Raw genomic sequence first — 54600 nt, 5'->3', positions numbered from 1 at the left:
AAAAGGAGGTGAAACAAGATGTCATTACCAAGTGCGTATGATTTCAAAACGCTTGACGAAGCAGTTGTGTTCTATACTCGTACGGTTGCAGCAGTTGTAAAAACGCGCGATAGAAGTTGGTACGACGAACTCATGCGGTTTAAGCGCGAGCTGCATGAGCGGATTGATCGTGAATATGATCCAACTGCCCTCTAGGGCTTCTTTTGGAAGAAAAATGGACAAGCGGGAGGTGGTGGAAATTGTCGAAGGGAAAGGCTACGTTTGGGAAGCAGAGTGCGAAGAGTGCGGTTGGGAAGATACGAAATACGAATTCTGAGACTCAATTGAGGCATTCCTTTTGGTGAAAAAGTGGACAAGCAATAACACTCACCGAAATTGGTGAACGTTAAGGAGAGGAGAGAAAAGAATGAACGTTCTTGAGCAAGACAAAAAGTTAGCAGAGAAGCTATGGGAATGCGGCTGCATATACTTGGATCGTTCAAGAGTCGCGTGGGTAAGCGCTCGTTTTGATGATGCGGAGCGCTGGATGACGGAGTTTCAACGCTGCAAACGCGACTTGGACGAGCTTATCAAACGGAAAGAACGACATGACGAATTGGTAAAAATCGTTGAAATGATGAAAGCGCGCGGTGTGGATATTGCGCTTGTGATGAGAAAGGGGAATGAACAATGAGTGTTTGTTTCACTGCAAGCCGACTAATGAAAGTTTCAGAGGTTCGCAGGTTGTGTGCGGAAATGCGCGAGAATCCAACCATGTTGCTAGCGACAGAACTATACGCAAAGGAAGTGCTGTACAAGCAGTTTCTCGTGAAAAAGAAAAAGCTAGCTTGAAAGCTAGCAAAACCCGAACCATATATGATTGTACCACATTTCATTCGGCAGGTCTAGTGCCTGTCGTCAGGTGCAGGAGCGCGTTCTCTCCCATCCTCGCGCGAGACCCTCCCCCCCATCTCGCTTATGCGCGTTCTTGCACTTGACGATGTGCGTTAGCGCATCTACTACATACTACGCGAAAGGAGGTGAAAAGGCATGCGAGACTTAGAACATCCAGTCATCACTCGTACGTTGCAGACAGGATATCCATACCCGATTGAGTCAGAGCATTGGGGTATAGATGCGTGCGGCGATGAAATTTTGTATGGCGATACAATCTACGAGTTTCCAGATGGGGAGATCGTGCTCGAGGAAAACATTCGCGAGTATCTCATCCACGTGTTAGGCGCAACACGCAAAATCGCCGAATGAAAAACGCCTCACTGGAGGGAGTGAGGCGTTTCAGAAAAGGTGATTCACAGCTTAGAACAAGTTACTTACATAGTACAAGAATCACCTTCAAAAATCAATTGGAGGGATGAAAATGGCAGTTGTTTTTGCAAATACAAACGAAATGAGCCGTGAGGAGTGGCTTTCAGCACGACGAAACGGAATCGGAGGGAGTGACGCCGCAGCGATTGCAGGATTGAACAAGTGGAAGTCGCCAGTTGCAGTATATCTTGAAAAGATTGGACAAGCACCAGTAGAGATCGTGAACAGCGAAGCAGCATATTGGGGCACAATGCTCGAAGACGTGGTCGCTCAAGAATTCAGTAAGCGCACGGGATTGAAAGTACGACGGAAAAACGCCATCCTGCAACACCCCGAACATTCATTTATGCTAGCGAACGTTGATCGGCTCATTGTTGGTGAAAAAACAGGACTTGAGTGTAAAACAGCGAGTGAACATCTAAAAAGCGAATGGAAAGACGATGAGGTTCCAGCGCATTATCTCATTCAATGCCAGCACTATATGGCCGTCACGGGATATGATGCTTGGTGGATTGCAGTTCTTATCGGCGGAAATAAGTTTATCTACAAGAAAATTGGACGTGACGAGGAGATCATTCAGTATCTCATTGAGATTGAATCGAACTTCTGGAACAATCATGTACTCAAGAAAAATCCACCAATGTTCGACGGTTCAGATGCTTCAAGCGATTTGTTGAAAGCTCTTTACCCAACAGCAAAATTTGATGAGGAAATCGAACTTCCATCTCATGCTGCCGACTTGATTGCGAAATATGAACAAGCCAAACAAGAGGAAGAGGAGGCTGCGACACGCAGAAAAGAGGTGGAAAATCAGCTCAAAGCCATGCTAGGAGACTATGAAAGAGCGTTTGCTGGAGAGCGAATCATCACATGGAAAAACGTTGTGAGTCATCGCGTGGATACCAAACTACTTAAAGCCAAGTATCCGCATATTTATCAAGAGGTTGCTAAAGAATCAGTGGCGCGACGATTCTCCATCAGGTAGGTGAATGGATATGGCCAAATGTAAAGGTTGTGGCAAGGAAATTGAGTGGATTAAAACACCTGCTGGCAAAGCCATGCCGGTTGATATTGAAGTCATAACGGTAGTGACAGCAAAGGGTGAAGTTGTCAAAGGGCATATCCCTCACTGGGCAACTTGCCCTGTAGCACAGCAATTTAAAAAGAGATAGGAGGAGAAACCACGTGGATAAATTGATGGTTCAATTAAACGAAATTATCGGTGAGATTGAAGACAAAATCGGTGATATCAAAGGGCAAATAGAGTCTGTGATTGGTGACATTGACAGCGCTCTAAAAAGCGATGATGCAGAAGAACTGATCGATGCACTTGAACAAGTTAAGTCTCAACTCAAAGATATTATTCACGAAATTTAAGGGAGGTTATAGAAATGGCAACAAACCAAACGCTAAAAAATCAACTTGCAAACAAAGCAAAAAACACGGAGGCAGCGCCTCCTTCACCAGCTCAAACGATTGCGGCATATCTCAAAAAGATGGGACCGGAAATCGAAAAAGCTTTGCCGAAACACATGGATGCTGACCGTATGGCGCGAATCGCATTGACGACAATTCGAACGAATCCGAAATTATTAGAATGCTCAGTTCCATCGCTTCTTGGGGCGGTGATGCAAGCAGCTCAGCTTGGGTTGGAGCCGGGGCTCATCGGGCATTGCTACTTAGTGCCGTTCAAAAATAACAAAACAGGTCAATCGGAAGTGCAATTTATTATCGGCTACAAAGGCATGATTGACCTAGCGCGACGCAGTGGAAACATCGAAAGCATTTACGCTCACGCAGTTTACGCAAATGACACGTTTGAATATGAGTACGGATTACATCCGAAGCTCGTTCATAAGCCAGCGATGACAGAGCGTGGAGAATTCATTGGCGCCTACGCGGTCGCTCATTTCAAGGACGGCGGTTATCAATTCGAATTCATGCCGAAAGAGGAAATTGAAAAGCGCCGCAAACGCAGTAAGGCAGCGAACGCTGGCCCGTGGGTGACGGACTACGAGGAAATGGCAAAGAAAACGGTCATTCGTCATATGTGGAAGTACTTGCCGATTTCGATTGAAATACAGCAACAAGCCGCGCAAGACGAAGTGGTTCGAAAAGATGTAACAGCAGAGCCAGAACCAGTCGAGTACATCGAAGCCGAAGCGTTTGAGGTGCCGATGGAGTCCGACAGTGAAGCGCCTCAACAAGAGGAGATTGTCTTTAATGCTGAATGAGCAACCAACGTATAAAATCCTCCTCCCACGCTGGATCTGGGAGGAGGCGACAGATAAAGAACACTTTAAACAGCTTGTACTGAAGTATATGCAAAGGTACCCAGAATATACCGTGAAAAGTGTCAAAGACGGGTTTGCGATTTGCGTTAGGAAAGGGTGACAGCATGGGCGTAATCAGAGTTCAAAAAAACAACAACTATGTAGTGATGAGTAAGGTTGGGTTGCACGACGATCGTTTGAGTTGGAAAGCAAAGGGATTGCTTGCCTACATGCTCTCCATGCCTGATGATTGGACGTTCTACAACGATGAACTGATGAAACATTCTCCAGACGGAAGCTCAACATTTAAGGCAGCGATGAATGAGTTGAAAGAATACGGTTATGTTGTTCGGCGGAAAGCGAAGGACGAGAAAGGGAAGTTCATAGGATGGGAAACAGTTGTGTATGAACAACCTATTGAAGATGAACACCGAATGGTTGAAAACCGACCGTCGGAAAACCGACCGTCGGAAAACCGACCGTCGAAAAATGACCCCCTACTAAATAATAAAGAACTAAATAATAACTTACTAAGTAATAAAGAAAATAATGTAGTAGTAGTAGTAAACGCTCATCGCTTCTATCAAGAGAATTTCGGTATAGAAAGTCCATTCATCGGCGAATGTATCGATAAATGGATTGATGACATCGGAGAGGAACTTGTGATTGAAGCGATGAAAAGAGCGTTGAAACAAAACAAGTCGTGGGGCTACGCAGAAGGCATACTTAAAGATTGGGCTAGACGCAATTTACGTACACTTGCGGATGTTGAAGCGTATCAAAAAGAGTTTCAAAGAAAACGAGAAGAGGTGAACAGTCGTGAGGTTCACAAGCATCGCCGAGGTGTTAGCCGATCTACAAAAGAAGGCGGAAAAACATATGAGCAACTTCTACGAGAATCCGAGGAGGCAAGAAGAGCATGGGGATGGCAGGGATGACTACGAGTGTCCACAATGCAAAGATACGGAGTTAATTATCAAGCGTGACGAACAAGGGAATGAGATAGCTATTTTTTGCGAGTGTCGGGAACGTAAAGCTTGGAAACGCAGATTCAAGCAGGCGCTCATTCCAGAGGAATTTGTGCATGCGAATTTCGAGAACTTTAAACGAGTGACGCAATATCAGCAATCGATGTATGACATGACACTTGAATACATGAGCGAGTTTAAAAAGGACAGCGAAAAAAAAGTGATCGCGAAACACAATTTAGGTTTTATTGCGGTCTTCGGCGAACAACGATTGCGAGAGCTTCCGCATCATGAACGTGCACCGATGAAGCAGAAGCATAACAATTTCGGTGTTGGTAAAACACATTTGCAAATCGCGCTGGCCAAACGACTCATTAAAGACGGGTTTAATGTGTTGGTAGTTTCCGATGTCGCATTCATGGACGAACTCATCCAAGCGCGGATGATGAATGACGAGGGCGAAACGCTCAATCGGCTTCTGCATAGTGCGACTCATGCGGATGTGCTCGTCTGGGACGACATCGGTAAGGCGAAATGGTCGGAGGCGAAAGAGGCATTATACTACCAGATTATCAACGAGCGCTACAGAAAGCAAAAGCCGATTGTCTTTAATAGCAACGAAGATCGCGGAACGCTAAGCGAAAAAATCGGGTACGCTGCAGCAAGTAGATTAATAGGACAATGTGGTTCACATCTCCTCGAAGTCGAGGGCGAGGATTTTCGATTACAAAAAAGTGGGTGATGAACAATGTGCCAAAAGTGCTTTGGAAAAGGATATTCAGTTAAAGAAGTGATACCAGGAGCGTTCTCATTTACTCCTTGTGATTGTGAGTACGCAAAAATTGTTAGACAGCGAGCTGAAGAGAAAATGATCGAGTTTAGGAAAAGACTTCGTGAAGCGAAAGAACAATTGAAACGCGAGGTGTGTTGATGATGGGTACCCTCTATGAGAAAGTTACCTTCACACAAGAATTGAAAAAACAAATCATGATTCGTCAGCTGATCGATGCGGGAGTGAGGGAACATGACGGCAAGCACGTGTCAGAACTCGACTACTATACACTATGCTGGTTACTTGCGACGAAGAAGTTATGATATACGCTCATTTTTAACCCATACGGCGTTTTTCTTACGAGAGGAATAGGTAAGTACCAGAGGGAGAGAAAAACGACGTATAGGGCAAAATCAAGCGTCTAGCGAGGTGGTTGGATGAACACCGACTATTGGAAAGGTTTCTCGGCAGGACAGGCACATGAACGTGAGCGAGCAGTACAGTTGGTGAAACTCTACATAGAATCGCTACGTGACGTGAGAGGAGTTGGTGACGTGTTGTACAACCGTATCATACAGCACGTCAATACGGCGGATATAAAAGAGTTTGCCAAAAAGGCAGATGAGATCGTAAGAAAACGAGGAGGAAGATAAGGAATGAGAAAAACATTAAAACGGCTCAAAGAGTTAGTTTCAGAAGCAAATAAACGAGGATTGCATACTTTTGCTGAAGGTTTAGCAACAGCGATAGAAGTGGTTGAAGATGAAGAAATTGAAAAACTCGAAGCGATGTTTAACATGCAACAAGATTTAGATGAACGCATCATTGCTGAGCGCAACATCAAAAAAACACTCGATGAATGGGTTGCCGCTATTACAATCGCGATGGAAAGCGAAATCGATGAAATTCGTCGTGAAGTGAACTGGAAATGGTGGAAACAAGAGAAGGAAATTGACTTAGATCGGTTGCAAGAAGAAATCATCGACCTGTGGCATTTTCTACTATCCTTGTCACGAATGGTCGGCTTAACACCAGAAACGATTTTTGAGAAATACATGGATAAAAACAAAATCAATCATCAGCGACAAGAACAAGGATACTGAGGTGGGGTATGGCAACAAAATACGGTTCAAAAAAGACAGAAATAGATGGACACACATTCGATTCACAGGTAGAAGCGCGATACTACGATCAGCTAAAGTGGCTACTTGCGAATAAGGAGATTAGGTCGTTCAGGCTCCAGCCGCGATACACGCTGTTGGAGTCATTCAAGAAAAATGGCAAGACGTTTCGCAAAACAGAGTACATCGCGGACTTTGAAATCACACATTTGGACGGCTCAATCGAGGTCGTCGACGTGAAGGGTTACGAAACGCCCGTTTTCGCGCTCAAGCGTAAACTGTTTGAAAAACTATATCCCGATCACAAGTTGAGTATCGTGACGTACAACAAAACACACGGCTGGATTGAATTGGACAAGCTTAAAAAGTTACGGAAGAAGGTGAAGAAGGAGTGAGCAGATTCACAAGCATATCACCGTACCGACAATGGGATGTACGGTTCGGGACACGCCCACACGGAATAGATACAACGGTACGGACGTATCAACTGACCCCAGAACAGTTAGAACGACTGCGGAACGGAGAAAATCTCGATGATATTTTGAAAGGAGCGAGCGAAGTGGTAAAACAAAAACTCGATTTGACGGTTGAAGAGTACGTGGGAATGAAGTTGAAAGGCATGAACGATGCGGAAATTGCGAAGGCGAAAGGGTTGACGAAACAACAGCTCTACAATTGGAGAAGTTTCAGACGCACGAAAATTGAACAAGCTGAACAGGCTATGAGAGAAGTACAACCAGAAATCGCGGCAGCTGTTGAAACCGAGCAGGGAACGCAAGAAACGGCGAAGGAAGTAGTAGAACAGGAGTCGGCTGATGTTGAAGTAGCGCAGCCGGACACGGCGAACGACAATGGAATCGAATGGCTCAAGCGTGAGGTGATTCACGCACACAAGTTGTTGACGGAGAAGGAACAGGAATGCGAGCTTCTCAAACAGGAAGTCGAGCACTACAGGGAGCTTTTTGAAGCTGCAATGGCAAACAAGGAACAGCTCCGCAAAGAAAATTTGATTCTCGAAAACGAGGTGCAAAGATTGAAAGAACTTGTGCAAGAGTTGACGAATCGAAATGAGCGCTACCATGATACAACACTTGAAAATGAACGCGAACTGCGAGCCTTACGTATGTATGCGCTACACAAGTTACAAAAGGATGTGTATGGTGCGTGAAGCGCAGAAAAAGAAAACGGAAAGGCTATCTGTTGTTTCGCATCGAGGACGGACAAAAAGTATGGCTATATGAAGAATTGCAGAAATGTGAGTTGAACAGCCGAATTCGAAAAGGTTGGAAGGTGATTCGATGAAGAAGCCGAGCGCTGGCGCAACGATCCGCAAAACTGGGGTGCATGCAGTAAATGGCCGTATGAGGATAAATTGCCGTTTTGATACGCATTCGACACACAATGAAAAGGAGGATAACGAAATATGAATAAACAAGAAAAAGCTCAAGTAATTGAAGAATTTTTACAAAGGTTAAGTAGTATGGCGGGTACAGGAAACGGGATTGGAAAAGGAACAGTAAAGAAAATACGTGAATTCGCTGAAAAGGAAGGATATGTTTTTAAGGAACGTTTCAACGATATGGTGGGTTTCAATTTCTTTGAAGATTAAAAGGGTCAACATTGTGCAGTAAATGTGCAGTAAAAAAGCCGGACTCTTCCGGCGATGGCTAACTTTATTATACAGGAGGGGTTCGGTTGGGTAAAAGATATAGACAAATGTCGTTTTTGCGTGATGTTGACGGCGAGAAAACAAAAGAAGCAGTCGAAGCAGCACTTGAAAAATATCGCATGTATATGTTGACGGTTCCGGACGAATTCTTGCCACGCGTGACACAGACCTATTCACTTGTGCCACCGACACAGACAAATGCTTTCTATTCATCGACAGAGAGCGCAGCGATCAGAAAAGTGGATTTTGAACGCGAGCGTGATGAATATATGACAAGAATTGTACGTGCGGTCAATCGTTTAACGAAACTACAGAGAGAATTGGTCATCAGACGATATATGAGCGTAGAGGAACCACGCGACTACGATGTGTACAATGAAATGTGCATCAGCGAGTCGAAATACTACCGAGAACGCGAGAGGGCATTTTACAAACTTGCTTTTGCGCTTAGAATCGAAGTTTATAAAGAAGAGGCACCTGTTTAGGTGTCTTTTTGTTGATACTTGTCGAATTGTTTCGCTGTTTTTTTAGAAGAATAATAGGTATAATCAACACTTGGAAATATCGTTTTGTCGAATAAACACAGGGAGAGGACATTATTATTACTATTATGGTATCCTTTGTATCAACTTGTCGATATTTGTCGAAAAAAACTTACAGGACATCAATTCGAATTGTCGAAGATAAATTAACAACAACGTTAATACAACAGAATATATTTTAGTGAAAAGGTTGGTAAATAATGAGATTCTTCTTGGGTTTATTTCGTGCAGTGTTGATTTTTCTCAATTTAATTTTATTAAACTTTACTCCAAGCACTGACAATGAGATAAAAATGTTTTTTGCATCTAGGTTGGTTTTTTTTCTTATGTTAATCATCGATTACGCCAATGTTGCATACTACAATAGAAGTATAGAGAGAGTTTTAGGTATCATTGGTATATTGATGTCACTTTTCTTTGCTTCGATTGATGGTCTTGCATTTTTTAATCTTTTCACATTGTCTGGAACAAAGCCTGATTATAGCCTTGTTGGTAACCCAAATAATATTCTAATGAGTCAAGTAGAACCATTTAGTTTAGAAGGGTATGTATTTGCTAGTTGGTTGTGTGTTGCGTTTTTGTTAGGAATTGAGGTTTTCAATCATGGTATAAGAAGTACACCATTTGGCAATAACGGTTACCGAACAAATCCAGCGATTGGGAGGTGAAGATTGAATGTTGACAAATACTCACTTCATTATTTTGGCGGTAATATTTGTAGTCTCAATCATTTTAGGGCTGCTTCTCCGGATCTTTGTTCAAGTAAGAGGAAGTAATTTTATTGTTAATGTTGTAAATGTTGCTATACTTACGATCTTTATGCCAATAGTAGCTTACAGAGACATTTCGAAACACAAAGCAAAATATATAGCTGAAATCAATAAAGATAATAAATTATCCGAAATTGAAAAGAAAAAACTAAGGAGGATACTCAGTTCCAATAAAAGGATAGCAAGAAGAATCTTGTTGGTTTCAATAATAAAGTGTAAACCACTTCTTGATCTTCATATGCATGTGCTCAATGAATATTACAAAAAACATGGTTGCCACTTGTTGTTCGGTTCTAACATACTTCAAGTTAGTGATAGGGAAGAACATATTTATAAATCAGCAGTATATAGAGATTTAATCCATGTTTAAAAAAAAGGAAGTACTTTTACAAAATAGGTACAGAAAAATGACAGAAAACTGACGGAAAAATGACAGAAAGACGACAGAATGTTTCGTTTCAAACGTGGTACGATGATAGCATAGGATAATAAAACAACGAAAGCCTCTTCTGCCTTTGCGGGTGAAGAGGCTTTTATATTATCGGTCAGTAGCTCCCAGATGTTTTTTTAATGCTTCTTGGAGAATTTGCGAATAGTTTACATTATATTGTTTCGCAAGGTCATCTAACCATTTAGGAATAGTCAATGTCTTTTTAACAGCTTTGTTCTCCATTTCATGGCGAAAAGGTGGCATCCATACTTCGACGAACACAACAACTTGGTGTTTTTCTGTTTGAATTTCCGATACTTTTGAAGGTCGAGGAATTTCTTCATTTTCCTGTTCTAAGCCATACAGATGTAACGCCATCGCCTCTTTCGCCATTTGAAATGCTTCTTCTTCTGTGTCTCCGCAGGTAAAGCAGCCAGGAAGATCAGGGAATTCAACAGATATCCCATCGCTACCGTAATCGAAAATAGCTGGATAAATATAGCGGTCTTTTTTATGCATATATGTTAACCTCCTTTAGGAAGGGCTTAGATCAGCCCCGCCTGTTTAAGTATGCTTTTTATTGTCTTAGTGGGTAAGTTTTTCTTAGGATGAGGGATGGTGACCAATCCGGGTTTACTGGGATGTCTAAACTGATGATGACTGCCAGTTGTTCTGACTATGTACCATCCGTCTTGCTGTATCATTTTAATTAATTCTTTTGAAGAGTAACTCTTCATTTCCCTCCCTCCTTGATATCATTATAATACGTATAATAATACGTATCAACACTTTTTCGTTATTTTTTGCTTTTTTTGTCGTGTAAATGCCACTAATATGTAGAACGACGTTTTCCTCCTTTCATGAGTGCCTAGCTTTTGACTAGGCACTTATTTTATGCATGAGGTGATGAGGATGTATAAATTACGCGATCATTTATCGGATGATGAAATAAAAAAATTAAAGGCGAAGAAGAAAGAAAAATTATCTATGCGTGATGTGATGGAGTTAATGGGCGTCCGACGTGACACATATAAACGAGTGCGTGGGGCGATTAGGAGGAAGTGAGGAGGTAGGCTAGTGATTGATATCCCTTTTTACTGTGTGTTGCTTATCATTTTGGCTGTCGGGCTAGCTATTGATTATTTGGTTTTTCATTTTTTTGACAAAGGGAGTTTGGATTTTGTAACACCTGTCATATGTTTAGTTATTTTTCTTGTCACAATTTTTCTAGTTATCGGATTAGCGTTGGGGAAATATGTGTTTTAAGCAAAAATAGTGTGAATGAGGAGGTAGGTGATGATGTAGATGCGGAAATTGACAGAAAAGCAGAAACGGTTCGCCGATTACTACATCGAACTTGGTAATGCGGAAGAGGCGGCGAGAAAGGCTGGATATAGTGCTAGAGGCAACACAACGAAGCTACTACAGAATACTACAATTAGAGCATACATCCAACAACGCTTGGCTGAAAAAGACAAAGAACGCATCGCCTCGCAGGATGAAATATTAGCGTTTTTAACGAAAGTGCTTCGTGGTGAAGAAACAGAGCAAATACCGATGGCAGGAAAAGACTTTTTTGAATTAGTGGAAAATATGCCGAGCATTAAAGACCGTATTAAAGCAGCTGAACTTCTCGGCAAACGTTTCGCGATGTGGACCGAGCGCCAGCAAATCGATGCGAATTTTGGTGTTCAAATTATCGACGACGTTGGTGGGACAGATGAAGCAGATTAGATTGTCTGAAGTGTTTACGCCGACATTCCAAAAAGTGTGGGCGTTGGTTAAAGAACAGCGCTATTTGCGCTATGTGTTGAAAGGTGGCCGTGCTAGCGCAAAATCAACGCACATCGCGATGATGGTGTTATTGCTGGTGATGCGTTTCCCTGTGACGGCTTTGGTCGTTCGGAGAGTAGGGAACACGCTCGCAGATTCGGTGTTGGAACAGCTGAAAGAAGCGATGGAGATATTGGGAGTGACCGAGTATTTTCAGATTACGGTCAATCCGATGCGAATTACTTATCTACCGAGAGGAAACCGTATTTTGTTTCGCGGCGCGGACGACCCACAAAAAATTAAGTCGATTAAAGCATCGAAATTTCCGCTAGCGATTATGTGGATTGAGGAGCTTGCTGAGTTCAAGACGGAAGAAGAAGTATCTGTTATCGAAAAGTCTGTGTTGCGCGGAGAGCTTCCAGACGGATTGCGATACACGTTTTTTTACAGCTATAACCCACCGAAGCGAAGACAGTCGTGGGTCAACCAAAAGTACGAAACGCAGTTTCTCCCTGAAAATACATTCGTCCATCACTCGACGTATTTAGATAATCCGTTTTTGTCACAAGACTTCATCGAAGAAGCTGAGCATACGAAGCGAACGAATGAAATGAAATATCGCCACGAATATCTTGGCGAACCGATTGGAAGTGGTGTGGTGCCGTTTGAAAACTTGGTGTTTCGAACCATTACAGATGACGAGATGAAGAGTTTTGATAACATTCGACAAGGTATCGACTGGGGGTATGGCGTGGATCCGTTTGCGTTTGTGCGTTGGCACTACGATAAGACACGAAGAATCATTTATGCGATCGATGAAATTTATGGTGTGAAGATATCGAACCGAGAAGCAGCTGAAAAAATCAAAGCAAAAAATTATCATGTAGAGCCGATTATTGCTGACAGCGCTGAGCCGAAGTCGGTGGATGAGATGAAGAAAGAACACGGCATACCACGAATCAAAGGCGCTAAGAAGGGGCCGGGAAGCGTGGAGTATGGGGAGAAATGGCTCGATGATTTAGAGGCAATTGTCATTGATCCGAAGCGTACGCCGAACATTGCACGAGAGTTTGAATCGATTGATTATCAAGTGGACGCAGACGGTAATCCGAAGCCGCGTTTAGAAGAAAAGAACGACCATACGATCGCAGCAACCCGTTACGCGTTTGAAGATGACATGAAACGACCATCCGTATCGATTTTGAAATAAGGGAGGTGATCGCGTGCTGATTGAGGATTTATTCAGAGCGCCCTGGCATGAGCGAGCATTGGCGGAGTTGGCCAAAGGAATGATGACCGATGAACAGCTTTTGGCGGCGATAGTGAAAGACTGGGAAACAAGCGAAAAACGCAAACTCATGGTGCTTGGAGAACGATACTATCGCACGAAAATGGATATCGAGAAGAAAAATCAAGATATCACGTGGCGTTCGAATCAAAAGCTGGCGCATGATTTTGTGAAGAAGCTCGTCAATCAGAAAGTCGGATACTTGCTTTCGAAAGAGCCCACGATTGCTACCGAAAATGCACAGTATCGCAAACTCATAAAAGACATGTTCGATAAACGGTTACTGAAAACAATGAAAAACCTTGGCAAAGAAGCGATCAACAAAGGAATCTCTTTTTTGTATGTGTACATTGACGAAAAAGGCGAGCTGTCGTTTAAAAAAATTCCGAGCGAGCAGATTATTCCGTTTTGGAAGGATAACGATCACGAGGAGATTGTGTCGTTTATTCGTGTGTATGAAGAAGTAGTGTACACGAACACACAAAAGCAAAAACAGAAGAAAGTGGAGTATCACCATCCGAAAGGCATTAAGTATTACGTCCTGCAAGCTGACTCGCTTATTCCAGACGTGTTAGCTGGAGTAGAAACAAACTATCACTTCACAATCAACGAGAAGCCGTATTTGTGGGAGCGTATGCCGTTAATTGCGTTCAAGTACAATGAAGAAGAGCAGCCACTTATCGACTGTATCAAGTCATTGATTGACGATTACAACTTGCAAGCTTCCGTAAATGCAGATTTACTTGCAGACATCCCGAATTTCATTTACAAGCTTGTGAATTATGGCGGCGTTGACTTACAGGAATTTTTAAACGATTTAAACCGATACCGTGCAGTGAAGCTAGATGAAAACGGCAATGTGGATAAACTCCAAGCTGATTTACAGACAGACGCGGTCGAAAAAGAGTTATTGCGTATTCGTAAAGCAATCTATGAATTTGGGCGCGGTGTCGATACGCAGGATGAGAATTTGGGCAATGCCAGTGGCGTGGCGCTGCGATATCGATACTCGGACTTGGACATGGATTGCAACATCCTTGAAACCGAGTTTCAATCGAGCCTAGAACAATTGATTTGGTTTATCGATCAATATTTGCTGATAACAGGAAAAGGTGATTTTACAAATGAGCCAATTTCATTCATCTTCAACCGCGACATTATTATCAATGAGTCTGAGGTCATCGCCAATTGCCAGGCGTCGGTTGGTATTCTCGATGATCAGACGATTCGTGAAAATCATCCGTGGTATACGGAGCTAGTGGAAGAACGATTGAAGAAGCAACAGGAACAAGAGCGAATGTATAACGGTTATCAAGGAGCGTTTCAGCAGCAAATGAAAGATGGGAACGTGAATGAGTAGCCGAGAATATTGGGCGCAACGTGCGGCGCAAAGGGAACAGGAAGCACAGCTGATTGCAGAAAAATATCTGGCGCAGATGCAACAACGACTGAAAGAAGCACAGCGAGATATTTTGCATCAGATCGAAGCGTTTTATGCTCGGTATGCAAACGATAATAAGATTTCGCTTTTTGAAGCAAGGAAGCTCTTAAACTCTCAAGAGCTCGAAGAATTTAAAAAAGTCGATCTTGAACGGTTTCGCGCCATGGCCCTTGAGGGCAATCCGCAGTATGAAAATTTGTTGAATGCGATTAGTTATCGCGTTCGGATCTCTCGTTTGGAAATGCTTCTTGCTCAAATTGAAATGACGATGCTGCGTTTATACGGTGGTAAAAATGGCTTACAAGATTACGTTTACACAGGGCTAGTCGATGTGTACCAAAACTCGTACTATCACTTTATGTACGACTTTGCGATGGCTGGCATACCTGTAAATGTTCAAATACTCGATGATGGTACGATGCGTGAAGTGATGTCGTACAACTGGAGTGGGAAAGAATTTTCCGAGCGAATTTGGGGCCATGAGCAAGAAACGATGCGACAAATCCGAAAGTCACTCGAACAGAGCTTTATTATCGGCCGTTCGATTGACAAAACAGCAAAAGAAATTGTAAAAGTAACGGATGTGGCATACTCGCGTGCTGAAGCGCTAGTGCGAACAGAAGCAAGCTTCTTTCATAACTTGGCGGCGCACAACAGCTATCGTGACTCAGGAATGGAGAAATACGAAATTTTGGCCACGCTCGATATGCGAACGTCGGAGATTTGTAGATATCAAGATGGGAAGGTTTATAACGTAAAAGATTACAAGCCTGGCACGAACGCACCACCGTTTCATGTGCGCTGCCGAACGACGACAATTCCGTATTTCGATGAATCGGAGTATACGAACGGTGAGAAACGCCAGTCGATGAATGGGTTGGTGGATTCCATGACATATGAGGAATGGTCTAGTAAGTTCATACCAAAATAAATAATTCCCTCGTCTTTTTAGCATTTGTAGACGTTAAAGAACAAAGCGGTTCGTGGCCGTAACCACGTAAAAAAACGTAACCAGGAGGGAGTAAACATGAAACGTGAATTTCTCGAAAGCTTAGGACTGGAGAAAGAAACGATTGATAAAATTATGGCCGAGCACGGGAAGTCGGTGGAAGCACAAAAAGCGAAAGTAGACGACCTGAAAGCTAGCCTGGAAGACGTCAAAAAACAACTAGAGCAACGCGACAATGATTTAAAACAATTGAAAAAGCAAGCCGAAGGAAATGAAGAGCTGCAAACGAAGCTTGCGGAATTAGAAAAGCAATATAAAGACGAGAAGGCGGCATATGAGGCGAAAATCAAGGAAACGCAACTCAACAGCGCGATTAAACTAGCAATCAACGGAAAAGTGCATGACACCGACTTGGTTGCGTCGCTTCTTGATAAAAATACAATCGAACTCGATGAACACGGCAATATCACAAAAGGACTGGAAGAGCAGTTAAAGGCGTTGCAAGAAACCAAGTCCTTTTTATTTGTGCCTGAAAACAGCAATCAACTAAAAATCACAGGTATCAAACCAGCTGAAGGCAGTCCGACTGGTGGCGATCCAGACGATCCGTTCTTAGCTGGATTTAATTCAATTTAATGTAGGAGGTAATGAACTATGCCAATTAACTATGCGGAGAAGTATGCACCATATGTAGATGAACGTTTTAAAAAGCAAGCTCTTTCGAATGGGGCAGTAAACCAAGACTTGGATTGGGTCGGAGTTGAAACGGTGAAAGTATTCTCGATTCCAACCGTTCCAATGCGTGATTACTCTTTAACAGGAATGAATCGATATGGCGTTCCTGAAGAGTTGCAAAACAGCGTACAAGAAATGAAAGTAAAGCGCGACCGCGCATTTACGTTCACGATCGATAATAAATCGAAACAAGATACAATGGGTGTCATGGAAGCAGGGAAGGCGCTCGCACGTCAAATTGACGAGGTAGTTGTCCCAGAAGTGGACATCTATCGTTTTGCGGTCATTTGCGCGAATGCTGGGACGACAGCGACAGCGCCAATTACAAAAGACAACGCCTATGAGGCGTTTTTAGATGCAACAACAACACTCACAGACTTAAAAGTGCCTCTTGTCGGGCGCGTGGCGTACATTGGAGCGAATTTTTACAAGCAAATTCGTTTGGATCCATCTTTTATCAAAGCATCTGATATTGCACAAGATGCATTAATGAAAGGGCAAGTCGGTCAAATTGATGGGATTCCGTTAATCACCGTTCCATCTTCGTATTTACCAGCGAATGTCGAATTTTTCATTACACATCCGATGGCAACAGTGGCGCCGATTAAATTGACTGACTACGTGACGCATGAAAACCCACCAGGCATTAACGGTACGCTTGTAGAAGGTCGTATTCGTTACGATGCGTTCGTATTCGAGAACAAAAAGAACGCCATTTACGTGCACAAAAATGCGTAAGGGGTGATGGGGCATGAAGAAATTTAAAAAAGGCGATGAAGTGTTAATCGCAACAAACGACGTACAAGAAGATGCCTTTAAAAATGCTGGATACGACGAAGTGACAGAAGAAGAAGCGAAAAAAGGAACGAAGAAAGCAACAGAAAAGGCAGCTGAATGACAATGGCGGTGCTTGATATTGTCAAAACTAAGCTGGACAATCCACCATCAGATGATCGCTTGGTTGTATACATTGATGAAGTAGGCCAAGCGATCAAAATGTTTTGTAATCGCGATGACATACCGGACGAACTGCGGTATGTCCATGCGAACATGGTGGTTGATCTCATTGGTCTGAAGCAAAAAAATGCCCCCAATGCTGAACCAGCTGTTCAATCCATCAAAGAAGGGGACGTGCAAGTCACGTTTACGGCTCATGAAAAGAGCCAAGGCGAAACAGAAGTAGATACCATTGTTCATTCATACAAGCATGCGTTATATAAATTTCGCAAAATGAGGTGGTAGCATGTGGGCACAGGACATCTTTCTCAAAGCCAAGCCTGCGGTCGAACGGCTGTATGATCGGACAGCTACCATCCAGCGATATGAGGCGTATCAGAAGCCAAACGGCGCCGATGGAATGCAATGGGTGACAAAGCATGAAAACGTGCCTTGTCGCCTTTCTACTGTCGGCATGCAGACGTTAAATAACGCATCGCAAGGTGACGTAAACACCATTCAGTATGATGTCAAAGTCTTGTTATCTAGCGACGTTGACGTACGCGCTGGCGATGTTTTTTTGATTGATAGCGTCAAATATGAATCGGCGAAAGAACCGTTTGTGTATGTCACCCACCAAGAAGTATTGCTTATTCGAAAGGGTTATGCATAATGGGCTATGAGTTTAGTGAAGTCCGATTGTTGAAACAGCAATTAGTAGAGTTGAATAAAATCGCTCATCAAGTGCAAATGAAGGTAGCCCAACGTATTGCGCAGTTGGCCATTCGGAAAGTGAAGAAGTTAACCCCAGTTGATACAGGGAACTTACGAAACAACTGGAAGTATTATGTGATGAGCAAGGGCGATACGATATATATTCACATTTACAATCAAGCTGAGTATGCGTCGTTTGTGGAAAATGGACATCGTATTGTGGTGGCTGGACAGACCGTCGGCTGGGTAGAAGGCCGGTTCATGTTGAAATTGACGATGAACGACATGCAAAAAATCGCTCCAAACATGTGGCAACGGGAGATGGAAAAGGAGATGAGGCGGATCTTTGGAGATTAAAACGCTCATCATTCAGCAAATCAAAGAGGTTTTCGGAAATGTCAAAGTATACGACGAAAAAGTCAAGCAGGGGCTTCAAACTCCTGCTTTTCTTGTACGTATGATTCAGTCTGAACAAGAGAGAAAGTTGAAAGGACAAGTGTGGCGGACGTATTCATGGAATGTTGTGTATTTTCCGCAATCAACAGAAGTGGATGGCGAATGCGACAACGTGTTTGAAACGTTTCAAACAGAATTTCAGTATATCGCCAACAAATATCATGTGTATCGATTAGAAGGAGTAAAGCAAGATGATGTGCTTATCATCACATTCGATGTGTCGGCACGACTACAAGAGGTGACGACCGAAACGAAGATGCAGATGTTAGGAGGTGTTTGGATTGGCCAAACAAATTGAAAAACAAATGCGGTATGGAAAATCGGCTTTCATTCGTGCACCAGAATACGCAAAAGACCGCCTATTGCTCGAAGTATTGCTGGATGATACAAAAACGTACACGAAAGAAGAAGTGGATTCATTGTTAAATGAATGGAAAGCGAAGGAGGTTCAATAATGGCAGGTGGGACATGGAAGACGCAAAACAAAGTTCGCCCTGGCGCGTATATCAATTTTGAAACGAACAGTTTAAACACGACGGTGCCTGACTCCAATGCAATCGTGGTGATTCCAGTTAAGTTAGACTGGGGAGAGACAAGAAAATTTGTGAAAGTTTCGCCGAACACGAAGTTTAAAGAAGTATTTGGCAAAGATTTAAGCGCAATCGTTCCGATCCGTGAAGCGTTTAAGGCGACAAGTCAAGTCGTTGTCTATAACTTAAACAGCGAAGGAACAAAAGCAACAGCAACGGGTGGTGGATTAACAGCGACAGCGAAATATGCGGGCGTGGACGGAAATAAAATTTCGGTTGTCGTTACAGCAAATTTAGACGGAACCGCGACAGTGAAGACATATTTTGACGGGGCGGTTGTCGATACGCAAACGGTAGCTGCCATTGCTGATTTACAGCCAAACGCTTTTGTGACGTTCAGTGGTCAATTGCCGACATCGGATGTGACACTAACGCTTGCTGGAGGAACAACAGGAACGGCAACAAACGATGCGTATGCTGAATTTGCGGCAGGATTGGATACGCAAGAATTTAAGGTTGTTGCAGTTGGTACGGACGATTCAACAGTGAAAGCATTGCTGGCGCTCAAAGTAAAAGAATGGCGTGCTAATTATGGTAAAAACGTAACATTAGTGACGAACAATTACAATACTGCGGATCATGAAGGTGTAGTATCTGTTTTAAATGGTGTCACGCTTGAAGGAGGCGAGAAATTAACGGATAAAGACGCACTGTATTGGTATGCCGCAGCATATGCAAGTGCTGGCACAAGTTCATTGACCTATGCCGAGTATCCGGGCGCGATTGATTGCGAGCGGAAAACGCATGAAGAAATTGAACAAGCGTTAAAAGATGGCCACATCATCTATACGTTCAATCGTGATGCTGTTGTTGTGGAGCAAGATATTAACACGTTCCGTTCGTTCACACCAAAAAAAAACCAAGACTTTCGTAAAAACAAAATTATTCGTGAAATGGATATTGTTTCGAACAATACGCAGTATACCTATTCCAAATATTTTATTGGAAAAGTGAACAACAACGAGGACGGACGAAACTTGTTCAAAAAAGAAGTGATGAAAACCGTGTTAGATCCTCTCGTGCGAGTCGGCGCTTTAGAGCCCTACAATCCGGATGAAATTGTCGTTCAGCAAGGCGATGAGAAAGATGCGGTACTTGTGAACATGGGTCTGAAATTTGTTGACGCCATGGAAAAACTCTACATGACAGTGGCGTGCAAGTAATAAACGGAGGTGATCAATATGCCAAGTGTGATGGAATCTAAAGACGCGATTTCTTCAAAAGAAGGAACGCTATACATTACGATTGACGGAAATTCTTATGAATTTGCGGAAATTATTAAATTCGATGCGACGATTGAATATATCAAAGCTGACGTGAAACGCGTAGGCGCTCGTATGAACGGAAGTAAAATTGTCGGGGCGAACGGAAAAGGAAACATGACATATTACTATCATCGCCCAGAAATTCGTGCCATGGCATTAGAATACTTGCGGACAGGGAAAGCGCCGATTTTCGATGCAATGCTCGTTAATGCCGATATTACGAGCGCAGCTGGCAAGCAGACGGCGATTATCAAAAATATCGTACCAGACAGCACGCTTGTTGCTAAACTAGATGGCGATTCCGACGATGTGTTAAAAGATGAAGTGTCGTTTACGTTCGATGATTTTGATTTGCTAGACCAATTCAAAACGATTAGTTAAGGAGGAGCCATATGAGTAAGTTTAAGGCGTTTTTAAAGGGGAATGTGAAACAATACGAAAATGTGGAATTGAAATTGGAGCGTTTTGACGAACCACTTGTATTGCGTCCGTTGACCGCAGGTGAAGCTGATGCAATCAACGAACGTTGTTTCAAGTTCCGTCCAGGAAAAGGCGGCAAAATGGAACGTGTTTTCGATGTCGTGAGATACAACCGAGAAATTTGTGTGGCATCGATTGTGTACCCTGACTTGAATGATCGTGAGTTGCAAGAGTCTTACGGTGTGTTAGGCGCGGACAAGCTGTTTGCCGAAATGTTCCTTTTGGGCGAAGCCAACCAAATTCTTGAGAAGGTCACAGAAATTTCAGGACTCGATAAGACGATGGATGAAGAGGTAGAAGAGGCAAAAAACTAATTGAAGAAGGTGGAGAGGCATTTTACGCGCATATCGCTCTCCACCGTTTTCATTGGCGACCTCGTGAATTTTTGGAAATGGAACGAAGAGAAAAGGCGTTTGTTATCGCGAGCATTCAGATCGAACTGAAGAAAGAGAAAGAAGAACATGACCGTATAAAAAGTAAGATGAGGGGGTGAGCGAATGGCTGGGGTTCAAACAACGTTGGCGTTAAATGACAAATTGACAGGACCACTCATGAAAATGATTCGTGCGATGGATACGACCATTCGCGTCATGGAAAAGATGGATTCGACCGCAACTCGATTAGATACCAAAGGATTAGCGAAAGCGCGAAAAGCGATTACGAACGCATCGGCCGATTTGGAACGATTAATGTTGGCTTCTAAACAGGCGGATAGCTCTTTAACGCCACTCGGCTCCAAATTTGCCAACTTACCTCCGCCAGTCAATCGGGCGACGAGTGCGGTGAAAGAGTTTTTCGGCGCATTTTTATTATCCACAGCAGCTTTTGCTGCGTTGCAAGGAATTCAAACAGGAATACAGTCATTTGTTCAAGCCTCGGACACTTATGTTTCGACATCTGCACGTTTAGCTAATATCAATGACGGTTTACAAACACAGACGCAATTGCAAGAAAAGATTTACCAGGCTGCCCAGCGTAGTCGAAGTGGTTATACGGATATGGCGAACTCGGTCGCAAAATTAGGATTGCTGGCGGAAGATGCTTTCAAAAATAATGATGAAATGATTCGGTTTTCTGAGTTGATGGGTAAAGCGTTCACCGTATCAGGTGCGTCCACTTTTGAACGGCAAGCCGGTATGTATCAGCTCACTCAAGCGATGGCGGCAGGAAAATTGCAAGGTGATGAATTCCGTTCCATTATGGAAAATGCGCCGATGCTTGCACAGGCAATCGCTGATTTTACAGGGAAAACAAAAGGTGAACTAAAAGAAATGTCGGCAGAAGGAACGATTACAGCTGACATTATTAAAGCTGCTCTGTTCAAAGCAGCAGACGACATCGAAAAGAAATTCAAAAACATGCCGTTAACATTCGGTGACGCGATGACTATGTTTAAAAACTGGTCACTTCGCGCGTTTGAACCGTTGTTGATTCGATTTAACCAGTTTGTCAACTCCGATGCGTTCGCCACAATGGCGGAACATGCGATGTTTTTTGTCAAAGTTTTTATTGCAGGAATGGATCTCGCCTTTGACACGTTGGAGTTTTTCTATCGAATGGTCGGAGCTGTAGGACGTTTTTTCGAGGAAAATTGGTCATGGATTGCGCCAATTTTAACTGTAATTAGCTCTGTTTTAGCTGGGATTGGCGCGATTTTGCTTGGTGTTGCGGCGAAATGGTTGGTAGTGCAAACAGCTACCCTTATGGCGGCGGCTGCAAAATGGGTATATGATGCGGCTATGCTTAGTTCCCCAGCCACGTGGGTGTTGTTGGGTATTATTGCGCTGCTTGCTTTGGTCATTTATGCGACGGTAAATTGGGCAGACCAAACGGCTACAGTAGTTGGGGTTATCACGGGTTTATTCGCAAGTTTAGGAGCGTTCATTTGGAATATTGTCACAAATATTTGGAATGCGTTTGCGATGGTTGCTGAATTTATTATGAACGTCTTTTTCAACCCCGTCTATGCGGTGAAAAAGCTATTTTACGACATGACAAAAATGGTCGTAGACAATATGGCTGCTCTTGCTGGTTCATTTGAGACAGCTGCAAACTTTTTAGCAAAAGTATTTGTTAAAGGAGCAAATATCGCCATTGGCGCGGTTAATGGTTTAATCAAAGCCCTAAACATGATACCGGGTGTGAACATTAACACGATTGAGAAGTTAAGCGCTGGTTCGGTAGGTAGTATATCCAATGGGCTTAAAAACTTTGCAGCAAACCTTAAACCACCAACAAGTAGCGAATTTATGGTCAATATTCCGAGAATGAAAATGTTGAATATTCCACAAGCGTTCGCGGCGGGGAATGCAGCAGGGATGAAATTTAGCAAGAACATGTCGGAGAAGCTTTCTGGAATAATGGAAAAAGCAAAAGCGTTAGTTCCTAATGGCAAAACAGAAAATCCATTCAAACAATCTTTAGGAAGCCAACTAGCAAATAGCCCAGGAATGAAAAATCCTCTAGCAAGTGGAAAAGACGACAAAAATCCGACGGGTGGTAAGTTGGATAAGGTCGGGAAAATTGATGATGAAATCAACATCGCTGAAGAAGATTTGCAAGTATTTAGAGAACTAGCAACGATTAAGTCGATTCAGAATTTCATCACATTAACGCCGACTGTACAAGTCAAGACGGGCGATATTCGAAATAACGTCGATGTTGACCAGCTCGTTCGTCGTTTCGAAGAAAGCATGATAAATGAAATCGCACGTTCAGCAGAAGGGGTGTATGCGTGATGGAACGTGCTATTTATTTTCATGTAAACGATAATGAAATGTTTCGTCTGCCGATTAACCCTGAAAAAGTGAGTGTGAGAACAGAAGGGGACGGGGAGGAGTTTACGATCGCAAAACTTGGGCGTGTAAACGTACCGAAAGATAAAAAGTTGTCAGGCTTCTCCCTCGAATCCTTTTTTCCTGCACAACCTACTCATTATTCGGTAACGGTGTTTAAGGAACCGAAATACTACATTGACTTGCTGGAAAAATGGATGACCGGTAAACAGCCAGTCCGATATATCTATGTCAACGGCTCGTTTACAATCAATGAACTAGTGACGATTGAGCGCTTTGAATATGACGAATCGTTTGGTAGTGAGGACGTTAATTTTTCGCTTGAGTTGAAAATGTATGTGCCGTTTGGTCCGAAAAAGATGCAGGTAGTCAAAAAACAAGCGGCATCTTCTGTTCAAGTCTTGAAGAAAAACGCACCAACTCGCCCGAATACAAAGCCAAAACCGACGACGTACACGTTAAAAGCGGGCGATAATCTTTGGAAAGTAGCCAAACTTTATACAGGTAACGGCAATCGATATCCTGAGTTACAGAGGTTAAATGGAATTAAAGACAGTCAGTTGCGGAAGTTACCAATCGGTTTGGTATTAAAAATTCCTACAGATTGGGTGAAATGATGGAAGTGTTGATCGATAATCGAGACGGTACAATATGGGAGATGCCTGTTTCGAGTGTACAATGGAAAACAAGTCGAATCGGAAAGGCTGGGACGTTGGACGCAAAGTTAATTCTTGAACAACCAACAAAATTCCCTATCAATAGTGGAGCGATTATCCGTGTAACTGATGGGCAACACAAAATTTTTTACGGATATGTGTTTGAAACAGGATTTAATACGAGTAGTGAATTTCACATAAAGGCATATGACCAATTGCGATATCTCATGTACAATGACACGTTTGTGTTTTCTGCTACTACTGCCACGGCCGGTATAAAGAAAATTGCTACGGATGCAGGTTTGAAAACCGGAACGTTTGAAGAAACAGGGTACAAAGTTCCAGCAATGGTCGAAGACAACAAAAAAGCACTTGACGTGGTAGCGAAATTCTTAGATTCAACATTGATAGCGACGAACAGAAACTATGTGCTGTTCGATAACTTCGGAAAATTAGAATTGCGAAATATCAATAACATGGCTATTCGAGCAGACGACTTCTACATTGGGGAAGAGAGTCTGCTTTTTGATTTTGATTACAAAAAATCAATTGACGAAGAAACATATAATCGCGTCAAAATCGTACAAGACAACAAAAAAACAGGGAAACGTGAAGTCTATATTGCCCAAGACAGCGCGAACATTGCGAAATGGGGACGATTACAAGAGTTTCGCAAAGTTGATGAAAAGATGACGGCCGCGCAAATTAAAGACTTGTTGGACAAGTTAATTAAGTTGCGTAACCGTGAAACGAAATCATTGAAACTCAACTGTCTTGGACATTGGAAAGTGCGCGCAGGTTGTTTTGTTTTTGTATTCATTGAAAAAATCGGTGTTAGACAATATTTTCTCGTCGATGAGTGCACGCACAACTGGGAAGGCGGCGTGCATACGATGACGTTAGACCTGAAGGTGATCTAATTATGAATTTAATAGACTTGATTAAGAGTGTTGCAGTAAAAGCTGTAGAAGCAACAAATCCCGTCCATGTTTTGTTTGGTACAGTCGTGTCAGAAAAACCTCTTGAAGTGCAAATACATCAGAAATTGAAGCTCACGGAGGAATTTTTAATTATTACAGAGCGTGTCACTCGATATGAAGTAAACTTAGAACATAATCACGGCGGAGGAACAAAAGCATTAAGCGGAATGTTAACAGATACGCCGATTCGAACTGGATTGAAAAAAGGCGATAAAGTTGTCCTATTAAGAGTACAAGGTGGTCAACAATTTGTTGTTTTAGACAAGGTGGTGAAATGATGGTACTCCCTTCTGAAAACATCGCAATCGAAGAAGCAGAAGTGATGGAACCATCGGCGATTCCGTCAAAAACGTATCGCCTTGATTTTGAAAATGGCCAATGCGGTGGAATGATTGATGGAGTAGAGGCGATTAAGCAGTCCATTTTTAAAATGCTGAGCACAGAGCGCTTTAAATATTTGATTTATAGCGACAATTACGGCTTTGAAAACTTGATCGGAAAAGAACGACTATTCGTTCAAGCAGAATTGCCGCGGAGAATCAAAGAAGCTGTATTGCAGGATGAGCGAGTGACAGATGTAGATGTGACGGTGCAATTTTCTGGCGACTCAGCTGTCGCAAAAATCGTGTGTTACACCGTTTACGGAAAAGTGGAACTAACGAAAGAGGTGAACGGTGTTGTTTGAAAATCAAACGTTTGAAACGATTTTAAGGCGTATGCTTGACCGCATACCAGACGATATGGACAAAAGAGAAGGGTCAATCATTTATGATGCTTTAGCACCGGTGGCAATAGAGTTTGCACAAGCATACATGGAATTAGACACAATTTTGCGACTTACTTTTAGTGAAACATCGAGCGGCGAATATCTAGAACGAATTGCAACCAACTTTGGTGTATATAGAAAAAAAGCAACAAAATCTGTTCGAAAAGGCGTGTTTACAGACGAAAATAATTTGCCGTTTAATGTTCCGATTGGCAGTCAGTTTAGATTCAATAATACAACTTACGTGGTTATTGAGAAAATTTCTGATGGTCAATTTCGCATACAAGCAGAGACTCCGGGAAGCGAAACAAATAAGGAATTTGGGAATTTACTTCCGGTTGAGCCGATTGAAGGTCTTGGGACGGCAGTGTTAGCAGATGTTCTAATCCCTGGCGAAGATGAAGAAAATGATGATTCGTTAAGGCAACGTTATTTCGAACGAATCTCCATGCCATCATCAAGTGGCAATGATGCTGATTATATCCGTTGGGCCAAGGAAGTGAATGGTATTGGTTACGTTCGTGTATTTCGACGCTGGAATGGACCGGGAACGGTTCGTGTAGTTGTTATTACGGACAAAAAGAAGTCACCAAGTCCACAGATGATTGAAAAAGCGAGAGAAAATATTGAGGCTAAACGACCGGTATTAGCGGATATTACAGTCGATGGGGCAAGAGAAATTAGCATCGACATCGATGTAAAAGTAACGTTGAACGGGAATGGTGACGCAGAAACAGCCTTACAACAAATCAAAAACTCCATTAACGACTATTTACTAAACGTGGCCTTTTTCGAACAGATTGTTCGCTACGCCAAAGTCGGTGAGGCCATTTTAAATGCTGAGTATGTTTTGGACTACGAAAATCTAAAAATAAACGGTGGTACTGGAAACATTCAGATTAATGGCGACGAAATTGCTGTTCTTGGCCGAGTGACATTATTGTAGGAGGGGTTTTTATGAGTGCTATTTCAAACTATTTAGAAAACGCGTTAATCAATGCGGTTTTGCGAAACACACCATACACATCGCCATCAGCTGTGTATTTGGCGCTATATACTAGCGATCCGACAGACGCCAACACAGGCACAGAGGTCACTGGCGGATCGTATCAACGTCAGCAAATCACATTCAGCGCTCCAAGCGATGGAATGGTATCGAACAGCAATGAAATCCTGTTCCCGGTCGCGACGGCCAACTGGGGGACAGTGACGCATATCGGCATTTTAGATGCCGCAACCGGAGGCAATTTGCTTTTTTATGGAGCCGTCACAACACCAAAAACGATCAGCACGAACGACCAGCTTAAAATTAATGCCGGCGACATCTCGATCACACTCGCCTAGTAGGAGTGTGAGACATGTCTTTATACAACATTCAGTCAAACGTAACGGGAAGAGGGACGATCCAAGCTAAAGTTATAACCGTAAAACGGACTGGAACGAGCATTCTAGGAGTCGGTAATGTGACTACTAGGTCGTTCTCTAGAATTTTTCAGACAAAGGCAAACATAACTTCAAGTGGAACTGTCACAACACGAGAATTTATCAAACGATCGCTTATCCGTCTCTCCGCACAGGGGATCGGACGAGTCATTATCAATGCGGAAACGTGGAAATTTAAAGGAATTAAGGCTCAAATGCGAGGAGAATCGGAGCTAGAGTTTTACTATTGCGATCGGGACATATATAAAGACCTTGCATCATATGTGCCCACGTATTATGAAGGAATCAAACAAATGAAAGCTCTTCGACAGGCACTAGCTCCTGAATTCACTAGACTTCAAGCGATTATTCAGGATATTTTTCGTCAATTTGTTGTCAATGAGGCAACATGGGGTCTGGATTATTGGGATCGACGCTCGAGCGATGAACTGATCGAAAAACGACGTAAACGGATAATGGATATACTCGCGAGTAAAACGTTTCGCAATGAGCGGATTAGGGAGTTAGTGGGATATGAATGTGAAATAGCAGAAAGATTCAATGATTTTATAGTGGATATTATAATCACTGAAATTCGCGGGAAACCAAGGGATATTGAAAGAATCATTGAAAAATTAGATATGTATTTTCCATCACATACTGATTTCGAGTTAAATTTCAGCTATACACCGTGGAAAGAATATGAAGATGCATATTTCTACTGGGGAGAACTCGACGAAAAATACACTTGGGGAGAAATAGAGATAGCATGGCCAGCTCCCCCAGTTTATACATGGAGTGACGTTGATGCAATGACGTTTTTACAAATCGAATCATATCCATTCATTTTGATAGATTCGAATATAAAACGCAATAAGCCAGAAATTCAATAAAGCAGTATTTGGTTTTCTTGAATTTGAGAAAGGGGAGTAACAAAATGGCGAGTTACAAAACACCGAACATTGGTCTAAACAAATGGGCGGAAACGGACTATTTCAAACGTATCGAAGTCAATGAAAATTTTGATAAAATTGATGATCAGTTCAGTAAGGTTAACGATAAAATTGGAATTTTATCAAATAGAATAGACAGAAACGAAAAGTTTTTTATACCTAGACATTCTTATATTTACAATGCATTAAAATCAGGAACTATTATTAAAGGCGTAGTAATAGGAGATAGCAACGGGGCTGGCGCAGGTGCTTCCTCATACGCTGAAAACTGGATATGGAAGTTAACTAAAAAAATCAGAACATTTGCGAACATCGGTACAAATAACGATTTTGCGATAAGAACCTATGCGGTGGGTTCGCAAAATATTAGACAATCTATTCCTTTCGTAGCCTATACCATGAATGGTAAAAGAACATACAGAATGAAAATGAAAGAAAAATATCCTTATTTAATTATCATGACAGGATTAAATGATTCATCAGGCAATCCAGTTCCGTTAGATGAATTTGAATGGTTATACCGTTTAACCGTTAGAACAGCAATTGAAAAAGGGATTGATGTTTTTTGTTGTACTGAAACATGCGGTGTCGATATGACTACAGGTTTGATGAAAGAAAGTGCTGAATCGTTATACGCTCCTTATCGAGATGTGATTATTCAAATCGCGGAACAGGAAGGGGCTTCTTTAGTAGATATTAACCTTAAATTCAGAAGATTATACGAGCAAGGTATCGACATCAGACAATATTTTGCGGATGGTACACACTTGAATGACAGTGGACAAGAAATCGTCGCAGACTTAATTTATCAATGTATTACAACCACTTCGATTGGTGGTGCTAGAAAAATAAATCCAAACGAACAGCAAAAATATAAATACGTACCAACTGTATTATTGGATTACGACTATTCGTCAAATGCTTCATATGTTACAGACATCACCTTATCGAACGGTGGATTGCGTGATATTAATGATAAAGCAAACTTTATAAAGATAAGCAGCGGCGGATATGTTGATTTCAACTTACCGTCATTTCCGTGGTATGCTATTTTAGTTACAGTAGTAATGAAAGCAAGTACAGGAATTTTAACCGTGCAATCAAGAATTGGTCTAAACTTGAATGGAGGGGGAAACGTAGTAATCCCTAACCATTTAAATGTGAACGCCGAAACAACTTTAATCTTTTATGCCGGAAGTCAATCGTCAGAAATTCGAAACGGAATACGTTTATTAGCAAATAATGGTGATGTATATATTAGTGGCATCACTGTTTTATCTCACACCTTGATTTGTGAACACACACCTAAACCTGTTCCAACATCTCTCACAGGGACTTGGACGAATTACAACTACAGCCCTACTTATCAACAAATATTATCATCCAAAAATGTTGGGGATAAATTAACGTTTAGATGGTACGGTACAGCAATAGAATTTGGTATGATATTTTCCCCGCAATCAGGACAAGTAAAAATCACAACAGATGGAGATAGTATCACACGCGATTTGTATAGTACAGGTATATTAGAAGTGTACAATAGTAACCAAAAAACATATCCTTTAGGTTGGCACACAACAGAAATAGAAGTTTTAACAAAAAATGCAGCATCATCCGATAACTATGTAGGTGTTACAAATGTAAAAATTTATTCATGTAAAAACAATGACAACACAATCGTTGCTAGAGCTAATAACGGTGTGAAAATATATGCAGACATCATAGACCCTAAATTTGTAGCAGGAACGTTGGATTATACAATAGTGGATAACGTTATTACAGTTACAAACGATTCTGTATTAGAAGTAAAACCTAAATAAACACTTTAATCGCGGAGAATATTTCACTATAAAATGACGCTTTCACCGAAAAATAAATAAAGCGGTGATGATGATTTAAAAGAATTATTTGTCAAAGTGACAAAGTCAGGTGAAAAACAAGTTGTTAGCAAGTCTTCATTTGATTACTGGTGCGTGAAAATGAGCCGACTTCTTAGTGAGCGTGAAAATAAACAAATTCATATCAATCCACATTGTTTTCGACATAGCCGATTAGAAAATCTAAATAGACAAGGCGTCCCGATTGAAAAGTTAAAATCTCTTGCTAATCATTCTGATATTTCAACCACAGCTTCTTATCTAGCAGACCGTAGCGAAGACGACATAGCGGATATATTCGGTATGGATCCAGCGTTCTTCAAAACATCCGTTGTGAGGGAGGTGATTAGTTACTATTAGGAACGTCTACTTAAATAATGTTAATGCAGACAGTGAGGTAGTTCACTGTCTTTTTGTATTCTTTCCGGAAAGGTTGTGAGTGGATGGAACAACGCATTCAAAAATTGGAGGCAGACATGGTGGATGTAAAAACACGCTTAGCAGTCGCAGAGTCAAACATCAAAGATATGCGTGAAGATATTTCGGCCATCAAAAACAACACAACTTGGATTTTACGTTTAATTGTTGGTGGTATTGTAGGAGCTTTATTAACTTTCATGTTTCGAGGAGGAATGCAATAATGGAAGCTATTCTTTCAGTTGAATTTACCGCGTATGTAGCGCTGGCAGTTTTACTTTATGCAATTCGTGAAGCAACAAACATTCCTAATCGCTATATCCCGATTGTTGCAGTTGTACTCGGCGTTGTTTTCTCTGTTTTCGAGAACAACACTTTTTCTTTTGAGGTTTTAATTGCAGGCATCAAATATGCACTTTACGGAATCGGTTCTGTAGCAGCCATCAAATATGCATTTGAAAAAGGAGAGGAACGTAAATGAAAAAAATCAAGTGGGATAAAGGACACGGCGGAAGTGACCCAGGGGCAGTAGCGAATGGGCTGAAAGAGAAAGATTTGACACACCGAATTGTTGAATACGCAATGGATTACCTCGAAGCGAATTACACGGGTTTTGAACAACGAACGACACGCGCAGGTGATCAAACACTGACGTTGTCCCAACGTGCCGACATGGCTAATAAATGGGGCGCGGACGTATTTATCAGCGTGCATATTAACGCTGGTAAGGGCACGGGCTTTGAAATCTATGTACATCCTAATGCATCGCCACAGTCAGTCGCGTTGCAAAATGTGTTGCACGGCGAGATTCTATCAGCGATACAACAATTTGAAAACATCACAGACCGTGGAAAGAAGCGAGCGAACTATGCAGTACTTCGAGAAACAAAAATGCCTGCCGTGTTGACCGAAAACTTGTTCATCGACAGCAACGATGCTAAGCTATTGAAAAATGAAGCGTTTCTCAAAGCCGTAGGAGAAGCGCACGCACGAGGTGTTGCTAAATTTTTAGGATTGCCGCAAAAAGCAAAACCACAACCACAGACACAACAAAAGCCGCAACAAAAAGCGTCTAACCAAAAACTCTACCGCGTGCAAGTTGGGTCATTCAGTGACAGAAAAAACGCGGAACGGCTTGCGGCGGAGTTGAAAAAGAAAGGATACCCAGCAATTATTGTGTAGTCCCTGCCGTTTGGCAGGGCTTTTTTTATTTTTGTGGAATTGATTATTGGGAGGTGATACCATGTTTGAAATTGTGGGAAGATTGCGGTGTCCCATTTGTTCGGAGCCGGTTCAGCTGGGCGAAAAGGTGTTCCTCGACATCATCAACACCGTCATCCACCAGAAATGCTACTACAAATCTCCGCAGCGCAAGCTCCCAATCAAAGATGAAGGTTCATTCCAGAAAATGCTCCTGAAATATCCGTTTTTTTCAATGAAGAGGACGAGAATGATTGTATGTGAAAATCCCCTCTCGTTAGAGAAGGGATTCACAAAGCGGTTTCGTTTTCTTTGATAACATTTTTATATTGTTCAAAGGTGGATCATGCCACCTTGTTTTTATTGTTTCTTTTGTTGTCTTTCGGTGTAGCAATGGCGATGAATTTATTCGGCCATGGCATTGCGCTATCAGGTGATTTTATTATTCAGGGGGCACCGAAATTAACAGCAGATGCGGCCGGTATTCCTGTATCTGAGGTCATCTCAGCAAGCATTCCGCTCGTCTTTGTTATGGGTATTGTCACTGTTACAACCGCCTTTTTCTTATTGCGTCGCGACATGAAAAAAGGCAACATTCCACAAGGTGAAGCGGTTTCGATCGAGGCTAGTGAAGTACAGTCTCACTTATTAACGAAACGGATGAAAGTAATCTTTGCATTTCTTATTCCGCTCTTATTTGGGTTAGACGTTGTAGCTATGTATTATTTCCAATTGCAAGGCGGAGATGCAACCGCATTAATTGGAGGAACAGCGATTTTTATTTTATCTCTTTTGTCGATAGTTGCATACAAAAAGAGCAGTTTAGAACAAATTACAGACTTATTCATTCAAGGATTTCAATTCGGTTTTAAAGTGTTCGGTCCGGTCATTCCAATTGCAGCGTTCTTTTATTTAGGAGATTCCGGATTCCAAGCGATTATTGGAGAATTTTTACCAAAACAGTCGCATGGCATTGTCAATGATTTAGGTGTTGCCTTATCTAGTGTTGTTCCATTAAGTAAAGAAGTAGGAGCAGTTACGTTAGCAGGAGTAGGGGCAATTACTGGATTGGACGGTTCAGGGTTTTCAGGGATTTCGCTCGTCGGTTCTATTGCGAATTTGTTCGCAACCGGAATTGGCACGGGCTTAGCCACGTTAACAGCACTCGGTCAAATTACTGCGATTTGGGTTGGCGGAGGAACGTTAGTACCTTGGGCCCTCATTCCAGCAGCTGCGATTTGTGGTGTTAGCCCTTTTGAGTTAGCAAGACGAAATGTTGTGCCAGTTGTTACAGGATTAATTGTAACGACCATTGTCGCCATGTTTCTCATTTAATTGTAGGAGTGTCTCCAACGGGGCACTCTTTTTATATGTTATGAAAAGTAACATAAAAATAAAAAATTTTCGAAAAACTGTTGCATTTCCATTTCTTTATGTAATATATTATAACCATAAATGTTATAAAAAATAACATAAGGGAGAGATAAGAATGAATGAGGCACAGTTGAGTTTTGCACTTGATTCACTTTGGGTCATGTTAGGGGCGATTTTAGTCATTGGAATGCAAGTCGGATTTGCTTTGTTAGAAGCAGGTTCAACGCGAATGAAAAATGCTGGCCATGTCGCTGGAAAGCAAATATTAAGTTTTGCGATCGCTTCGCTTGCATTTTGGGCTGTAGGTTTTGCTATTACATTTGGAAAAGGAAATGGATTTATTGGAACAGAAGGATGGTTTTTAAAAGAAGGAAAAGAGACGTTTTCTTCGCTTTCGTGGGCAAATGTGCCACTTGAACTGAAATTTTTATTCCAACTTGCTTTTGTCGGTGTCTCTTTAGCGATTGCGTGGGGAGGATTCGCTGAGCGTGCAAAACTATCGGTTTACTTTATTTTCGGAACGATTTTTACGATCGCTATTTACCCAGTCATCGGTCATTGGGTATGGGGAGGTGGATGGCTTGGAGAAATGGGCATGCAAGATTTCGCAGGATCGACGGTCGTTCATTTACAAGGTGCAATTGCAGCGCTCATTGCAACGATGTTATTAGGCCCGAGAATTGGAAAGTTTAATAAAGACGGGACACCAAATTACATCCCGGGACATAATCAAGTATATACAGTCATTGGTGGTTTCGTATTGTGGGTTGGTTGGTTTGGATTTAATGCAGGAAGTACGATGGGGACAGCAGATGGATTTTTTGGTTATGTAGCGTTGACGACAAATATTGCAGCAGCTGCTGGAGCAATTGCTTCTATTTTGACAGCAAAATGGCTCGTTGGAAAAGCGGATATTCCAGCGATGGTTAATGGCGTATTAGCGGCTCTTGTTGCGATTACAGCAGCATGCGCATTTGTCGAACCGTGGGCAGCTGCAGTCATTGGTGCCGTTGCCGGATCATTTACATTTTGGACGTCTGTATATTTTGAACGAAAAGGTATTGATGATCCAATTTACGCATTTTCTGTTCATGGTATAGCGGGCATTGTTGGTACGATTTCAACAGGCTTTTTCGCTTCACCGCGTTTAGTGGAAATTACAGGAATAGGAAAACCAGGGTTGTTTTATGGAGGAGGGGTTGATCAGCTTATCGTTCAAACGATCGGTGTTTTAGGTGCAGCGGTGTACGTGGCGATTGTTTCGTTTATTGTTTTATATACTTTAAAAAAGACGATTGGTTTACGGGTGACGCCTGAACAAGAAATTTCCGGACTTGATATTAGTGAGCATGGTTCGTACGGATATCCAGAACAATTAGATCCAGCTTATCAACAAACGACAACAGTTGTTCCATCTCGTTCGTCATGAAGATGGTGATGTTATGAATGATTTTGAAACAATCATCGTTCGGGCGGAACAATGTAACGATATGTCAGAACTTAAGCAACTTCACGATGAAGTTGCTTTTCTCCTCTCTTCTTTTTCAATTTCTTTTTCCCGTATATTCGAAGTATACGATGCGCTTTGTATGTGCCATGATACGCTCATGAAACAAGCGTTGTTGTTAGCTGAACGAGAAGTTGATCGAAAGGGGATTGGCAAAAAACCTTCTTCTTTTTGTTGGTTTGTGATGGGGAGTAGCGGAAGGAAGGAGCCGACCGTTTGGACAGATCAAGATAACGGAGTGATTTTTTCATGTTTGCGCAGTGAAAAAGAAGATTGTTATGTATATATGCGTGAGTACGCACGCATAGGTGTTCTTTTTTTAAATGAAATCGGCTATCCATATTGTACAGGGTATGTGATGGCGACAAATAAAAGATGGCTAAAAGAAACGGATGATTGGGGAGAGCAAATCGACAAATATGTACAAAATGAGCATATAGATGATATTCGTTATTTGTCTATGTTGGTTGATATGCGTCCGATTTATGGCGAGTATTCATTAGTTATCCAACTGAAAGAAACGTTATATAAAAAAATAGCAACAACTTTTTCTTTGCGTAACCGAATGATTGATAGCATTCGTATTCCTTTTGTTCCTATCGGTCCTTTTGGTCGCGTGTACGTAGAACGTTGGGGAGAAAACAGTGGAATGATTGATATAAAACAAGGAGGATATGTTCAGCTCAATCATATGTTAAAATGGGTTGCTGTTCAAAAACAATTTATTGATGCGCATTCAACATTTGAGCGATTAACACGTTGGTATGATGAAAATGGTTGTTCACAACGGTTATTTGAACGGATAGAAGAAGCGCTTCAAACGTTTTTGTATTTTCGTTTACGTTGTTCGGTAAAAGGGAACAATTTGGTCGTTCGTCATTTGTCGAAAGAAGAAAAACAACGATTAAAAAGAGCGTTGACAGTAGCCAAAAAAGTGCAACGTTATGCAAGGAAGTGGGTGTGATTAATGGAACGGCCGTTTCAATGGATCAGCCGCATATTATCGCTTGGTCTTCGATATGATCAAGCAACAGCGGTCGGCCCAACTTTTCAACAAGAGGCGTGGATTCGAAAAATGATGAAAGAAGCAAAGAAACATACGTATTCACTTGAAACGCCACTTTCTGACGTGATGTTTATTTTATTAGATACAGAGACGACAGGTTTTTCTCCGCAAAGAGGAGATGAAATTTTCTCGCTTGCTGCTTTAAAAACAAAAAAGGGCGAATCGCTTGATTTATATTGTTCCGAATTCCGACCAAAACGCTGTATTCCAGAACATGTTGTTGCGCTTACAGGGATAACGAATGACGATGTCGCATGCGCTCCGTTACTAGAAGAGGAGATTCATCATATCCTTTCTTTTTTGAACCACAGCATTTTACTCGGCTATCATATTCAGCATGATGTCGCATTTTTAAATGAATTTTTATCACGCAACTATCGTACAGTTTTACAACAAACAGCAATAGAAATGAGAAAAATTATGGAATGCATATATCACGATTCATTTCCAACGCTTGATGATGCTCTTTCATTTTATCAACTCTCCCCGATTGACCGTCATACAGCAAAAGGGGATGTCATGAGTTTATTTGAAATTTGGAAGCGAGTTTTTACGGAGTTGCAACGGTTGCAAATTGATACGTTGCATGACTTATATGCGTTACTTAGTCAGCGTTCGTAAACGAATGTTGACTTTTTTTACGAAAAATTATACAATTTCATTAACTTACATGAACATATATTCATATATTGAAAGAGGGAGATCGCATGGAACAGCAATATGAGCAGTTAGATGAAGAAACGCTTTTCATCGTATCGCAAACGTTTAAAGCGTTAAGTGATCCGACGCGCATTTGTATTTTACATTTACTTTCATCTGGCGAGTTTTCAGTAACTGAAATTGCGAATCGGCTATCACTTTTACAATCAACTGTATCTCATCAACTCCGATTTTTGAAAAACTTACGTCTAGTTAAATATCGGAGGGAAGGAACGACGTTATATTATTCGCATGATGATGAGCATGTATTGCACATTCTCGAGCAAACAATTCGTCATGCGCGCGACCATTAGGGGGGAATAAAGTGAAAGAATATCGAGTCAAAGGATTAACGTGTGCCAATTGTGCGCGAGCATTAGAAGAACAAATTCAATCACTTCCGTATGGCGAAGGAGCAACGTTGAACTATAATAGCGGAAAATTACGTGTACATGAACGAATCGATTTAGAAAAAGTACGGACGATTTTAGCAACTGATGGAGCATATATAGCAGATGATGAGCAGGCGCCAAAAAAACGAAACCCGCTCCTCTATTTTGTAGGTGCTTCTATTTTTCTATTTTTGACGGCACTCGTGCTCGAGCGTTTGGGCATAGATGGTGCGAGCATTGTTATTTATATGACTGCGATAGCACTTAGTGGATATAAAACATTTGTTAAAGGGTTGAAAAATATCATTCGTTTTCGTTTCAATATGGATACGTTAATGACGATTGCTTTGATCGGGGCGTTTGGAATCGGTGAGTGGAAAGAAGCGACTGTCGTTGCCATTTTATTCGGTATTAACGAATATTTAGAAGGACTAGGTATGGAACGAGCGCGTCGCTCGCTTGACATGTTACTGAAACAAGCGCCTAAAGAAGCGCTTCTTATATCAAACGGACAAATGCATGTCGTTCCCATTGAGTCGTTACAAGTTGGCGATGTAGTGCTTGTTCGCCCTGGTGAAAAAATTCCATCAGATGGTGTTGTTATTGAAGGAAAAAGCTCCGTCAATGAGGCGGCGATCACAGGCGAAGCAATGCCTATTGAAAAGGAAAAAGGAATGAGTGTGTACGGTGGAAGTGTGAATAATGAAGGGATGTTACATGTTCAAATTACAAAACAATATAAAGACAGCTCTTTGTCAAAAATTTTACATCTCGTGCAAGAAGCGCAAGAGACAAAAACACCGCTTGAATTATTCATTCATCGTTTTGCGAAATATTATACTCCTTTCATTATGATTGTTTCGTTATTCGTCATGATCGTTCCACCGTTATGGTTTGAAGCATCTTGGCATGATGCATTATATCAAGGGTTAGCCGTTCTAATTGTTGGATGTCCTTGTGCGCTTATTTTATCTTCACCGATTGCTTTGTTAGCGGGTATGACGCGGAACGCGAGAAAAGGAGTGTTAGTGAAAGGCGGCGTTCATTTAGAAACACTTGGACGTGTACGTACGATTGCTTTTGATAAAACAGGAACGATTACAAAAGGAAAGCCGCACGTAACAGATGTTATTGCATACATCGATGAAAATAAACTGCTTTACATCGCCGCATCGTTAGAAAGTGTATCTTCCCATCCACTTGCACAAGCCATTGTCCAAAAAGCGAAACAACATCACATAGCATATAAACAACCAGAGCAGATGGCAACACGAACAGGGAGTGGTATGGAAGGAAAAGTCGATGGAAAATGGTATCGTATCGGAAATGAAAGAATGTTTGATCACCAACTGTTCACCGACCAAATTCAAAAAGATGCCGAAAAGTTAAAATGCGAAGGACGTACGATTGTTTTTGTAGCAGATGAACAACGTATACTTGGTTTATTCGGTATCGCTGATGAAATACGAGAAGAGAGCAAAAAGGTCATTCAACAACTACATCGTATTGGTATCCGGCGCACGGTTATGTTAACAGGAGATCACAAAAAAACGGCTGAACAAGTTGCTAAACAAGTTGGAGTGACACATACATTCGCGCAACTTCTTCCAGAACAAAAAGTAGAAAAAATAAAAGAGTTAATGAAAAATGATACGGTAGCGATGGTAGGAGACGGAATGAATGATGCCCCTGCGCTTGCTCATGCGCATCTTGGTATCGCTATGGGAAAAGGGACAGATAGTGCGATTGAAACAGCTGATATTGTGCTTATGCAAGACCATCTTGGAAAATTGCCGGAAGCTATCGTAATTGCTCGGCGAGTAAATCGTACCATTCGTTTAAACATCGCCATTGCGCTTTCGTTAAAAGCAACAGCGCTACTATTAACTATTCCAGGTTGGTTAACGTTATGGATCGCCATTTTATCCGATATGGGGGCAACGATTTTCGTTAGCATACTTAGCTTATTCATTTTATGGGAAAAGCGCACGATCTAACGTCGTGCGCTTTCCTAAAAAAGGATATTATTCAGAAATATTAGAAACGTTGTTGATTTTTTCACCGTTTTTAGTGAAAATGAAGATAGAACTTTAACGACAAAGAGGATGAAATAGAATGAGGCAAGCAATCGCTGTTATGGCTCCAGATGGAAAAATTTTAGGAGCGGACGAACATTTTTTTCGTCATTTTTATCATCTTCATGTGAATCGAGGGCTGCTAAAAAAGTTTATTTATGATGCAGAACATGGTCGCATGATTTCGTATGAAATCTTAAAGGAAGAAAATGAACAAAAAAATGTATATGTACAAGCAACGGCTTTATGTAACAATGAGGGGGTGCTACAAGCCATTGTTGTGACATACCAGCATGAACCTTTTATTGATATGCGTCTGACGTCTTCTCTTTCTTCAATGGCGTCTGAATTTACATTTATTTTATCATCAGATGGAGAAATTACGTACGTTTCGCCAAGCGCCCAACATGTGCTGAAATGTAAAGAAGAAGTTTGCAATCACGAACTATTTTCTTTTGTCCATCATGATGATATCCCTATTTTGATGGAAAAGTTACATATGATTTACGCCACAAAAGAGAAGGAAACAACCGTTGAATGTCGTTGGCGAACACGTGAAGGGCACTTTATATGGATTTATATGCATGCTCAACCATTGCTAAATGAAAAAAATGAGATTGAACATGTGATTGTTGTTGCGAAAGATATTACGAAATGGAAATGTTGCGAGGAAGCACTTGCAAAATTGAAAAATTTCGATTCGTTAACGGATATTCCTAATCGCTTTTATTTTGAAACGTATGTGGAACATATGATTCAACAAAAGAAACCATTTGCCTTATGTTATATTGATTTTGACAAAATTAAGTGGATTAACGATCGTTTTTCGTATCAAGCAGGGGATTTCTTTCTGCAAGAAGCTGTTCGTCGCATTCAGCAACATTTGCAACAGGAAGACTTTTTTGCTCGTATCGGTGGCGATGAGTTTGTCATCGTGTTACATGACGTGAACAAAGAGACAATTGTTACACGCATGGAGCATTTACTTCAATCGTTTGTAGAGCCATTTCGATATAAAAAACATGTCATCCAATCAGGCCTTTCTATTGGAGTGACGTTCTTTCCACAGGACGGTACGGATTTAGACACGTTGTTGAAGCAAGCCGATCAAGCGCTTTGTTATGCAAAGGAACGAGGAAAAGGATACCATTTTTATCATCCACAGCAAAATCGAAAAACGATGATTGAACAAGAATTGCCGCTCGCATTATTGAACAATCAGTTTTATTTATGCTACCAACCAAAAGTGTCGCTAGATAACAAAGCCATTATGGGAGTTGAGGCGCTCATGCGTTGGACACATCCGACGCTTGGAGCGATCTCACCATTAGAGTTTATCTCAATCGCAGAGAAAAACGGATTCATTTTTGAAATTACAACATGGGTGTTAAAAGAAGCGTGTCGACAAGTAAAACAATGGCAAACCCATTTTCCAACACTAAAGCTCGCAGTGAATTTATCACCATTTTTACTAAATCGAAAAGAATTTGTGACGCATGTGAAAAATATTTTGCAAGAAACACAGTTTCCACCGAACTATTTAATTTTAGAGATAACCGAAAGTGGGTTAATGGAAAATATCGAAACAGGAAAACATATTTTAACAGAGTTAAAACAGATCGGTATTCAAGTTGCGATTGACGATTTTGGTACCGGCTTTTCATCGCTTGCTTATATTCGTAATTTGCCTGTTTCGTTATTGAAAATCGACCGCTCGTTTATTCGTGACATCACGGATAATTCGAAAGATGCAACGATCGTCGATACAATTATCCACTTAGCAAAAAGCTTAGATTTACAAGTACTTGCCGAAGGGGTGGAACGTGACGAACAAGTATCTTTATTACAAAAAATGGACTGCGATTTCGCCCAAGGGTTTTACTTTAGTCAGTCGTTAGAAGCAGAAAAGTTGTTGCAATGGCTCGAACAACATAATCAATCGAAAGAGGCGCTTCATTAGCGTCTCTTTTCACGTTTTGTTCACATATATTTTCTTTTTTCTTCACAAATTTACATTAATGTGGATGTATAAAAGATGAACATGAGGACTGAGTAAACATGCGTAGCTTATTTTTTTTGCTCATATCGATCGTTACACTTTTTTTTACAAAAACGGTATATGGAGAAAAGATCGAAGTACATAAACAGTTGCAACAAGCGATTGATGAAGCGCATACTGGCGACGTGTTAATCGTGAAAAAAGGGATATACAAAGGCCCAATTATCATTCGCAAGCCGCTTCATCTTGTTGCTGAACCTGGAGCGGTAGTTGATGGAGGAGGAAGCGAATATGTTGTGACAATTCGTGCCCCTCGGGTTCATGTCGAAGGTTTAACGGTTCGTAACAGCGCGTATGGAAAAGGGGCTGGTGTGCTCATTCAAGAAAGTTCACATGTCACGTTAAAACACGTACGTATTGAACAGGTGCATTACGGTGTTTATGTAGAAAAAGGAACACATATCAATCTCTTAAACAATACTATTCGCGGACGAGATATTCACTTTGCTCAACGAGGAAACGGTATTCACCTATTGAAGACAAGCCACGCTGTTGTGCGCGAAAATCATATTTCACGTGTGCAAGATGGCATTTATTTAGATTGGGCTAAACATACAATGATCGAAAAAAACGAAGTAACGAATGCCCGATATGCCATTCATTTCATGTATGCTGAAGAAGGGGTGGCAAAAGAAAATGTGCTGACAGAAAATATTAATGGAATCATGATGATGATGTCAAAGCAGTTTAATATCGGACATAATACGATTGTTAGACAATTAGACTATCGTGGGTATGGGGCACTTATTTACGATAGCGAACATGTCGTAATGCACAACAATACATTATCTTATAATAGCACAGCTGTATCGTTACAAAACGCACGTCATTGTCATATAAAAGACAATAAGTTTATCGGTAACTATCGTGCATTGCATAGTTTATATGAAAACCCCGAAACAATTGTTTTCAAAAATAAATTTTTGGGAAACATGGAAGACGCACTTGTTCAAGGTACACCTATTGCATTCGATGATGGACATAGAGGGAATTATTGGGATACTTATCGGTTTTATGATTTCAACGATGATGGAATTGGTGATACCCCACATCGCATTCGTTCCATGTATAGTCGGCTGTTGCGGAAATGGCCAAGCGTGCAATTTTATTTTCAAAGTCCGGCGTTAGCACTTCTTGATACAACAGAGTCATTTTTTACACAAGCACAGGCGCAAGGGGAAGACCGTTTTCCGCTTATGGAAGTCATTCATAAGAAAAGTGAAACAAACGAACGATCATGGCGACTTTTGTTGTTTGGGAGCATCTTATTAGTAAGCAGTTTGTCTATGTTTGCATATGGGAGGGGCATGAGATATGAAAAAAATCGCTAGTCTTTTATTTGCATGTTTTCTTGCCGCATGTAGTGGAGAGAAGACGTATGAACCCGAAGACATTAATCCAGATATTGATGTATGTGTTGTTTGCAATATGAGTATCGTAGCAGAACAGTATGCGACAGAAGCGATTTTAAAAGATGGAACGGTGCATAAGTTTGATGATATTGGGTGCATGATTGAGTGGATGAATGAACAAAACGATGAGGACATGGCAAAGAAATACGTTCGTGATGTAACAAACGGGAAGTGGATTGAACTTGAGCAAGCTGTTTACGTATACAATCCAAATTATTGGACGCCGATGAATTATGGGGTCGTTTCATTTGCAAACGAAAAACACGCCAAAGAGTACATGGCACAAGAAGGAAAAGGAGAGATATGGACGTATGAGCAACTAAAAAAACATCGGTGGGGATTTGAACGATGAATACAGCGATAAAGTACCAATGGATGATGATGATTCGTAGCAAATGGCTCATCACTTTTGCTGTTTTGTTTGCTGTTCTATCATCAACTGTGATCGCCAGTAGCGGACACGAGGCAGCAGGAGTATTCACACGTTCGACGGCAGCTTTATTAAATTTGTCCCTTTTACTTGTTCCGCTCGTTGCTCTATTAGCAGGTAGTTTGTTTATTGCAGGGGAAAAAGAAGACGGCCGATTGGCGCTCATATTAACGTATCCGATCTCTACCCGTTCTTTAACAGTTGGTTTATATGTGGGAAGTTGTATATCATTATGGACAGTAGTTGCACTCGGGTATGGAAGTGCAAGCGTCGCTCTTTTTGCAACAGGAGGGACGTGGTCGGCGTTTGTTTTTCTTTCGTTTGTACTAACCATTGTATTAACGAGTATTTTTTTAGCAATTGCTTTATTCGTTGGACTTGTTTCCTCTAATCGTTTACAAGCCCTCGGTGTCAGTTTATTTATTTGGGCGTTTTTCGTTTTATTTTATGAATTTATCGTATTATTTTTGTTATCAATCGTTCCAAAGCAATGGACCATTTTCTTATTTACCCTATCCATTATATTTAATCCGGTTGAACTCATGCGCATTTGGACTGTAGCCGCTTTGAAAAGTAGCGCAATATTTGGACCACAACTATATGAATGGTCAAAATGGGTAGAAAGTGCAAGTGGGCATTTTACATTTATTGTAATATCGTGTGTATGGGTAATTGTGCCATTGTTTTTAGTGAATGTATGGTTGAAACGAGGGAAGCGACATGCTTGAAGTGAAACAATTGACGAAAATATATAACGAGCAAAATAAAGTCGAAAACATTTCTTTTTCTGTTCAGAAGGGACAATGTTTAGCGTTATGCGGTGGTAACGGCGCAGGAAAAAGCACGATTATTAAAATGTTAATCGGACAGCTCTCTCCAACGAAAGGGAACATATATATAAACGGACAACCGATTCAAAACAACGACAAACAATGGTTTTCGTTTATGCCCGATCATTTGCAATTCCCTCCCTTGTTTACAGGTTACGAAGTGTTATCTCTATTTGGACGATGGCAAGGGGCTAATGAGGAGCGCATTAAACAATGTTTAGCACTCGTTGGATTGGAAAACGATCAACATAAACAAGTAAAGACATATTCAAAAGGAATGCAACAACGGCTCGCGTTTGCGCAAGCGCTTTTAGCGGACGCCCCATTGCTTATTTTGGATGAGCCAACAAACGGTTTAGATCCGTATTGGGTATGGGAATTTAAACGGCTTATTCGTTCTGAAAAAGAAAAAGGAAGAGCGATCATTTTTTCCACGCATATGCTGTCAATTGTTGAAGAAATTGCAGATACTGTCGCGTTTATTCATCAAGGACAAATGCTCATATACGATTCAGTTTCTACACTTTGTCAAGACGGAAAGTCGTTAGAGTCGATATTTTTTGCACAAATTTCACAACATATGTCATACTGAAAAAGTAAGCGAATATAGCTTGCTTTTTTCATTTCGAGGAGGATTGAGAGATGTTAAAGTTATACGTCATTCGTCATGCAGAAACAGAGTGGAACGTACAACAAAGAATGCAAGGATGGAAGGACTCTCCTTTAACTGAAACAGGAAGAAAACATGCAGCACTTTTACAGGAACGCTTACGTACTGTCCCGTTTACTGCTGCGTATTGTAGTCCAAGTGATCGGACAAAAGAAACGGCGCAAATTGTGTTAGGGCAACGTCATGTGCCAATATATTTTGATGAACGACTACGTGAAATTTACTTAGGTCATTGGGAAGGAAAAACAATTGCAGAAATTGCCCAAGTAGACGAGCAAAATCATTATCATTTTTATCATAACCCAGATGCATACAAGCCGATCATTGGCGAGACGTTTCTTGATGTGCAACGTCGAGCTGTCGCTGCCATTCAGCATATTGCCCATACTCATTCAGAAGGTCATATTCTTGTCGTTACACACGGTATGGTGATTCGTACGCTTCTTGTATATTGGAAACAGCAAACGCTCGCACAGTTATGGGAAAATAGCCGTGTATACGGTACGAGTGTGACCATCGTTTCGTTTGAAGGAGGAAAGTGGAATATAGAATGTGAGTCAGATATTTCACATCTTGAAAGTGAGATGACACATTTATGAGAAAATGGCTTATTTTATTTACAATCATCTTTTTGATTAGCGGTTGTGTACAGCAAAATAAAGGAACGACGTTTGTTACGACAGTACAATATGTTGTTGATGGGGATACAATCAAAATAAAAAAAGATGGGGAGATTGTAACCGTTCGTCTATTAAATATCGACACGCCAGAAACGTATCGTGAAAAACAGGCGTATGGTGAAGAAGCAAAGCAATTTGCTAAAGATGTCCTTCTTCACAAAAAAGTGACGGTCGAATTAAGTGCAAAAGAAAAACCGTATGATCGCTACGGTCGATTGCTTGCGTACATATGGTTGGAGGATGGAACTTTGTATCAAGAAAAAATTGTACAAGAAGGGCTGGCACGTGTTGCTTATGTGTTTGAGCCGGATACAAAATATGCAAAAAAATTGTATAAAGCACAAGAGGAAGCAAAAAAAGCGAAAAAGCGCATTTGGAGTGTGGATGGATACGTAACAGAAAAAGGATTTGATATGAGCGTATGGCTTGATAAAGCTTCATGAATATAAAAGGGCTGAATGAAACAGCCCTTTTAATGTGCTAGCATCGCTTGCATATCTTCTTCCACATTGCCAATGAGCTTGAGGCCAAACATATCTTGCAATACGCGCAACACACCTTCAGAAATAAAGTGTGGTGCTTTTGGTCCAATCCGAATATCTTGAATGCCTAAACTAAACAATCCGAGTAAAATGGCAACCGCTTTTTGTTCAAACCATGAAAGAACGATGCTGACAGGTAGTTCATTTACCTCACAGCCAAACGCTTCTGCAAGTGCCATCGCAATTTTGACAGTCGAAATCGAGTTATTGCATTGTCCTAAGTCAATATATCGCGGAATGTTTGTGCCAGGAACGACACCATAATCTACATCGTTGAAGCGGAATTTTCCGCAAGATGTCGTTAAAATAACTGTGTTTTTCGGTAAAGACGTCGCTAATGAACGATAATATTCGCCGCCTTTTCCAGGCGCGTCACAGCCTGCAATGACGAAAAAGCGTTGAATTTTCCCTTCCTTTACAGCTTGAATAATTTCTGGTGCAATTTGAATGACTGTTTCGTGATGGAAACCAGTAACTAATGTTTCATCTGATTCGATATTTGCTTCTGGAAGTTGTAACGCTTTCTCAATCAACGGTGTGAAATCATCATTCTCGATTTTTTGTACATGTTCTAATCCGGCTACATCGTATGAAAACATGCGGTCAGCATACGAGCCTTTAATCGGCATCACACAGTTTGTTGTCGCTAAAATGGCGCCAGGGAATTTTTCAAATAAACGACGTTGGTCGTACCATGCTTTTCCGACGTTTCCTTTTAAATGTTTATATTTTTTCAATTGCGGATAGCCGTGCGCAGGCAACATTTCGGAATGCGTGTAAATGTTAATTCCTTTGCCTTCTGTTTGTTTCAATAACTGTTCAAGTGCAAATAAGTTATGTCCTGTAACGAGAATACATTTTCCTTCAATTTTATTTTGTGTTACGCGAACAGGTTGAGGAATGCCAAGGCGTTCTGTATGTGCCCGATCGAGCAGTTCCATGACACGAATAGCAGCTTTTCCGACTTTCATCGCCATATCTAAATGTTCTTGAACGTTAAAGTTGGAGTTTGTTAGTGTCATATACAACGCTTCATGCGTTGTTGTGTCAACAAATGGATCTGTATATCCGAGTTGATGAGCATGCGTGCGATATGCAGCAATTCCTTTTAGCGCAAATACAATCGTATCTTGTAAGCTTGCAATCGTTTCATCTTTTCCGCAAACACCGACGACTGTGCATCCCCCTGTTGGCGTTTGTTCGCATTGATGACAAAACATGATAACCCCTCCTTTTCTTATTAACACTTTAACAATAGGGGAAAATCACCGTAGCGTAAGTGATGTATATCACACATCTATATAAAAATGTGAACGAAAATTGACAATGTTTTATATTGAATAACGAGAAAAAATATATTAAAATGGAAGAAAATAAAATCAATCAAGCTACTAGGGGTGCCGGATGGCGATGGCTGAGAGGAAAACGCGCAATCAGTTTTCCAACCCTTTGAACCTGATCTGGTTTGTACCAGCGGAGGGAAGTAGGCTATGTTTTGTAAGTACAAACTAGTCGATTCTGTCCGACTAGTTTTTATTTTTTTAAGGGGGAATACACGATGAATGTTGGACAATGGTTAACGCGCGTCAGAGAGGAGTCGCCACTTGTACATAATATGACGAATGTTGTTGTGACAAATTTTGTTGCTAACGGTTTGCTTGCATTAGGTGCGTCTCCGGTGATGGCTTATGCAAAAGAAGAAGTAGCCGATATGGTTCGTTTAGCACGTGCTCTTGTATTAAACATTGGTACATTAAACGAAACAGATGTAGAAGCGATGGTTATTGCCGGAAAAGCGGCAAACGAAGCAAATGTTCCCGTTGTTTTCGATCCTGTCGGAGCAGGTGCGACAACATATCGTACGGAAACAGCCCAACGTATATTACGCGAAGTCAACGTTACCATTTTACGTGGAAATGCATCCGAAATCGCAAGTATTGTTGGAGAACAAGCAAGTACAAAAGGGGTAGATGCAGGAGATGTTCAAGGCGATCTCGAGCATGTAGCCAAAAAAGCAGCGCGTATGTTTCGTTGTACAGTTGTTGTGACTGGGAAAGATGATGTGGTGACAGATGGAGAAAAAGTAATGATCGTCTCAAACGGTGATGCCATGTTAACGAAGGTGACAGGAACAGGCTGTTTATTAAGCTCGGTGTTAGGTGCATTTGCTAGTGTAGGAGAAAATGTGATGATGTCATCTGTCGCTGCGCTTGCTTATTACGGTATAGCAGCTGAAAAAGCAGCGAAACATGCCAAAGCGCCAGGTAGCTTTCAAATAGCATTTTTAAATGCTTTATACGAGACGACAGCAGAAGAAGTGAATGAATACGCACACATTCGAGGGGAATAAATGATGAAACATATGTTATCGTTATATTTCGTGATGGGAAGCGTCGATTGTACGAAAAATCCGCTTGTCGTGCTTGACGAAGCGATTGAAGGCGGCATTACGATGTTTCAGTTTCGCGAAAAAGGAAAAGGAGCGCTTACAGGACTTGAAAAATATCGCTTAGCTGAGCAATTGTTTGAGCGATGCCGCGCTCGTAACATTCCGTTTATTGTGAATGATGATGTGGATTTAGCGCTTGCTTTACAAGCAGACGGTGTTCATGTCGGACAAGAGGATGAAGCGGCAGAACGAGTTCGTGATCGCATAGGGGATAAATATTTAGGGGTATCCGTTCATAACTTGACTGAAGTAAAAAAAGCGCTTGCTGCTCACGCCGATTATGTCGGGCTAGGTCCCATTTTCCCAACCGTTTCAAAAGACGATGCAAAGCAAGCATGTGGACTGACGATGATTGAACATATTCGTGCGCACGAAAAACATGTTCCACTCGTTGCGATTGGTGGAATTACAGAACAAACAGCGGAACAAGTCATCAAAGCGGGGGCAGATGGAATTGCCGTCATTTCTGCCATTTGCCGTGCTGAGCATATTTGTGAACAAACAAAACGACTATATGAGATTGTCATGCGTACAAAACAAGAAGGCGACAGGTAATGTCGTCTTTTTCTATTTTTTTTGTGCAGGATTTTACTCACATATGTCGAAAAAAACAGCGAACATACGAAAGAAGGAGATGGGAAAGATGGAACATATCGTATTGTCATATGAAGATCGAGTTGCAACAATTGAGTTGAATCGTCCAGATGCGCTGAACGCTTTAAACGAGAAAATGTTAACAGAGTTGCTACAGGCGTTAAAGGAAGTTGAAAAAAGTGAGGCAGATATTGTCATTATCCGCGGTCGTGGGAAAGGGTTTTGTGCAGGTGGCGATATTAAAACGATGTTGCAGTCAACGAATGAACATTCATTCATAGAAGTGATGGAAACGATTAAACAAATTGCAATAACGTTACATCAATTGCCGAAACTAACGATCAGTTACGTGCACGGTGCAGCTGCAGGGTTAGGATTTAGTTTAGCGCTTGCTTGTGACTATGTGATCGCAAACGAACAAGCGCGCGTTGCAATGAATTTTATCGGTATTGGCTTAGTTCCAGATGGTGGGGGGCATTTCTTTTTAAAACGAAAAATTGGTGATGTCAAATCGAAGCAAATCATATGGGAAGGAAAAGTAATGAGTGCACAAGAGGCATATGAAGTGGGACTGATTGATGAAATCGGTGATGAGCAGGCGATTCAACAGAAAGTAACGGAGTGGCTAGCAAAACCGATTCGTGCGATGATCGCAACAAAGCAGTTGTATGCTCATCTAAGCGAAGAACAGTTGTTGAACACGTTGCAAATGGAGACAGCGTATCAAGCGAAAATGCGTAAAACAAAAGACCACGAAGAAGGTATTCGCGCTTTTTTAGAAAAGCGTCGTCCGCATTTTAGCGGAAAATAAAAAATTTGAAAAACTTTCATCTTTAAGCTATCTTTTTCGGGTCTGCGATGTGTATAAATGAAATATAGAAAAAGTATAACGAAAAGGGCGGCTGAAGATGAAAGTAGTGATTATAGACGATTACGTGCCGACATTGGAAATGATGGAAGCGATGCTCGAACATATTCAAGGCATCTCCATTCATTCGTTTGAAGATGCGGACGAGGCATATGCATATATTTTATCCCAACATGTCGATGTCATTTTAATGGACATTTGTATGCCGAAAACAGATGGTATTGAATGGTGTCGGCGATTGAAACAACATGAGCAATTGCATCATATCCCTGTATTAATGGTTACAGGTTACGATGATGAACAAAAATTAGAGGAAGCGTTTGCAGCAGGGGCATTTGATTACATTCGCAAGCCGTTTACAATGGTCGAACTCGTTTCGCGTGTTCAATTGGCATATCGCCAAAAAGAAACGATGGATCAACTGAAACGAACGAATGAAGCATATGTAGAAAGTTATCGGCATATGTGGACGATGCAAAAAAAGATGAATGAAGACTTACAATTAGCCCGACTCGTTCAAGAAGGTTTACTTCCTGAACCGCTGAATAATGAACATATTCATTTTGTCGGGACGTATATTCCTTCTGCACAACTGTCTGGTGATTTATATTTTTGGCAACAAGTTCGTCCACATATGTATGCTTTTATTGTGATTGATGTCATGGGGCACGGTGTTGCATCTGCACTTGTTGCGATGTCGATTCGTTCTTTGTTACATGGATTAATGACGAAAGTGACAGACCCCCTTCTTGTTGTGCATGAATTAAATCGACATGCTTTTCAATTGTTTGGAAAGGAAACGAAATATTACTTTACAGCTTTTTACGGAACGATTGATGTAAAAAAGAAAGTCATGGAGTATGTAAACGCAGGCCATCCGCCAGCCATATTGATGACTAATCGAAAAGCGATGCTTCTTAAAGAAGGGGGCATTCCAATTGGCATTGTATCCAATGCTCCATATAAAAAAGGGACGATTTCGTTTCAACATGACACTTATCTTATGATTTACACAGACGGATTGATCGAAGTGTTAGGTGAAGAATGTGCCAGACAACTTGCTGACATGATGCAAACGGCTCATACGTTTGATGAGATGGTAAAGAACATAAATGAAAAAACGCAATATGATAAAGGAAATGACGATATTACATTCGTTTCTATTCATGTAAAATAGCAAAAAGGGGCCGAGAGCCCCTTTATTTAATGTCTACAAATTGATCAAGTTGACAGATAGATAATATATGTTTAATAGGTGCTGAAACGCCTGTCATTTCAATACGCATTCGATCTTTTAATGGATACAGCCAGCTAATCAGCAATCGAACACCAGAGCTATCAATAAATCGAACAGCAGATAAATCAATTTGTAAATGAGATGTTTCCCACGGCTGTGATTGAATCGTTTCTTCCATGACGCGTGATGTTTCAAAGTTAATATCTTGCTGAAAAGAGACAACGATTTTGTCACCATATGTTACAATGTTAATCATGTTTTTCCCCCTTTTTTCGTGCGATCATGACGACAGCACGTTTCCCTTTTTCGTCAAATGAAAAATGGGAAGCAAGCTGTTGAACGAGAAAAAGTCCCCGTCCTCCTTGACGAGTGAAATCAGGAGGAGGAGCGCTGAGTTTTTCCTCCCATTGAAAGCCGTCTCCTTCATCAATCACTTCAATGACGATCGCTTCATCTGACCAGCTGATGTGTACAGTAGCATATTTTTTTGTAGAATGTCGAATGACATTGGAAACGAGCTCCCATAATATTAATTGAATTGTATATTTTTGTATTTCGTCTAGTTGCATATGATCGTTTATTTGCTCGAGCATCGCTGAAATCATTGTGCTATAATTTGTTTCATTTAGCTGAGCTTGAATCATTGTTTTTTAATTGAATCAAAAGTTGTTTTATATAAGGATGTTTATAATCACCTTGATGCTCGAGACGATACAATTGACTCCATAAAGAGTTATATGTTGAACGAAATGAGAGCGGGATGCTCTCTCCGAACGAACGTTGCAAATGCATGAGACGAAACTTCGCATAGTTGCGTGATGGTACATCATTCGGGAGAATTCCCATATCGATGCGAATGAGCTGCTCGTTTATTTCGTGGAGCAACGTTTCCGCCATTTCGTCGATATGAGCAAACGTCCGTTGTTCGTATTTCAGCCGTGGGTGCTTCATCGTCATCTTCCTCCGTTTAACAATTACGAATTGAACTTTTCGGTCAATTCTTGATTTAAATCGTTTAATTGTTCGGCCATTTCAGCAATTTGTGAGGCAGCGGATGAAATTTCATCAAACATTTGATGAAACTGTTTAATGAGCGAAGTAAATTGATCGATTTTTTTACTTGTTGATTTTACATCAGTAACAGATTGATCGAAAATATGAATGATACTTTCATTTGCTTGTCGGAATGCTCTCGTTTCGTCGACAATTTGTTGAAACGCCTGTTCAAATTTGCGAATCGTTTGTTGAACAATGTCAATGTGATTTTGAATGTAGTCAAGCGATTGTTCCGTCTGCGTTGCAAGTTTTCGCACTTCATTTGCGACGACTGCAAACCCTTTTCCATGTTCACCCGCACGTGCAGCTTCAATGTTCGCATTCAACGATAAAATATTTGTTTGATTTGAAATGTTGCGAATCGCATTGACGATTTCTCCGATTTTTCGCGAGCTATCGGTCAGTTCGTTCGTAAGCGATTTTGTTCCTTCAATTAATGTAGCAACACTGTCTAGTTTTGTTAACGTTTGTTTTACATCTGCTTTTCCTTTTTCGACTCGTTCGCTCATTTGAACAGATTGACGTTGAATACTTGTCACTTCATTCAACATGTTTTGGACATTTTTTTGTACTTCAAAAATAGAAGCAGTTGTTTCTTCTGCACTTGAAGCAAGTGTTGTAGACGATTCTGTTAAACGATGTTGCAACTCTGCAATTTCATTTAACTTCATCATAGACGATGTATACGATTCAATATACGTTTCAATCGCAATTTGCATATCGAATGAACAAAGTTTGGTAAACGAGTGGTAAATGTTTGTTGCTTCTGTCGGAGGTAGCTCCTCCATTAATATGCGAAGCACTTCATTTTGAATGATTGTATAGGCGCCTAAATACCATTCTGGGAATAGACCGATCCGATTATGAACGTTGCCGATCACTTTTCGCCGAATAATATATTGTTCACCAATTTCTCCAGAGACCATATCCATTAGATAAGCGCGCAACGTTTGTTTTAAGCGATCAATCGTGGAATGATTGTCAATAATGCGTCTCAAATGTGGCATTTGCCCAACTTGATCGTAAAACGCATTGACAATTCGTTCGACATGCTTAGCAAAAAGCGGACGAATTGAAACAAGTTGTTGCACATCTTTCTCTGTTAATCCAATGAAAGAAACTTGTTGCTTTCGATCGCTTGAAAGGAGTTGTCGATAATACGTTGTAACGTGTGAAGATGTAGAAGGACGAAGATTCATATCTTCATTTTCTTTTTGATTTTTTTTACGGAACAGCTGAATGGCTCCTTGCTCATTAAAAAGGGCATGAAATGGACATTTTGACATCATTTTCCCTCCAATTTTTATAAAAAATCCCCTAGAATATTATATCATGTACTGTAAAAATAAGAAGGAAATTTTTTATGTTATTTCCGAGGGAAGCGCAAAAAAAGACAAAGTTTTCCCTTCTTGTCGAATAAGAAAGAATGAAGTAGAATGTATATTTGTGAACAATACGAACTGCGGAGAGAGAAGCGATGAGCAAAAAAATTTTATACTTATTTTTTGTTTTAATTGGGGCTACAGTCGTTATTTTTGCGAATATGAAGCATAACATTTATACGTTCATGTAAAATTAGGTATTTCCATTAGTACATGTATACCCCTTTGCACATACGCTAGAAGTGTAACAAACTTTAATGCGAAAGGGGTATGAAATATGCGTTGTCGTCCAAATATGATGCAGCCAATCGTTCATCCAACGAAATGTTGTACACAGCATCAAATGCAAACAACGATTGTGCCGCACATTCATCCGTCACATACGACGTATGTGAATCATCATTTGTTCCAGCATCAACATTATTTTCCTCATACGCAATCAGTAGTCAACGATGTATCGCATCAACATGTTGTTTGTCCAGGTCCGGGACCGTTTCCACGGCCATTTTAACCGAAGGCGATTCGCCTTCGGTTTTTTGGTGTGCTCGGCATGGGTGCAATCTCTAGGGTGAAAGTCCCGAACTGCGAGGGCAGAAGTAGCAGTTAGCCTAACGCAAGGGTGTCCGTGGCGACGCGGAATCTGAAGGAAGCGAGCGGCAAACTTCCGGTCTGAGGAACACGAACTTCATATAAGGCTAGGTATCATTGGATGAGTCTGCCAAACAAAACAAAGTCCTTTCTGCCGAAGGTGATACAGAGTAAATGAAGCAGATAGATGGAAGGAAAGATTGCACCCTTACCCGAGGAGGTCTGATGGATACATGAAGTACCCTTCATAACCTACTTAGTGATAAGTAGCTGAACCATCAGAAGTCAGCAGAGGTCATAGTACGAATCGGTCTAGAACGATTCGGAAGGACTGAACAATCAAGAGAAAATAGCCCTTGGCATTCAGTTTGTCATGGTGAACACAGAAAACATAGAACCTCCCAAGAGAAAGGAAACGGTGAACCCCGTGGGGGATCTTTTGGAGGGTGGAGTGACGACTGGCATAAAAAGATCAGCTATTTACGGAAGGAAGAATAACGATGATTTTGAATCAAATTCTGTCACGGGAGAACATGCTTCTCGCATTGAAACGAGTAGAACAAAATAAGGGAAGCCACGGAGTAGATATGATGCCCGTACAAAACCTGCGAACGCACATCGTCGAAAATTGGCAATTCATCAAAGAAGCGATTCTCAAAGGCACTTATGAACCGAAGCCTGTCCGAAGAGTCGAAATCCCGAAGTCTGATGGCGGTGTTCGGTTACTAGGTATTCCAACCGTGACAGACCGTTTGATTCAACAGGCGATTGCCCAGGTATTGTCGAAGATATATGACCCGATGTTTTCCGAACATAGCTATGGCTTTCGCCCAAATCGAAGTGCCCATGATGCAGTGAGGAAAGCACAAGGATATATCAAAGAAGGATACCGATGGGTTGTAGACATCGATTTGGAAAAGTTCTTTGATCAGGTCAACCACGACAGACTGATGAGCACATTGGCGAAAAGAATCCACGATAAACCGTTATTAAAATTAATCCGCAAATACTTACAGTCGGGTGTCATGATTCATGGAGTGGTTTCAAGTACGGAGAAAGGAACACCACAAGGTGGTCCATTAAGTCCGCTCCTTTCCAACATCGTCCTTGATGAGTTGGATAAAGAGTTGGAAAAGAGAGGACATCC

General features: G+C 41.2%; 73 protein-coding genes, 2 pseudogenes and 1 riboswitch (1 of these 76 only partly in view). Of the genes and pseudogenes, 68 read left to right on the top strand and 7 right to left on the bottom strand.

The features are described 5' to 3' along the window. From HNQ84_RS02780 to HNQ84_RS02690, 19 genes are all read left to right on the top strand, one after another. Nucleotides 1-41: the 3' portion of a hypothetical protein gene (locus HNQ84_RS02780; protein ID WP_183248025.1), read on the top strand. The gene continues 256 nt to the left of window position 1, outside the view; only the last 41 of its 297 coding nucleotides appear in the window; its start codon lies beyond the left edge, outside the window; it ends in the stop codon at nt 39-41. Further along, nucleotides 19-195, top strand: coding sequence for a hypothetical protein (locus tag HNQ84_RS02775; RefSeq protein WP_183248023.1), 177 nt, complete (start codon nt 19-21; stop codon nt 193-195). The genes HNQ84_RS02780 and HNQ84_RS02775 overlap by 23 nt, the downstream gene beginning before the upstream one ends. A 211-nt stretch (nt 196-406) precedes the next feature. Then, nucleotides 407-673: a hypothetical protein gene (locus tag HNQ84_RS02770; RefSeq protein WP_435621081.1), complete on the top strand. Its 267-nt coding sequence runs from the start codon at nt 407-409 to the stop codon at nt 671-673. A gap of 356 nt (nt 674-1029) precedes the next feature. Continuing rightward, entirely contained in the window at nt 1030-1245 is a 216-nt protein-coding gene (locus tag HNQ84_RS02765) for a YqaI family protein (protein WP_435621080.1), read from the top strand. 112 nt (nt 1246-1357) lie between these two features. Further along, on the top strand, nt 1358-2290 hold the full coding sequence (locus HNQ84_RS02760) for a YqaJ viral recombinase family nuclease (RefSeq protein ID WP_435621079.1): 933 nt from the start codon (nt 1358-1360) through the stop codon (nt 2288-2290). A gap of 10 nt (nt 2291-2300) precedes the next feature. Continuing rightward, nucleotides 2301-2477 (top strand): hypothetical protein, encoded by a 177-nt coding sequence (locus tag HNQ84_RS02755; RefSeq protein ID WP_435621078.1) that lies wholly within the window; start codon nt 2301-2303, stop codon nt 2475-2477. Nucleotides 2478-2490: 13 nt separating this feature from the next. Continuing rightward, the gene (locus HNQ84_RS02750; RefSeq protein ID WP_435621077.1) at nt 2491-2682 is read left to right on the top strand and encodes a hypothetical protein; all 192 of its coding nucleotides are present in this window, start codon (nt 2491-2493) and stop codon (nt 2680-2682) included. 14 nt (nt 2683-2696) lie between these two features. After that, the gene (recT, locus tag HNQ84_RS02745) at nt 2697-3539 is read left to right on the top strand and encodes a recombination protein RecT (protein WP_435621076.1); all 843 of its coding nucleotides are present in this window, start codon (nt 2697-2699) and stop codon (nt 3537-3539) included. Nucleotides 3540-3703: 164 nt separating this feature from the next. Next, entirely contained in the window at nt 3704-4516 is an 813-nt protein-coding gene (locus tag HNQ84_RS02740) for a DnaD domain protein (protein ID WP_435621075.1), read from the top strand. Continuing rightward, nucleotides 4458-5288, top strand: a complete 831-nt coding sequence (locus HNQ84_RS02735; protein ID WP_435621074.1) for an ATP-binding protein — start codon at nt 4458-4460, stop codon at nt 5286-5288. Before HNQ84_RS02740 ends, HNQ84_RS02735 begins: the two co-directional genes overlap by 59 nt. 191 nt (nt 5289-5479) lie before the next feature. Next, nucleotides 5480-5641 (top strand): hypothetical protein, encoded by a 162-nt coding sequence (locus HNQ84_RS02730; protein WP_435621073.1) that lies wholly within the window; start codon nt 5480-5482, stop codon nt 5639-5641. 114 nt (nt 5642-5755) lie between these two features. Continuing rightward, on the top strand, nt 5756-5971 hold the full coding sequence (locus HNQ84_RS02725) for a hypothetical protein (RefSeq protein WP_435621072.1): 216 nt from the start codon (nt 5756-5758) through the stop codon (nt 5969-5971). Between the two features lie 3 nt (nt 5972-5974). Beyond that, nucleotides 5975-6421, top strand: a complete 447-nt coding sequence (locus tag HNQ84_RS02720) for a dUTPase (RefSeq protein WP_435621071.1) — start codon at nt 5975-5977, stop codon at nt 6419-6421. A gap of 8 nt (nt 6422-6429) precedes the next feature. Further along, nucleotides 6430-6834 carry a DUF1064 domain-containing protein gene (locus HNQ84_RS02715; RefSeq protein WP_435621070.1) on the top strand — a complete coding sequence of 135 codons (405 nt, stop codon included), beginning with the start codon at nt 6430-6432 and terminating at the stop codon, nt 6832-6834. Then, nucleotides 6831-7607 (top strand): hypothetical protein, encoded by a 777-nt coding sequence (locus HNQ84_RS02710; protein WP_435621069.1) that lies wholly within the window; start codon nt 6831-6833, stop codon nt 7605-7607. The genes HNQ84_RS02715 and HNQ84_RS02710 overlap by 4 nt, the downstream gene beginning before the upstream one ends. A 255-nt stretch (nt 7608-7862) precedes the next feature. Beyond that, nucleotides 7863-8048 (top strand): hypothetical protein, encoded by a 186-nt coding sequence (locus HNQ84_RS02705; RefSeq protein ID WP_435621068.1) that lies wholly within the window; start codon nt 7863-7865, stop codon nt 8046-8048. 107 nt (nt 8049-8155) lie between these two features. Beyond that, complete coding sequence (locus HNQ84_RS02700) at nt 8156-8593, top strand: ArpU family phage packaging/lysis transcriptional regulator (RefSeq protein WP_435621306.1); 438 nt, start codon at nt 8156-8158, stop codon at nt 8591-8593. Between the two features lie 383 nt (nt 8594-8976). Continuing rightward, nucleotides 8977-9318, top strand: a complete 342-nt coding sequence (locus tag HNQ84_RS02695) for a hypothetical protein (protein ID WP_435621067.1) — start codon at nt 8977-8979, stop codon at nt 9316-9318. A 7-nt stretch (nt 9319-9325) separates the two neighbouring features. Further along, nucleotides 9326-9790: a hypothetical protein gene (locus tag HNQ84_RS02690; RefSeq protein WP_435621066.1), complete on the top strand. Its 465-nt coding sequence runs from the start codon at nt 9326-9328 to the stop codon at nt 9788-9790. Nucleotides 9791-9958: 168 nt separating this feature from the next. On the opposite strand, the gene HNQ84_RS02685 is transcribed toward HNQ84_RS02690, so the two are convergent. After that, nucleotides 9959-10369, bottom strand: coding sequence for a type II toxin-antitoxin system HicB family antitoxin (locus tag HNQ84_RS02685; protein WP_435621065.1), 411 nt, complete (start codon nt 10367-10369; stop codon nt 9959-9961). Between the two features lie 26 nt (nt 10370-10395). After that, nucleotides 10396-10587, bottom strand: a complete 192-nt coding sequence (locus HNQ84_RS02680) for a type II toxin-antitoxin system HicA family toxin (protein WP_435621064.1) — start codon at nt 10585-10587, stop codon at nt 10396-10398. A gap of 175 nt (nt 10588-10762) precedes the next feature. On the opposite strand from HNQ84_RS02680, the gene HNQ84_RS02675 reads away from it, so the two are divergent. The 43 genes and pseudogenes from HNQ84_RS02675 (at nt 10763) to HNQ84_RS02465 (ending at nt 45180) form a co-directional block, all read left to right on the top strand. Continuing rightward, complete coding sequence (locus HNQ84_RS02675; protein ID WP_435621063.1) at nt 10763-10915, top strand: hypothetical protein; 153 nt, start codon at nt 10763-10765, stop codon at nt 10913-10915. A gap of 240 nt (nt 10916-11155) precedes the next feature. Beyond that, nucleotides 11156-11584 (top strand): terminase small subunit, encoded by a 429-nt coding sequence (locus HNQ84_RS02670; protein WP_435621062.1) that lies wholly within the window; start codon nt 11156-11158, stop codon nt 11582-11584. Next, nucleotides 11571-12833 carry a PBSX family phage terminase large subunit gene (locus tag HNQ84_RS02665; RefSeq protein WP_435621061.1) on the top strand — a complete coding sequence of 421 codons (1263 nt, stop codon included), beginning with the start codon at nt 11571-11573 and terminating at the stop codon, nt 12831-12833. Before HNQ84_RS02670 ends, HNQ84_RS02665 begins: the two co-directional genes overlap by 14 nt. 13 nt (nt 12834-12846) lie before the next feature. Continuing rightward, nucleotides 12847-14271: a phage portal protein gene (locus tag HNQ84_RS02660; protein ID WP_435621060.1), complete on the top strand. Its 1425-nt coding sequence runs from the start codon at nt 12847-12849 to the stop codon at nt 14269-14271. After that, complete coding sequence (locus HNQ84_RS02655) at nt 14264-15283, top strand: minor capsid protein (RefSeq protein ID WP_435621059.1); 1020 nt, start codon at nt 14264-14266, stop codon at nt 15281-15283. Before HNQ84_RS02660 ends, HNQ84_RS02655 begins: the two co-directional genes overlap by 8 nt. 96 nt (nt 15284-15379) lie before the next feature. Continuing rightward, nucleotides 15380-15937 carry a phage scaffolding protein gene (locus HNQ84_RS02650; protein WP_435621058.1) on the top strand — a complete coding sequence of 186 codons (558 nt, stop codon included), beginning with the start codon at nt 15380-15382 and terminating at the stop codon, nt 15935-15937. A gap of 18 nt (nt 15938-15955) precedes the next feature. Continuing rightward, entirely contained in the window at nt 15956-16774 is an 819-nt protein-coding gene (locus HNQ84_RS02645; protein ID WP_183247983.1) for a N4-gp56 family major capsid protein, read from the top strand. A 13-nt stretch (nt 16775-16787) separates the two neighbouring features. Continuing rightward, nucleotides 16788-16934: a hypothetical protein gene (locus tag HNQ84_RS02640; protein WP_183247981.1), complete on the top strand. Its 147-nt coding sequence runs from the start codon at nt 16788-16790 to the stop codon at nt 16932-16934. After that, entirely contained in the window at nt 16931-17278 is a 348-nt protein-coding gene (locus HNQ84_RS02635) for a head-tail connector protein (protein ID WP_246348917.1), read from the top strand. Before HNQ84_RS02640 ends, HNQ84_RS02635 begins: the two co-directional genes overlap by 4 nt. 1 nt (nt 17279) lies before the next feature. Then, entirely contained in the window at nt 17280-17645 is a 366-nt protein-coding gene (locus HNQ84_RS02630; protein ID WP_183247979.1) for a hypothetical protein, read from the top strand. After that, nucleotides 17645-18043: an HK97 gp10 family phage protein gene (locus HNQ84_RS02625; protein ID WP_033020556.1), complete on the top strand. Its 399-nt coding sequence runs from the start codon at nt 17645-17647 to the stop codon at nt 18041-18043. The genes HNQ84_RS02630 and HNQ84_RS02625 overlap by 1 nt, the downstream gene beginning before the upstream one ends. Further along, nucleotides 18033-18440 carry a phage tail terminator family protein gene (locus HNQ84_RS02620; protein ID WP_435621057.1) on the top strand — a complete coding sequence of 136 codons (408 nt, stop codon included), beginning with the start codon at nt 18033-18035 and terminating at the stop codon, nt 18438-18440. The genes HNQ84_RS02625 and HNQ84_RS02620 overlap by 11 nt, the downstream gene beginning before the upstream one ends. After that, on the top strand, nt 18424-18597 hold the full coding sequence (locus HNQ84_RS02615; RefSeq protein WP_435621056.1) for a hypothetical protein: 174 nt from the start codon (nt 18424-18426) through the stop codon (nt 18595-18597). Before HNQ84_RS02620 ends, HNQ84_RS02615 begins: the two co-directional genes overlap by 17 nt. Continuing rightward, nucleotides 18597-19895: a phage tail sheath C-terminal domain-containing protein gene (locus HNQ84_RS02610; RefSeq protein WP_435621055.1), complete on the top strand. Its 1299-nt coding sequence runs from the start codon at nt 18597-18599 to the stop codon at nt 19893-19895. The genes HNQ84_RS02615 and HNQ84_RS02610 overlap by 1 nt, the downstream gene beginning before the upstream one ends. 18 nt (nt 19896-19913) lie before the next feature. Continuing rightward, the gene (locus HNQ84_RS02605; protein WP_435621054.1) at nt 19914-20378 is read left to right on the top strand and encodes a phage tail tube protein; all 465 of its coding nucleotides are present in this window, start codon (nt 19914-19916) and stop codon (nt 20376-20378) included. 11 nt (nt 20379-20389) lie between these two features. Next, nucleotides 20390-20791, top strand: coding sequence for a phage tail assembly chaperone (locus tag HNQ84_RS02600; protein WP_171699950.1), 402 nt, complete (start codon nt 20390-20392; stop codon nt 20789-20791). Nucleotides 20792-20974: 183 nt separating this feature from the next. Further along, entirely contained in the window at nt 20975-23215 is a 2241-nt protein-coding gene (locus HNQ84_RS02595) for a tape measure protein (RefSeq protein ID WP_435621053.1), read from the top strand. Beyond that, entirely contained in the window at nt 23215-23889 is a 675-nt protein-coding gene (locus tag HNQ84_RS02590; RefSeq protein ID WP_435621052.1) for a LysM peptidoglycan-binding domain-containing protein, read from the top strand. The genes HNQ84_RS02595 and HNQ84_RS02590 overlap by 1 nt, the downstream gene beginning before the upstream one ends. Further along, nucleotides 23889-24848: an XkdQ/YqbQ family protein gene (locus HNQ84_RS02585; RefSeq protein ID WP_435621051.1), complete on the top strand. Its 960-nt coding sequence runs from the start codon at nt 23889-23891 to the stop codon at nt 24846-24848. The genes HNQ84_RS02590 and HNQ84_RS02585 overlap by 1 nt, the downstream gene beginning before the upstream one ends. 2 nt (nt 24849-24850) lie before the next feature. Further along, the gene (locus tag HNQ84_RS02580; RefSeq protein ID WP_183247963.1) at nt 24851-25186 is read left to right on the top strand and encodes a DUF2577 domain-containing protein; all 336 of its coding nucleotides are present in this window, start codon (nt 24851-24853) and stop codon (nt 25184-25186) included. Continuing rightward, complete coding sequence (locus HNQ84_RS02575) at nt 25186-25593, top strand: DUF2634 domain-containing protein (protein WP_435621050.1); 408 nt, start codon at nt 25186-25188, stop codon at nt 25591-25593. Before HNQ84_RS02580 ends, HNQ84_RS02575 begins: the two co-directional genes overlap by 1 nt. Beyond that, nucleotides 25586-26620 carry a baseplate J/gp47 family protein gene (locus tag HNQ84_RS02570; protein ID WP_435621049.1) on the top strand — a complete coding sequence of 345 codons (1035 nt, stop codon included), beginning with the start codon at nt 25586-25588 and terminating at the stop codon, nt 26618-26620. Before HNQ84_RS02575 ends, HNQ84_RS02570 begins: the two co-directional genes overlap by 8 nt. A gap of 11 nt (nt 26621-26631) precedes the next feature. Further along, nucleotides 26632-27018, top strand: a complete 387-nt coding sequence (locus tag HNQ84_RS02565) for a phage tail fiber protein (RefSeq protein WP_183247956.1) — start codon at nt 26632-26634, stop codon at nt 27016-27018. A gap of 14 nt (nt 27019-27032) precedes the next feature. Then, nucleotides 27033-27989: a putative phage tail protein gene (locus tag HNQ84_RS02560; protein ID WP_435621048.1), complete on the top strand. Its 957-nt coding sequence runs from the start codon at nt 27033-27035 to the stop codon at nt 27987-27989. Nucleotides 27990-28033: 44 nt separating this feature from the next. Beyond that, nucleotides 28034-29869, top strand: coding sequence for an SGNH/GDSL hydrolase family protein (locus tag HNQ84_RS02555; protein ID WP_435621047.1), 1836 nt, complete (start codon nt 28034-28036; stop codon nt 29867-29869). A gap of 63 nt (nt 29870-29932) precedes the next feature. Continuing rightward, nucleotides 29933-30286, top strand: a pseudogene (locus HNQ84_RS02550) (site-specific integrase); the annotation flags it as partial. An 83-nt stretch (nt 30287-30369) separates the two neighbouring features. Beyond that, a complete protein-coding gene (locus tag HNQ84_RS02545; RefSeq protein ID WP_004890228.1) occupies nt 30370-30567 on the top strand; it encodes a hemolysin XhlA family protein in 198 nt (65 codons plus the stop codon). Beyond that, a complete protein-coding gene (locus tag HNQ84_RS02540; RefSeq protein ID WP_435621046.1) occupies nt 30567-30824 on the top strand; it encodes a phage holin family protein in 258 nt (85 codons plus the stop codon). The genes HNQ84_RS02545 and HNQ84_RS02540 overlap by 1 nt, the downstream gene beginning before the upstream one ends. Next, nucleotides 30821-31525, top strand: coding sequence for an N-acetylmuramoyl-L-alanine amidase (locus HNQ84_RS02535; protein ID WP_183247946.1), 705 nt, complete (start codon nt 30821-30823; stop codon nt 31523-31525). Before HNQ84_RS02540 ends, HNQ84_RS02535 begins: the two co-directional genes overlap by 4 nt. Before the next feature lie 61 nt (nt 31526-31586). Then, nucleotides 31587-31859 carry a hypothetical protein gene (locus HNQ84_RS02530; RefSeq protein WP_246348914.1) on the top strand — a complete coding sequence of 91 codons (273 nt, stop codon included), beginning with the start codon at nt 31587-31589 and terminating at the stop codon, nt 31857-31859. 56 nt (nt 31860-31915) lie between these two features. Next, nucleotides 31916-32878, top strand: a pseudogene (locus tag HNQ84_RS02525) (hypothetical protein); the annotation flags it as partial. A gap of 154 nt (nt 32879-33032) precedes the next feature. Then, on the top strand, nt 33033-34346 hold the full coding sequence (locus HNQ84_RS02520) for an ammonium transporter (RefSeq protein ID WP_435621045.1): 1314 nt from the start codon (nt 33033-33035) through the stop codon (nt 34344-34346). A gap of 13 nt (nt 34347-34359) precedes the next feature. Next, the gene (locus HNQ84_RS02515) at nt 34360-35388 is read left to right on the top strand and encodes a DUF294 nucleotidyltransferase-like domain-containing protein (RefSeq protein WP_435621044.1); all 1029 of its coding nucleotides are present in this window, start codon (nt 34360-34362) and stop codon (nt 35386-35388) included. 3 nt (nt 35389-35391) lie between these two features. Then, complete coding sequence (locus HNQ84_RS02510) at nt 35392-36111, top strand: exonuclease domain-containing protein (protein ID WP_435621043.1); 720 nt, start codon at nt 35392-35394, stop codon at nt 36109-36111. Nucleotides 36112-36197: 86 nt separating this feature from the next. Further along, nucleotides 36198-36503, top strand: coding sequence for an ArsR/SmtB family transcription factor (locus HNQ84_RS02505; protein WP_435621042.1), 306 nt, complete (start codon nt 36198-36200; stop codon nt 36501-36503). Nucleotides 36504-36514: 11 nt separating this feature from the next. Beyond that, entirely contained in the window at nt 36515-38578 is a 2064-nt protein-coding gene (locus HNQ84_RS02500) for a heavy metal translocating P-type ATPase (RefSeq protein ID WP_435621041.1), read from the top strand. 118 nt (nt 38579-38696) lie between these two features. Continuing rightward, nucleotides 38697-40616: a sensor domain-containing protein gene (locus tag HNQ84_RS02495; RefSeq protein ID WP_435621040.1), complete on the top strand. Its 1920-nt coding sequence runs from the start codon at nt 38697-38699 to the stop codon at nt 40614-40616. 98 nt (nt 40617-40714) lie between these two features. Next, nucleotides 40715-42046: a right-handed parallel beta-helix repeat-containing protein gene (locus tag HNQ84_RS02490; RefSeq protein ID WP_435621039.1), complete on the top strand. Its 1332-nt coding sequence runs from the start codon at nt 40715-40717 to the stop codon at nt 42044-42046. Then, complete coding sequence (locus HNQ84_RS02485) at nt 42030-42479, top strand: nitrous oxide reductase accessory protein NosL (protein WP_435621038.1); 450 nt, start codon at nt 42030-42032, stop codon at nt 42477-42479. Before HNQ84_RS02490 ends, HNQ84_RS02485 begins: the two co-directional genes overlap by 17 nt. Then, nucleotides 42476-43285 (top strand): ABC transporter permease, encoded by an 810-nt coding sequence (locus tag HNQ84_RS02480; protein WP_435621037.1) that lies wholly within the window; start codon nt 42476-42478, stop codon nt 43283-43285. Before HNQ84_RS02485 ends, HNQ84_RS02480 begins: the two co-directional genes overlap by 4 nt. After that, nucleotides 43278-43979, top strand: coding sequence for an ABC transporter ATP-binding protein (locus tag HNQ84_RS02475; RefSeq protein ID WP_435621036.1), 702 nt, complete (start codon nt 43278-43280; stop codon nt 43977-43979). Before HNQ84_RS02480 ends, HNQ84_RS02475 begins: the two co-directional genes overlap by 8 nt. Before the next feature lie 50 nt (nt 43980-44029). After that, complete coding sequence (locus HNQ84_RS02470) at nt 44030-44656, top strand: histidine phosphatase family protein (protein WP_435621035.1); 627 nt, start codon at nt 44030-44032, stop codon at nt 44654-44656. Further along, nucleotides 44653-45180 carry a thermonuclease family protein gene (locus HNQ84_RS02465; protein WP_435621034.1) on the top strand — a complete coding sequence of 176 codons (528 nt, stop codon included), beginning with the start codon at nt 44653-44655 and terminating at the stop codon, nt 45178-45180. The genes HNQ84_RS02470 and HNQ84_RS02465 overlap by 4 nt, the downstream gene beginning before the upstream one ends. Before the next feature lie 29 nt (nt 45181-45209). On the opposite strand, the gene hcp is transcribed toward HNQ84_RS02465, so the two are convergent. Beyond that, entirely contained in the window at nt 45210-46499 is a 1290-nt protein-coding gene (gene hcp / locus HNQ84_RS02460) for a hydroxylamine reductase (RefSeq protein ID WP_435621033.1), read from the bottom strand. A 163-nt stretch (nt 46500-46662) separates the two neighbouring features. Further along, nucleotides 46663-46778: riboswitch (TPP riboswitch) on the top strand. Nucleotides 46779-46837: 59 nt separating this feature from the next. On the opposite strand from hcp, the gene thiM reads away from it, so the two are divergent. From thiM to HNQ84_RS02440, 4 genes are all read left to right on the top strand, one after another. Further along, a complete protein-coding gene (gene thiM / locus HNQ84_RS02455; protein ID WP_435621032.1) occupies nt 46838-47629 on the top strand; it encodes a hydroxyethylthiazole kinase in 792 nt (263 codons plus the stop codon). After that, a complete protein-coding gene (gene thiE, locus HNQ84_RS02450) occupies nt 47630-48283 on the top strand; it encodes a thiamine phosphate synthase (protein WP_435621031.1) in 654 nt (217 codons plus the stop codon). Between the two features lie 88 nt (nt 48284-48371). Continuing rightward, entirely contained in the window at nt 48372-49133 is a 762-nt protein-coding gene (locus tag HNQ84_RS02445) for an enoyl-CoA hydratase (protein ID WP_435621030.1), read from the top strand. Between the two features lie 97 nt (nt 49134-49230). Then, on the top strand, nt 49231-50367 hold the full coding sequence (locus HNQ84_RS02440) for a PP2C family protein-serine/threonine phosphatase (RefSeq protein WP_435621029.1): 1137 nt from the start codon (nt 49231-49233) through the stop codon (nt 50365-50367). Nucleotides 50368-50389: 22 nt separating this feature from the next. Here HNQ84_RS02440 and HNQ84_RS02435 read toward each other — a convergent pair whose 3' ends face one another. From HNQ84_RS02435 to HNQ84_RS02420, 4 genes are read right to left on the bottom strand one after another with little or no spacing between them, the layout of a single operon-like run. Next, entirely contained in the window at nt 50390-50683 is a 294-nt protein-coding gene (locus HNQ84_RS02435) for an STAS domain-containing protein (protein ID WP_435621028.1), read from the bottom strand. Beyond that, a complete protein-coding gene (locus tag HNQ84_RS02430) occupies nt 50676-51071 on the bottom strand; it encodes an ATP-binding protein (protein WP_435621027.1) in 396 nt (131 codons plus the stop codon). Before HNQ84_RS02430 ends, HNQ84_RS02435 begins: the two co-directional genes overlap by 8 nt. Then, nucleotides 51049-51378, bottom strand: a complete 330-nt coding sequence (locus HNQ84_RS02425; protein ID WP_435621026.1) for a hypothetical protein — start codon at nt 51376-51378, stop codon at nt 51049-51051. Before HNQ84_RS02425 ends, HNQ84_RS02430 begins: the two co-directional genes overlap by 23 nt. Before the next feature lie 23 nt (nt 51379-51401). Continuing rightward, nucleotides 51402-52769 (bottom strand): protoglobin domain-containing protein, encoded by a 1368-nt coding sequence (locus HNQ84_RS02420; RefSeq protein WP_435621025.1) that lies wholly within the window; start codon nt 52767-52769, stop codon nt 51402-51404. A gap of 373 nt (nt 52770-53142) precedes the next feature. On the opposite strand from HNQ84_RS02420, the gene HNQ84_RS02415 reads away from it, so the two are divergent. Next, nucleotides 53143-53376, top strand: a complete 234-nt coding sequence (locus HNQ84_RS02415; protein WP_435621024.1) for a CotD family spore coat protein — start codon at nt 53143-53145, stop codon at nt 53374-53376. 577 nt (nt 53377-53953) lie between these two features. Beyond that, nucleotides 53954-54600, top strand: a 647-nt coding sequence (locus HNQ84_RS02410; protein WP_435621023.1) for a reverse transcriptase domain-containing protein, incomplete at its 3' end; no start/stop codon positions are given.

It is taken from the genome of Anoxybacillus eryuanensis (genome assembly GCF_051200995.1).
Lineage (GTDB): Bacteria > Bacillota > Bacilli > Bacillales > Anoxybacillaceae > Anoxybacillus > Anoxybacillus tengchongensis.
The sequence above is the reverse complement of the archived record's forward strand: the minus strand, read 5'-3'. Positions and strand labels throughout refer to the sequence as shown.

Bases quoted from the DNA above. Each gene is read 5' to 3' on its own strand.
- HNQ84_RS02775 (WP_183248023.1), top strand. From the start codon at position 19: ATGTCATTACCAAGTGCGTATGATTTCAAAACGCTTGACGAAGCAGTT.
- HNQ84_RS02770 (WP_435621081.1), top strand. From the start codon at position 407: ATGAACGTTCTTGAGCAAGACAAAAAGTTAGCAGAGAAGCTATGGGAA.
- HNQ84_RS02765 (WP_435621080.1), top strand. From the start codon at position 1,030: ATGCGAGACTTAGAACATCCAGTCATCACTCGTACGTTGCAGACAGGA.
- HNQ84_RS02760 (WP_435621079.1), top strand. From the start codon at position 1,358: ATGGCAGTTGTTTTTGCAAATACAAACGAAATGAGCCGTGAGGAGTGG.
- HNQ84_RS02755 (WP_435621078.1), top strand. From the start codon at position 2,301: ATGGCCAAATGTAAAGGTTGTGGCAAGGAAATTGAGTGGATTAAAACA.
- recT (WP_435621076.1), top strand. From the start codon at position 2,697: ATGGCAACAAACCAAACGCTAAAAAATCAACTTGCAAACAAAGCAAAA.
- HNQ84_RS02740 (WP_435621075.1), top strand. From the start codon at position 3,704: ATGGGCGTAATCAGAGTTCAAAAAAACAACAACTATGTAGTGATGAGT.
- HNQ84_RS02735 (WP_435621074.1), top strand. From the start codon at position 4,458: ATGAGCAACTTCTACGAGAATCCGAGGAGGCAAGAAGAGCATGGGGAT.
- HNQ84_RS02730 (WP_435621073.1), top strand. From the start codon at position 5,480: ATGGGTACCCTCTATGAGAAAGTTACCTTCACACAAGAATTGAAAAAA.
- HNQ84_RS02725 (WP_435621072.1), top strand. From the start codon at position 5,756: ATGAACACCGACTATTGGAAAGGTTTCTCGGCAGGACAGGCACATGAA.
- HNQ84_RS02720 (WP_435621071.1), top strand. From the start codon at position 5,975: ATGAGAAAAACATTAAAACGGCTCAAAGAGTTAGTTTCAGAAGCAAAT.
- HNQ84_RS02715 (WP_435621070.1), top strand. From the start codon at position 6,430: ATGGCAACAAAATACGGTTCAAAAAAGACAGAAATAGATGGACACACA.
- HNQ84_RS02705 (WP_435621068.1), top strand. From the start codon at position 7,863: ATGAATAAACAAGAAAAAGCTCAAGTAATTGAAGAATTTTTACAAAGG.
- HNQ84_RS02700 (WP_435621306.1), top strand. From the start codon at position 8,156: ATGTCGTTTTTGCGTGATGTTGACGGCGAGAAAACAAAAGAAGCAGTC.
- HNQ84_RS02695 (WP_435621067.1), top strand. From the start codon at position 8,977: ATGTTAATCATCGATTACGCCAATGTTGCATACTACAATAGAAGTATA.
- HNQ84_RS02690 (WP_435621066.1), top strand. From the start codon at position 9,326: ATGTTGACAAATACTCACTTCATTATTTTGGCGGTAATATTTGTAGTC.
- HNQ84_RS02685 (WP_435621065.1), bottom strand. From the start codon at position 10,369: ATGCATAAAAAAGACCGCTATATTTATCCAGCTATTTTCGATTACGGT.
- HNQ84_RS02680 (WP_435621064.1), bottom strand. From the start codon at position 10,587: ATGAAGAGTTACTCTTCAAAAGAATTAATTAAAATGATACAGCAAGAC.
- HNQ84_RS02675 (WP_435621063.1), top strand. From the start codon at position 10,763: ATGTATAAATTACGCGATCATTTATCGGATGATGAAATAAAAAAATTA.
- HNQ84_RS02670 (WP_435621062.1), top strand. From the start codon at position 11,156: ATGCGGAAATTGACAGAAAAGCAGAAACGGTTCGCCGATTACTACATC.
- HNQ84_RS02665 (WP_435621061.1), top strand. From the start codon at position 11,571: ATGAAGCAGATTAGATTGTCTGAAGTGTTTACGCCGACATTCCAAAAA.
- HNQ84_RS02655 (WP_435621059.1), top strand. From the start codon at position 14,264: ATGAGTAGCCGAGAATATTGGGCGCAACGTGCGGCGCAAAGGGAACAG.
- HNQ84_RS02650 (WP_435621058.1), top strand. From the start codon at position 15,380: ATGAAACGTGAATTTCTCGAAAGCTTAGGACTGGAGAAAGAAACGATT.
- HNQ84_RS02645 (WP_183247983.1), top strand. From the start codon at position 15,956: ATGCCAATTAACTATGCGGAGAAGTATGCACCATATGTAGATGAACGT.
- HNQ84_RS02640 (WP_183247981.1), top strand. From the start codon at position 16,788: ATGAAGAAATTTAAAAAAGGCGATGAAGTGTTAATCGCAACAAACGAC.
- HNQ84_RS02635 (WP_246348917.1), top strand. From the start codon at position 16,931: ATGACAATGGCGGTGCTTGATATTGTCAAAACTAAGCTGGACAATCCA.
- HNQ84_RS02630 (WP_183247979.1), top strand. From the start codon at position 17,280: ATGTGGGCACAGGACATCTTTCTCAAAGCCAAGCCTGCGGTCGAACGG.
- HNQ84_RS02625 (WP_033020556.1), top strand. From the start codon at position 17,645: ATGGGCTATGAGTTTAGTGAAGTCCGATTGTTGAAACAGCAATTAGTA.
- HNQ84_RS02610 (WP_435621055.1), top strand. From the start codon at position 18,597: ATGGCAGGTGGGACATGGAAGACGCAAAACAAAGTTCGCCCTGGCGCG.
- HNQ84_RS02605 (WP_435621054.1), top strand. From the start codon at position 19,914: ATGCCAAGTGTGATGGAATCTAAAGACGCGATTTCTTCAAAAGAAGGA.
- HNQ84_RS02600 (WP_171699950.1), top strand. From the start codon at position 20,390: ATGAGTAAGTTTAAGGCGTTTTTAAAGGGGAATGTGAAACAATACGAA.
- HNQ84_RS02595 (WP_435621053.1), top strand. From the start codon at position 20,975: ATGGCTGGGGTTCAAACAACGTTGGCGTTAAATGACAAATTGACAGGA.
- HNQ84_RS02590 (WP_435621052.1), top strand. From the start codon at position 23,215: ATGGAACGTGCTATTTATTTTCATGTAAACGATAATGAAATGTTTCGT.
- HNQ84_RS02585 (WP_435621051.1), top strand. From the start codon at position 23,889: ATGGAAGTGTTGATCGATAATCGAGACGGTACAATATGGGAGATGCCT.
- HNQ84_RS02580 (WP_183247963.1), top strand. From the start codon at position 24,851: ATGAATTTAATAGACTTGATTAAGAGTGTTGCAGTAAAAGCTGTAGAA.
- HNQ84_RS02575 (WP_435621050.1), top strand. From the start codon at position 25,186: ATGGTACTCCCTTCTGAAAACATCGCAATCGAAGAAGCAGAAGTGATG.
- HNQ84_RS02565 (WP_183247956.1), top strand. From the start codon at position 26,632: ATGAGTGCTATTTCAAACTATTTAGAAAACGCGTTAATCAATGCGGTT.
- HNQ84_RS02560 (WP_435621048.1), top strand. From the start codon at position 27,033: ATGTCTTTATACAACATTCAGTCAAACGTAACGGGAAGAGGGACGATC.
- HNQ84_RS02555 (WP_435621047.1), top strand. From the start codon at position 28,034: ATGGCGAGTTACAAAACACCGAACATTGGTCTAAACAAATGGGCGGAA.
- HNQ84_RS02545 (WP_004890228.1), top strand. From the start codon at position 30,370: ATGGAACAACGCATTCAAAAATTGGAGGCAGACATGGTGGATGTAAAA.
- HNQ84_RS02540 (WP_435621046.1), top strand. From the start codon at position 30,567: ATGGAAGCTATTCTTTCAGTTGAATTTACCGCGTATGTAGCGCTGGCA.
- HNQ84_RS02535 (WP_183247946.1), top strand. From the start codon at position 30,821: ATGAAAAAAATCAAGTGGGATAAAGGACACGGCGGAAGTGACCCAGGG.
- HNQ84_RS02530 (WP_246348914.1), top strand. From the start codon at position 31,587: ATGTTTGAAATTGTGGGAAGATTGCGGTGTCCCATTTGTTCGGAGCCG.
- HNQ84_RS02520 (WP_435621045.1), top strand. From the start codon at position 33,033: ATGAATGAGGCACAGTTGAGTTTTGCACTTGATTCACTTTGGGTCATG.
- HNQ84_RS02515 (WP_435621044.1), top strand. From the start codon at position 34,360: ATGAATGATTTTGAAACAATCATCGTTCGGGCGGAACAATGTAACGAT.
- HNQ84_RS02510 (WP_435621043.1), top strand. From the start codon at position 35,392: ATGGAACGGCCGTTTCAATGGATCAGCCGCATATTATCGCTTGGTCTT.
- HNQ84_RS02505 (WP_435621042.1), top strand. From the start codon at position 36,198: ATGGAACAGCAATATGAGCAGTTAGATGAAGAAACGCTTTTCATCGTA.
- HNQ84_RS02495 (WP_435621040.1), top strand. From the start codon at position 38,697: ATGAGGCAAGCAATCGCTGTTATGGCTCCAGATGGAAAAATTTTAGGA.
- HNQ84_RS02490 (WP_435621039.1), top strand. From the start codon at position 40,715: ATGCGTAGCTTATTTTTTTTGCTCATATCGATCGTTACACTTTTTTTT.
- HNQ84_RS02485 (WP_435621038.1), top strand. From the start codon at position 42,030: ATGAAAAAAATCGCTAGTCTTTTATTTGCATGTTTTCTTGCCGCATGT.
- HNQ84_RS02480 (WP_435621037.1), top strand. From the start codon at position 42,476: ATGAATACAGCGATAAAGTACCAATGGATGATGATGATTCGTAGCAAA.
- HNQ84_RS02475 (WP_435621036.1), top strand. From the start codon at position 43,278: ATGCTTGAAGTGAAACAATTGACGAAAATATATAACGAGCAAAATAAA.
- HNQ84_RS02470 (WP_435621035.1), top strand. From the start codon at position 44,030: ATGTTAAAGTTATACGTCATTCGTCATGCAGAAACAGAGTGGAACGTA.
- HNQ84_RS02465 (WP_435621034.1), top strand. From the start codon at position 44,653: ATGAGAAAATGGCTTATTTTATTTACAATCATCTTTTTGATTAGCGGT.
- hcp (WP_435621033.1), bottom strand. From the start codon at position 46,499: ATGTTTTGTCATCAATGCGAACAAACGCCAACAGGGGGATGCACAGTC.
- thiM (WP_435621032.1), top strand. From the start codon at position 46,838: ATGAATGTTGGACAATGGTTAACGCGCGTCAGAGAGGAGTCGCCACTT.
- thiE (WP_435621031.1), top strand. From the start codon at position 47,630: ATGATGAAACATATGTTATCGTTATATTTCGTGATGGGAAGCGTCGAT.
- HNQ84_RS02445 (WP_435621030.1), top strand. From the start codon at position 48,372: ATGGAACATATCGTATTGTCATATGAAGATCGAGTTGCAACAATTGAG.
- HNQ84_RS02440 (WP_435621029.1), top strand. From the start codon at position 49,231: ATGAAAGTAGTGATTATAGACGATTACGTGCCGACATTGGAAATGATG.
- HNQ84_RS02435 (WP_435621028.1), bottom strand. From the start codon at position 50,683: ATGATTAACATTGTAACATATGGTGACAAAATCGTTGTCTCTTTTCAG.
- HNQ84_RS02430 (WP_435621027.1), bottom strand. From the start codon at position 51,071: ATGATTCAAGCTCAGCTAAATGAAACAAATTATAGCACAATGATTTCA.
- HNQ84_RS02425 (WP_435621026.1), bottom strand. From the start codon at position 51,378: ATGAAGCACCCACGGCTGAAATACGAACAACGGACGTTTGCTCATATC.
- HNQ84_RS02420 (WP_435621025.1), bottom strand. From the start codon at position 52,769: ATGTCAAAATGTCCATTTCATGCCCTTTTTAATGAGCAAGGAGCCATT.
- HNQ84_RS02415 (WP_435621024.1), top strand. From the start codon at position 53,143: ATGCGTTGTCGTCCAAATATGATGCAGCCAATCGTTCATCCAACGAAA.